Genomic DNA, 48252 nt, shown 5'->3' on the forward strand with positions numbered 1-48252 from the left:
GGCTCGGCGCCGACGAGACTCTCGTTCTCGGTGCCGCACACAAAGGGCGCGTGACAGACCTTCTGCATCTCCGGGTCCGATCCGACCATAGCCGTTAGGTACTCCTGCTGGCTGCCGACCAGCATGAGGGCTTGGCGCGCCTTCACGTTATTGAATGGCGGCACCAGATGATTGGGGCGCAGCACGGCTTGGCGACCAAGCGGGTTGATGACCCGGACAACGATGTCGGAGCTCTTCCTTAGCTGCGGAATCAAGTCGTGGGCTGGCGCCTCGATCATGTCCATCTCGCCGCGGATCAGGGCCGAGGCTTGCGTGGCTACCTCTGGGATGTTGTACCACTCGACACGGTCGACCTTGGCGGCCTTGCCGCCAGCATATCCGTTGGGTGGGTCCGAGCGCGGCACATAGCCCGGGTTCTTCCGGTAGACCACCTTAGCGCCAGGCACCCATTCCTCTCGAATGAAGATGAACGGTCCAGAACCGATCGACTCCTTGATCTCGGCGAAGGCGTCGGTCTTGGCCTCCTCTTCGCGGAAGATGAAGGGAGTGGTCGCGATACCGGCGAGGCTCTGCAGCATCAACGGATAAGCCTTCTTCAGCGTCATGGCGAAGGTCTTGTCGTCCTTCGTCTCGAGGCTCGCCATCCGCTCCATCAGCACGCGGCCGTCGGGCGCGCGCTGGCCCCAGCGCTTCAACGAGGCGACGACATCGGCGCTGGTGACGACCTTGCCGTCGCTGAACTTGAGTCCCGGTCTGAGCGTGAAGGTCCAAGTGAGCTGGTCCTGGCTCACCGTGTGCGTCTCGATCATCTGCGGATGCGCGTTCAAGTTCGTGTCGAGCGAAAACAGCGTGTCGAGCACCATGTTGCCGTAGTTGAACGCGATCAGGCTGGTGGTCCAGATCGGGTCCAGGTTTCGCAATTCGGCATGGATGACGACTTTGAGCGTGCTCTCGGCCCGCGCGGTGGATACGGGCCAGTAGCTTGTGGCACCCATGATGCAGGTCAGGGCAAGCAGAGGCGACCAGCAACGGCGGCTGCGTCGAGCCATAGGGAGTCCTCCTCCGGAATTGATTCCCAGGAGAAAAGGCTAAACCGTCCGGCCTGAGCCGCAAACGACATTATCCATGCCCGACCGACCGCTTATGCGCGCGTCGCCGTGTCGGCGCCGGGGTAATGCAGGGTAACGCCCACAACCGGCTGAGGAATTTCGCGTATATTATTCACGGCAGCAAGCTGACATGCATGGAAAAGATCCAGGTTTACCTTCGCAAGGAAGAGCTGGATGCGCTGCGCAAAGCGGCGGCCCGGTCCGGACGCAGCGTTGCGGAGCTGATCCGCGAGGCAATCCGAACGGTTGTGCTCAAGCCTGAGGCCGCAGGTCCGGTCGCTATCTGGGACGGGAAGCCAAAGCGGTCCTCCATGGAACACGATGGCGTTCACGACGAGCCCTGATGCAGTGGGGGAGGCGGCCTTCGTCGACAGCGGAGCGTGGATCGCGCTGGCGCTGCCACGAGATCCGCTCCATGGGCGAGTGCGAGAGCAATGGCTCCTGTGCACGGGACGGGCGCGAAGCTTCATGCGTCGGTTCCCATGGTGATCGAGACCTTCATATATCTTTATCACAACGCCAATCGGGATGTGGTGCTGACTTGGAAAGACTCCATCTATGAACCCGGCATCGTAAAAATCCTCCCCAGCGATCACGGTGCATTCGAAGGCGAAGTCAGTTTTCACGATGGCGATGACGCCCAATTCAAAGCGTGGCAACAATCAATTCCTCGCGACGCAGTCTGATGAACGTCGCTTCTGGCGCGTCGTTAACCAAATAGGTGCGCCTGCCGCTACCGTTCACAGTCGACATTGAGCAGGTTGGCGTTGTCGTTGGCATGATCGGATCGGAGTTCGCTCCGTTCGACGCCCGTCGGTGCCTAGTACGCTGCGGGGGCCTATGCTAGATTTCGCGTAAGGCCGGTGGGGGTGCCATGAAGGGGGTGGTATTCACCGAATTCTTGGAGATGGTCGAGGCGACCTTCCCTGAGGACATGGTCGACCGCATGATTAGTCGCGCCGATCTTCCATCCGGCGGGGCGTATACCTCCGTTGGGTTCTACGATCATGGCGAAATGGTGCAGCTCGTGGCGGCGTTGAGCGAGCTCACGGGCAAGCCGGTCGCCGAGTTGATCCGAACATTCGGCCGCTATCTGTTTGGCCGTTTCGTCAAGACCTTTCCGGGGTTCTTTGTCGGCATTTCCGACTCCTTCGAGTTCCTCACCGGGATCGAGACCCGAGTCCATTCGGAAGTCCGAAAGCTCTACCCCGACGCCGAGTTGCCGAACTTCGTTGTAACCCAACATGGAATCGAGCGTCTCGTCCTCGACTACAAGTCGCGGCGCCCCTTCGCCGACCTCGCCCACGGCCTGATCGAAGGCTGCATCGATCATTATCGAGAGACGATTGCGCTCAACCGCGAAGATCGCCCCTCTGCGGACGTGCAAGCGCGGTTCACTCTGATCAGGCATTCCGGGTGATCGAGCGCGTCCGTGGCATCGGGCCAAGGAGGCATGGAGCGATCGGCACAGATGACATCACCTGAGGGCGCACAGGAAGAGTTGGGCCGGCGACGCCGGCGGGTCGCGCGGGAGAAGCGGGCTCGCATCGAGGCCGAGACGCTGCTCGAACAGAAGAGCCTGGCGCTCTATGAAGCGAACCAGGCGCTGAAGGCTGCGCTAGAGACGCTCGAGCGCCGGGTCGAAGAGCGCACGAGCGAGCTGCGCCAGGCAATGGAGCACGCGAATACCGCCAACAATGCCAAGTCGGAGTTCCTCGCTACCATCAGCCATGAGATCCGCACGCCGCTCAACGGCATCCTCGGCATGTGCGCGCTCTTGGTTGACGAACAGCTTCTTGCAGAGCCGAGAGGCTACGTCCGCACCATCCACAACTCGGCCATAGCGCTGCTCGGCATCATCAACGACGTGCTCGATTTCGCGAAGATCGAGTCGGGACGCATCGACCTCGAGATGGTCGCTTTCGAGCTGGCCCCGCTGATCGAGAGCGTGGCAGAAACTCTCGCGCCGACGGCCTACGGCAAGGGGATCGAGATTGTGGCGGTGCTCCCCTCGGATCTGCCCCGCCGTATCATCGGTGATCCCGGGCGGCTCCGGCAGATCCTGCTCAATCTGGCGAATAACGCCGTCAAGTTTACGCGGAAGGGATCGGTGCGGATCGAAGCTTCGGCGATGGCGCTTGGATCCGATCGCTGCGAGCTTCGCGTCGATGTGATCGATACGGGTATCGGTATCGCAGCAGGGGACCGCGCCCGGGTCTTCGAGAGGTTTGCCCAGGCCGACTCGTCCATCACGCGGCGTTTTGGTGGAACCGGGCTAGGACTCGGAATTTGTCGTCAACTCGTGACGCTCATGGGCGGCGTCATTGAGTTTGACAGCTTCCCTGGTCGCGGCACCCGCTTTTGGATTGTCTTGCCGGTGCAGACCGCCCCCAGTGCGGCGAGCGAAATCGATCCAGACCTGCCAGCGTTGAAGACCCTGGTAGCGACCGGCAATACGGCGACCGCGATCGCAATCGGGCAGGCTTTCGAGGCCTGGAAGGTGCCGCACGAGACCGCGACCAACGACGCAGCCGCACTGGCTCTGCTCAACAACGCGGAACGCAGCGGTACGCCGTTCCGGATCGCAATCATCGATCGCTCCTTCGGTGCGGTCGATGGAGAGGAACTCGGCCATCTCATCCGCCGCGAGGTGGGCCTGACCCAGCCGCATTTGGTGCTCCTGGTGCCGCCGGGCGGAACCGCGCCTCGCCACTTCGATGGCATGTTGGCGAAGCCAATCCGGCAATCCCCGCTCTATAACTGCCTGGTGCAGTTTGTCTCGATGTACGATGCGATTGGCGCGGCATCGATCGAGGGCGGCCAACCAACGACGCGATCACTTCAAATCCTGGTCGTCGATGACAACGCGACCAATCTGATGGTCGCGGGCAAGCTCATGGAGAAACTCGGGCACCGCGTCAATGTCACTACCTCGGGTGAGGAAGCGCTGATGGCGCTCGAGGTGCTGGAGTACGACCTCGTTTTCATGGACTTGCACATGCCCGAGATGGATGGCTTCACCGCCGTCAAAAGAGTCCGCGAAAAGCACGGCAATGTTGCGCATGTACCGATCATTGCTCTCAGCGCTAACGTCACGCGTGGGATCGACGAACGTTGCCGTGGAGCCGGCTTCAATGGTTACCTGCCGAAGCCATTGATCCCCAATCAGCTGAGGCAGATGCTTGCTCGGTTTTCAGGACAATCTGCCGTGCCGCATGAGGCGGCCGACGCACCGGTGCTGGCGCAGCTCGCCGAGCATCTCGGTCGCGATGCCGTGCTAGATCTGATTCAACGCTTTCGCCGCAATGCCGAAGAGCAGCTCGCCGCGATCAGCGTCGCGATCACCTCTGGCAATCTGGTGCAACTCGGCGTTGTCGCTCACGCGATTGCAGGAACCTCGGCTTACCTTGGCTTGACCAATATCGTGGAGATCGCCCGCGCCATCGAGGAATCCTGCACTGCGGAGAATCCCAGCACTGCCTCTGCGGCGGCCAAGCGGCTGGCCGACAGCATGGCCTCGGCTGACCGAGAGTTAATGGCTTATGTCACTCGCGGCGCGCCGGAAGTCACTCCGGCGTCCAAATCGTAGCGGCCTCGAATTCATGCCGGCGGGTCTCATTCTTCTCATCGAGGACGATGCGCTGCAACAACGCTTCTACTCGGGCACGCTGCAAGCGGCGGGGTATTCCGTAGTCGCCTGCAACTCGGGCGAGGAGGCGCCGAAGCTCTGCGACCTACATGCGCCGCGGCTGCTTGTCCTCGACATCAATTTGCCGGGCATCACCGGAATCGAGACCTGCAAGCGCATCCGAAGAGAACATGTCGGCACGGCGCCCATAATCTTCGTGACCGCGGTCGACAAGCTCGAGATCTTGCGCGAGTGCATCGAAGTCGGCGGCGACGATTTCATGGTCAAGGGCGCTGACATCAAGTCCTATCTCGAGCGCGTCGGCTACTGGATGCACCGACGTTGCCTGAGCGCGATGGAACGCAACGGGATTCTGCGCAAGGTCACCGCCAAGATCGACGCGGCACCAGAGGCAGAGATCCAACCTGCTCCACCCGGCCCCTCGCACCCTGCGATGGAGCCTGTCGGGACGGTGAAGCCGACGCATCCGCTTGTGGAGCCGCAACCGACCCATACTCCGATCCGCCAAGAGGCAGCCAGCCCTTCCGCGGTCGCCTCCATGGTCGCCTTCATCGATGAGGCAAGATCCGGAGCTCCTGCGGACTTCGGGAGGGACGTGAAGGAGAGGTTCACATTGCTGGGATATGCCTCAGGCGTTGTGAACGCCTTTGCCAATACGAGCCTGGAGGCCAAGCTTCGTTTCGCCGAACACCTGCGCTCAGTTCTGGGCGGCGCGCGACTGATGACGGAGAGCGAGATCGATGCGGCGATCGAGCGCTGGTACAGGCTCTATGACGTGCCGGTCTTTCGCGAGGCCTGCCTCCTTGGAGAGGCGGAGTTCCAGCGCCGTCTCAGCAGCGGAAGGAGCGTCCGTCCGACTCCAATCCATAACCTCATGACGGCTTGACCACGGTCACGGCGGTCGCTCGGAGGCTGGCCTCTTCATTCGCTCCAGCTTCGCCGCCCGACACGCCGTTCGGTTGGCTCAGCATCAATGCGTCCTCAAAGAAGTTGCAGGCACGAAGTCCCCAATCGCGGTCTCGACCAGCGCTGGTCCTCGACCTACAATGAAATCTTTCACACGGCAGAGCCGTCCAGGGGGCCGAGGCCGGGCGTCCGGCTCCGTTAACGTATCGTTAACGTTCCGGCGCCATTTAGCCGGGCTACCCTGCCCGACAAGTTTCGGTGAATGAGCAAGATCGTCTGGAAGTTCTCCGACATGACCGGCCCGGACGGCGTTGGACCCGAGCCGATGCTTTTGGAGAGCGAGCTTGACGGCCCGGTCGAACCTGCGGGGCAGGCCGCCGAGGCTATCGGCCATCCCGAGCTGATTCGGCTGCATGCGTATTGGGCAGCAAAGTGCCGACCTAGCTGTCTCCCCTCGCCACGCGATCTCAATCCGGCTGAGCTTGCCGACTTTCTGGGCAACGCGCTTTTGGCCGACATTGTCGAAAGCGAGCCTTTGCGCATCCGCTACCGGCTCGTCGGCACCAGGCTGGTCGAGTTGTGGGGTCGCGATCCGAGCGGCAAGGATTTGGAGGAGCTATACTATCGGCCCTTCCGGCAAGCGCTCTACGGTGTCTACAGGAACGTGATTGAGCGTCGGCGGTGGCGATATGACGAGGTGAATTTTCGATTTCTGTGGACGGTGATCGCCTATCATCGACTACTGCTACCATTGTCCACGGACGGTGTGCGGGTCGACAGCGTGCTGACCGCGATCTATCCGAACGACCCCGGATTGAAACGCGCCAGCCAGTGGCGGCTCACCGACGACATCGTCCGCATCTTCGACAACCTGTCGAACACCGCTGCCAAGATAAAGCGCCAGCCGCATCGCTGATCTGCCGGCCCGGCGCTGCCGCGAATGCGATCCGGATCGCGCTTAAGCCCACACGTTAAGGCTGCGCGCCGAGCGTTAACTGCAACACTTGGTGCGCTGCAGCGGAATCGCTCGCATTTCCACCGGCAAATGGGTTGCCATCGCCGCCACTTCGGCGAAGACTGGGTCATTTCTTCAGCATTGGCGGTGCAAACAAAGTCAGCGCACGAGAGCAGCGCCTTCGGTCCGAGGCGTTCCAGGGGGGGACATGCGTGACCATTGTGCAGTTCGCGGCCACGTGGCGGTCGCCTTCCTCTGCGTGGGTCTGCTCGCTACGCCCTGTGCGCGGGCCGAGGATTCATCCTTCGACGATTTGACCAAGCTCTCGCTCGAAGAGCTCCTCAACATCGAAGTGACGTCGGCTGCCAAGCGACCGCAAAAGCTCGGTGACGCTACCTCCGCCATCTTCGTGCTCACCCAGGAGGATATCCGCCGATCGGGCGCCACCAGCATCCCCGAGGCGCTGCGTATGGTGCCGGGACTCCAAGTCGCCAGGATCGACGCCAACTCCTGGGCGATCACCGCGCGCGGCTTCGCGAGCCGCTTCGCCAACAAGCTGCTGGTGCTGATCGACGGCCGCACGGTCTACACGCCGTTGTTCTCCGGCGTATTCTGGGATCGGCAGGATACGATGATGGAGGACGTCGAGCGCATCGAGATCATTCGCGGTCCTGGCGCTGCGCTCTGGGGCGCGAACGCGGTCAACGGCGTCATCAACGTCATCACCAAGCACTCCAAGGAGACGCAAGGCGATCTTGCCAGCGTCGCCGTGGGGACGGCCGAGCGCGTCTCGGGTGCATTCCGCCATGGCGGTGCGATTGGCGACAGCGCCACCTACCGAGCCTACGCCAAATATTTTGATCGCTACGACAGCACCACAGCTAGCAATGGACCGGGCCGAGATGGCTGGCGTTATGGGCGCGCCGGCCTTCGCTCCGACGGAGAGACCGCCACCCGCGATACTTGGACGCTCGATGCCGACGCGTATCGCGGGCGGCTCGGCGAGACGTTCATGACCCCCTCGTTCGCTGCTCCGTTCATCTCGACCACGAATGGCAAGACCGATACCGATGGCGGCCATGTCCTTGGTCGTTGGAACCATAGCTTGGCGGAAGGTTCCGACTTCACCCTACAGAGCTATTACGACCGAACCGGCTTTTCCGATCCCAGATTGTCGGAGTCGAGAGATACCGCCGACGTGCAGCTGGAGCATCGGCTGGCGATTGCGGAGCGGCACGAGGTCGTGTGGGGCGCGGGCTACCGCGTCACTCATGACGACGTCAACAATAGCGCCGCCTTGGCGCTCATACCGACGAGCCGTACGGCGCAGTTGCTCAGCGCCTTCGGTCAGGACACAGTGACGATCGTTGCGGACAGGTTCTATCTCACCGGCGGCGCGAAGATCGAGTACAACACATACACTTCGGTCGAATTCCAACCGACCGCGCGCCTTCTCTGGACGCCAAACGCGTCGGAAAGCGTATGGACGGCAGTCTCGCGCGCAGTGCGCACGCCCTCGCGCGCCGAAGAGGATGTCCGCCTGATCAGTTCGGTGCTGCCGCCGGGAGCGCCGGGCAACCCGTCGCCGCTGCCACTAGAAACGCTCATTTCCGGCAGCCATGCCTTGCGGGCGGAAACCTTGACCGCCTACGAGGTCGGCTATCGCCTACAGGCGACGTCTTCGCTCTCCTTCGACCTTGCGGGCTTCTATAACGACTACCGCAATTTGCTCTCCGAGGAGCCTGGCGCGCCCACACTCGTCTTGTCGCCAGTGCCGCACTTCGTCGTTCCGCTGACCGCCGCAAACAAGCTTCACGGCGACACCTACGGCTTAGAGCTGGTCAGTACTTGGCAGCCACGGCATTGGTGGCGTCTGCAGGGCTCCTACACATTCCTCAAGGTCGATCTGCGCCGGGATGCTGACAGCCTCGCGCCCGCCGCGATCGAAGCTCAGCGGGGCCAAAGTCCTCGACATCAATTCGGCCTACGCTCGCTCATCGACGTAACCTCGAACGTCTCCTTCGACAGCTTTCTCCGATACGTCGATGCGCTGCCGTCGCTCGGCGTTCCCCGCTATGTCGAGCTCAACCTCCGGCTTGGGTGGCGTCCTGTGCCGAATGTCGAGCTCGCGATCGTCGGCGAGAGTCTGATCCGCCCGGCCCATTTGGAATTCGGCTCTGAAACTCTGCCGGTCGTGCCGACCCGGGTCGAGCGCGCCGTCCTCTTTCAGACCCTCGTGAAGTTCTGAGCGCCGTCTCCCTATGCGCCACGCCAGGTTACGAGGCATCGCCGGAATAAGCATGACAGCGCTTGCGCTCGTCTTGCTGCCACCAACCTCTGGTTGGGCGCAAGCTGCCGGTGTAGATGAGAACGCGTTGAAGGCCGCCTTCCTCTATAACTTCATCACGTTTACCGAATGGCCGCATCAAAAGCTGCAACCGAACGACGACGCGCCGTTCCGCCTGTGCGTGTACGGGCAGGACGCACTGGGCGCAGCGCTGCGAGCTCTAGAAGCAAAAACCGTCAACGGCAGGTCCTTGTCGACAGCCCGAGTGGGTTCAACTGCCGAGGCACACAAGTGCAACCTCCTCTATATCGAGAATTTCGACGGAAGGCCAGCTGAGGCCATGTTGAGCGAGCTGAGCGCCGATGGGGTTTTGACGGTGGGGGAAGAGGCGAGATTCGCAGAGCTGGGCGGCATCATAGCGCTGGTCAAGCGCAACAACCGTGTGGCCTTCGTGATCAACATGGACGCGGCGTCTCGCGCCGGTCTCAAGTTCAGCTCGAAATTGCTGAGCCTGGCGACCGTCATTCAGAGATAGCGATCGGATGGCATGATGCTGCTGAGGCTGATCAGAAACCTCTCCATACGCAACAAGCTGATTCTGATCGTCATGCTGACGACGGGCGTCGTCCTCGTGCTGTCAGCGCTCGTCCTCATCAATGATCAGACGCGTTACTTTCGAAGCGCGGCCCTGTCCGAGCTCGCGACCTTGGCCAACGTCATCGGGGCCAACAGCACGGCTGCGATCGCCTTTGGCGATGCCGCTGCGGCTGAGGAGACCCTGGCAAGCCTCGCCGCCAAGCCGCAGGTTTCTGGCGCCCAAATCCATACTCGCGACAAGCAGGTATTCGCCAGCTATCCCAGGCAGTCCGCAGAGGCGGCATCAACGGAACCACGACCGCGGCGGCCGCGCGACGAGATGATCAGCGTCGACCGACCCATCCTGCACAACGGCGAACGGATCGGCACGGTCTTTGTGGAAGCGAGCTCGGAAGAGCTCGATCAGAGCATTCGCCGCTCGGAGACGTTGGTGCTGATGATCTTGGGCGCATCTCTTGTCGTTGCTTATCTTCTCTGTGTCGGCCTGCAGCGCATCATCTCGCAGCCGATTCTGTCGCTGGCGCGGACTATGTCGGCCGTCTCCCAGGAGCAAGACTATTCGGTTCGTTCGATCAAGACCTCGAACGACGAGATCGGGATCCTTGTTGACGGCTTCAATGCGATGCTGGGCCAGATCGAGACCCGCACCGATGACCTTCGTCGTACCCAGACGCTGACGCGGGATGCCATCGAAGCGCTGAACGACGGCTTTGCGCTGTTCGACGCCAAGGGCGAGCTGCTGCTCTTCAATCAGAGGTTCCGAGAGTTCTTCGCAGCGATGCTCGATCAGCTTCGGCCCGGAATGCAGTTCCACAGACTCCTGGAGGCGGCGGTGTGGCGCGACCAGTTGGGTGGAGTGCTCGAGGATGAGGAGCGAGCGATACGCCGCAGGGTGGAATGGGTGACGGCTCCTGGCGGGGCGCCTCTCATCTATCAACTTGCCGATGGGCGTTGGATCCAGAGCCGCGACTATCCGACGAGCGACGGCGGCTCGGTCTCGCTCTACAGCGACGTGACCGCGCTCAGGGCGAAGGAGCAGGAACTCGAGCTGGCGAAGGAAGGGGCAGAGGCCGCAAGCCAGGCGAAGTCCGATTTTCTCGCCAATATGAGCCACGAGATCCGAACGCCGATGAACGGCATCATCGGCATGGCCAATCTCCTGCTCGGAACCGAGCTTTCCCGCGAGCAGCAGGACTATGTGACGACGCTCAGGGAATCGGGCGCTTCGCTGCTTGCGATCATCGACGATATCCTCGATTACAGCAAGATCGAGAGTGGGCAGCTGCAGCTGGAGAACGCCGACTTCCCGCTGCATCGCATGATGGGGAGCGTCATCGATTTATTGAAGCCGACGGCAAGCCAGAAGGGCCTGCTGCTCACCCTGCATCTGGCACCCGAAGTCTCGGCTTGGGCGCATGGCGATCAATTTCGTTTGCGCCAGGTGATGGTCAACTTGATCACGAACGCCATCAAATTCACCAAGACGGGTTCCGTGCGCGTGCTCGTCACGCAGGAATCGTCGGATGCCTCGAGGGCGGTGCTGTGTTGCAAGATCGTTGACACCGGGATCGGCATATCGGCTGATGATCAAAACCGTCTCTTTCAAAGGTTCAGCCAAGTGGATGGCTCCGTCGCCCGCCGGTTCGGGGGGACCGGCCTCGGCCTCAGTATCAGCCGCCATTTGGTGGAGCTGATGGGTGGCGAGATCGGGGTGGAGAGCGAGCCCGGGTCCGGCAGCGAATTCTGGTTCAAGGTGCCCTTCGGCCATTCCAAACCGGCGGCAGAAACGCAAGCGAGCGCCTCCTTCCAGCCGGGCAAGGCTGCGACGCGCCCGATGCACATCCTCCTGGCTGAGGACAACCGCATCAATCAGAAGGTCGTAGTTCCGCTCCTCGAAAAGGCGGGCCACCGGGTCGACACCGCCGAAAACGGCCGCGACGCGGTGGAGGCTGTGCGCTTCATGCACTACGACCTCGTGCTCATGGACGTGCAGATGCCGGGAATGGATGGTTTTCAAGCCTCCAAGGCGATCCGAGACCTCGGCGGACACAAGGCGGAGGTGCCGATCATCGCCATGACCGCCAACGTGCTGCAGGGCATCGTCGAGCGTTGCTTCGCTGCCGGTATGACCGACTATCTGGCGAAGCCGGTCGCGCCGAGCGCATTGTTCGAAGCGATCGAGAGATGCGCGCGCCCGAGCGATACACCGTCCCGCCGCGGGATCGCCGCAGATGTTCTCACACGGTCTGATGACGAGACGGCCGCCGGCCCGCTTGACCTGGTCGCGATCGACCGGCTCATCGGGTATCTCACTGCGGCCCGTGTCGTCGAATTGATAGAGGATTTCGCCGATGAGATTCTCGACCGCGTCGATGCTCTTGAAAGGGCGGTCTCGGCCGGCGCGCTTGATGAGCTGCGGCGGGTGGCGCATGACCTGGCCGGAGCCTCCGCGGCGCTCGGCCTCTCCGAACTGGTAGAGAGGGGGCGCAAGATCGAGGCTGCCTGCGCGGCCGTGGAGTGGGAGCACGTGCGGGAGTTGGTTGCCGGCACATTCCCCTTGCAGTTGCGTGCAATCGCAGCGCTTGCTGACGCCCGGGCGCGCATACTCGCAACCGGGGCCACGGCCCAACCCGCGGTGGCGCGCTGAACCGCCAGAGAGGGCAGAGCTAGATTCGATAGCGACTCGTGAAGGCAAAGACGCATGGCCCGTGGTCTGATCTTGGTCGTCGAAGACGACTCATTGCAGCGGAAGCTCTATGTCGATGCCTTGACCGCCAATGGATATCAGGCGGTGAACGCGCAGACCGGTGAACGTGCCATCAGCTTGCTTGCGCATTATGTTCCGAAGCTCGTCATCCTCGATATCAATTTGCCGGGGATCGGCGGAGTCGAGGTCTGCCGACGCATCCGGGCTCAGCTTGGCTCGGCGGTTTCGGTCATCTTCTTCACCTCCAGCGACCGTCTGGCAGTCTTGCGGCAAGGCATCGAGGCGGGCGGCGACGATTTCCTCACGAAAGGCGTCGGCGTTTCCGGCATGCTGGAGCGGGTCGGCTATTGGATGCATGCGCGCGCGCGCTCCCTCGAGCCGGCGCAGCGTGACAACATACTTAAAAACGTCACTAATGCCATTGCCGCCGCCGGACCGGCCCAGGCGGCGATGAATGCGCTGCCGCCCTCGCACGATTGGCGCCAGCTCGATCCGCAGACCGATGAGAACGTGGCGACGCTGCAACGCTTCGTCGGCGAGGCGCGCACGCTTGCGCCCGGTGCATTCGGCCGCATCGTCGACCAGAAGCTATATCTCTTGGGCTACATCACCGGCGCGGTCAATCACCTGGCCAACTCGAGCCTCGTCCTAAAGATCCGGTTCCTCGACTATCTCAAGTCCACGCTCCGTGGCTCCGAGATCCTGGAGGACAATGAGATCGAACGCCTCATCGACAATTGGCACGAGCTCTACGGCCAATCCACCTTCGAGGCAGCCTGTCATCGCGGCGAAGCCGATTTCCAATCTTGGAACGCGAGCCTGCTGCCGCCCGCCGGTCTGCAGGAGTTCGCAAGCGCATCGCAACCGGAGGCCTAGCTCATTCATGTCTGGCGGAGTCCGGCGACCGAGCGCTAGTGCCATGGTCGACGGGGCTGTGCCGGCAAAAGCGAAAATTGGCTCGCCACGAGTGATGAAACTGGGAACTGGGCGGAGAACATCCCGCTCTCGACCAACAGCCTATGAACCGGATTTGAAAACACCCCATCGAGAACGGCTCAGCTTTGACGGATAGCCAATGCTCCCGCGCCATGACGGAGTCTTGCCGGGCTCGCATTCAGGTTTGTACGGGCGCGTCCAAGCGCCCGCGCCGTTCCCTTGACCGAGCCCGGCGCTGGATATACATTATTTCTGAAGTATATCTAAGGAGTCTGCGCATGCAGGTCGCGAAATGGGGCAACAGCCTCGCCGTTCGCCTTCCCGCGGCGGTCGTCGAGGTGTTGGATCTGAAAGAGGGCGACGACATCGAAATTCGCGTCGCCGATGCACGGGAATTCGTGGTCACACGTAAGCCCGGACGAGAAGACTTGTTGAAGCGTCTTCGCGCATTCCGCGGGCGACTTCCCGCCGACTTCAAGTTCGACCGGGAAGAGGCCAATGCCCGGTAATTTCTTCGACACCAACGTGTTGCTCTACGTCGCATCGGGCGATCCGGAAAAGGCGGACCGCGCCGAGAAGCTGATCGGCGACGGCGGCATGATCAGCGTCCAGGTGCTGAATGAGGTTGCCAGTGTGGCCCGTCGCAAGATGAGGATGTCCTGGGCGGAAACCCATGGGTTTCTCTCCACGATCCGCGGCCTTCTGCCGGTCCAACCGATCACCATCGAAACCCACGAGACCGGACTTGACCTCGCCGAGCGCTACGGGCTCCCGATTTACGACGCGATGATCGCCGCCTCGGCGCTGCACGGCGGTTGCGACACGCTCTGGTCGGAAGATTTTCAGGATGGGGCCGTGCTCGATAACCGGCTTCGCATCAGCAATCCGTTTCGAGCGGAGGGCTGAGCATGAAGGAGCTGACGGAGCATCCGTCGCTCTCTATCTCAAGCAATGGATCGCGACGCGACCGCAGGTTCGCTAAAGGTGGCTCCCGGGGAGGGATTCGAACCCCCGACCAAGCGGTTAACAGCCGCTTGCTCTACCGCTGAGCTACCCGGGAACAGGGCCCTTGGAATGGCCGCGGTATATATCAGCGCAACCGACGTGGCGCCAGGGATAATTCCCCGGCGCTCCCCTCAGCTTGCCGCCAAACCGGCGATCGCCTGGCGGGTGATCTGCGCCGCGCGGAACAGCACCATCTCCTTCCAATCATCGGTGTCGGGGAAGAAGGCGCGGCGGATTTGCGCCTTGATGCGCTTGGCGTCCGGCGCATGAAAGTTGCTGTGGGCGTGCAGCCAGGCGTCCTCGCGGAGCGCCTTGCGCACGAAGGTCCTGGGGAAAGTGCCGTATTCAAGTGCCACATAGGTGAAGGCGGCGTGCGGCAAGAGCCGCGTCCAGCCATGGGGGGTCAAGCCGACCTTGACCGTGGAAGACGAGGTGCCGAGCGCCGGTTCGGTCACCGACTCCCCGAACCACGCCTTGGCACGGGCGGTCCCGTCGCTGCCGGGCGGGTGGTCGCAGATGGGCTCGCCATAGCCATAAGGGCCGAGCCCGGTATGGAGGTCGATCGCCGCCACATGCTTCGCCCGGCCGAGATGCTGCTGGATGATCGCCTCGCTGGTGCGCCTCGCCCAAGTCGGCGCCTCGCCGCCGTAGAAGAGGCCGGTCTTGTGCTTGTATTGGCCCTGACCGACCGCCGCGTAATAGGCCATGTCGCCATGCTTCTCGCGCCAGGCCTGGATAGTATTCTCCGCCGTCTCGAAGGCGGGGCCGGAGAGCGACGGCGGCACCAAGGCCTGGGCGAGCTCGTCATAGCCGGGATTGGCCGGCAAAGCCTCGGCGTAGTCGACCCAGTTGCGGTTGAGATCGACATTCTCCTCGGTCGTACGCCGCAGCCAGGCAAAGCCGTGGCAGTTGACGCCATGCACCAGCAGCACCGCCATGTCCTTCTGCCGCCGTCCGTACCCGCCGGAGATGAGCCCGTCGATCTGGCAGCCCGAGCCGCAGAAGCCTTCGACGCCATGGGTGGCCGAGAGCACCACCAGCACCTTCGGCGCGTCCTCGGGGCCGAGCCAAGCCGTGTCGGTCGAGACCTCCTCGCCCCCCGGCCCCGTGTTCGGGTTGAGGTGGTGGCCGATGGTGGCACCGGCGGCCTTCGCGGCGCATAGAAACTTGTCGCGCGCTTCCCAATAGGTCGCCGAAAACTGGAACTCGAACGCCATCTTTGTCTCCGGAAGAACGTGGATCGGGAAGCCGTTAACCCAGGCGCGTCAGCTCCAGGCGCTTTTCGTCCAGGCGCGCACCGAGGCCTGGGCGCTCGGAGAGCTCGATCCAGCCGCCCTTGTGCTGGAGCGGCTCCTCCATGATGAAGTCGCGGCGCTCCAACGACCATTCCGGCGGATCGAACGGGAATTCGAGGAAGGGCGATCCGGCGATGCCGACCGCGAGATGCGCGTTGGCGAGCACGCCCAACCCATTGGTCCAGGTGTGGGGGGTGAAGAGGAGGTGATGGCTGCGGGCGAGCTCAGCCACCCGGGCAAGGCCGGTGATGCCGCCGACCAATGCCGCGTCGGGCTGCAGCACGTCGAGGCAACCGCGCTCGATCATCAGACGGAACTCGTAGAGCTCCCGCGTCATCTCGCCGCCGGCGATGCGCAGCCGGGTCGCCTGGCGGAGGGCGGCCATGCCGGCATGGTCGCCGCGGTGGAGCGGTTCCTCCATCCAATAGGCGCCGAGCTCTTCCAAGGCGCCCGCCACCTCGAGCGCGTCCTTCAGTGTCCACGGGTCGGCCACATCCCAGGGCATGCGCCAGCCTTGGTTGCAATCGACCATGAGGGCGAGCCCATCGCCCACACGTTTTCTGACCGCCGCGACCGCGGCAACGTCGTCGCGCCAGTTCGGGCGGTGGAAGCGGAGCTTGAGCGCCACGAAGCCTTGCTCCCGGTAGCGCTCGGCCGCTTCGGCGAGCTCGCCCGGATCGCGCAGCGTGCCGGACGAGGCATAGGCTCTTACCCGGTTCGAGCGGCCGCCCAGCAGCCGCCAAATCGGCTGTCCCGCGGCTTGGCCCGCCAGATCCCAGAGTGCCATGTCCACCGGCCAGCAGCGGCCGTAATGGAACTGGATGTTGTCGAGCACGCGGTAATGGCGATCGATCTCACGCGGGTCATGGCCGATGAACAGGGGTTCGTGCCCCTGAAAGCCAAGCATGCGATCGCCCGAGCCGATGCCGACAAGACCGTCGTCGGTCGTGATCCTGACCACGCTTGCGTCGAAATGCCGCCGGGGCCGGCTGTCCCAACTGGCATTGAAGGGCGGATCCAGCTCGAGGCGGTGATGGGTGATGGCGATGTCGGTTATTTTCATGGGGCGCGGGGCGCTGCCGCTCTGCTGGGTCGGTCAGTCGTCGGCGGGAGCGGCGCGCTGGACGCGCCGGCGATGGGCGAGGTGCCGGATCAGCCGAAAGCTGATGGGCACGCACAAGATCACGATCATGATGCGCGCCACATGGTGGGTGGAGACGAAGGCGGCGTCCTTGTGCAAGGCGAGCGCCACCAGGCTCATCTCGGCCAAGCCCCCCGGCGCATAGGCAAGCGTCACCTCGGCGATCGGCACGCCCGACGCCAAGGACAGGATCTCGGCCAAGACCACCGTAATCGCCAGCAGCACCACGGTGGCGCCGAGCGATTTCAGGATCACCGAGCGGATTTTTTGCCAGGGCACGCCGGAAAACCGGCATCCGACCGAGGTGCCGATCACCACCTGGGCGGTCGCCACCAGCAGCGCCGGCGGCTTGCTGGCGGAGATGCCGGCGAGATGCACGGCGGCGCTGAGTGCCAGCGGGCCCAAGAGTGTCGCGGCCGGCAGCCGGAGGCGCGCGGCGCCGATGCCGCCGACGATGCCGCAGGCGAGCAGCAGGGCGACATCGAACCAGCCGAGCGGCGCCCCGCCGATCGCCGGCAATGCCGAGGTTGAGGGGGTATAGTCGCCGAAGAAGCGGAACCAGAACGGAATCACCAGCACCACCAGCAGGACCCGGCTCGCATGGGTGAGCGCGATCAGCCGCTCATCGCCGCCATACGCCGTTCCGAACATCACCATCTCGTTGAAGCCGCCGGGGCTGGCCGCGAAGAATGCCGTCACCGGGTCATAGCCTCCGATGCGCACGAAATACATGGTGAGCAAGCCGGTGGCGATCGCGACATAGGCGAAGAGGCCGCCCAGGGTGATCAGCCACTCGCCGACATGATCGAAGATGCCTGGCATGAAGCTGCCGCCCAGCATCACGCCCAGCACCACGATCATAAAGTTGCGAAAGCTGAGCGGCAGCCTGACCGGCAATCCCATCATCGATGCCACGGTCACCACGCACATCGGGCCCAGCATCCAGGCGAGAGGAAACCGTGCCAGCGCGAAGGCGAGCCCGCCCAGCGTTCCCAAGGCGAGGGCCAGAACCAGTGGATAGGCCTCGCGGGTCAGAGCCGGCAGGCGTTGGATCAACCAAAGTCTCCTGCGACGTAGCGGCCGAGGCGAACGGCCGTCTGCCCCCGATGCAACCGGCGCGAAGGCATGATCAGCACGCAGTTATCGTAGGGGCTGAGCACCGGGCGGTCGTCGTCGCGGGCGATCTCGGTGCCGGCCTTGGCGATCACTTCCATGCCGTGAAACGCCGTGGCAAAGCGGAACGCATCGGTGGTCACGGTCACCGCCTGAGTCACCTCGATGACCCGTTGGCGCGCCGGTGCGCCGGGCTTGAGATGCTTTGCGAGGAAAGCAGCGGGCACCACATCGAGGTGCTTGAGGAACCGCAGCGTCGTCTCGATGGCGACCGCGGCCGATTCCGGCTCCCAATGCTGGCCGCACTCCACCAGAAGGGCATTGCGCGGATCGGCCTCTCTGCCGAAGAACGCATAGTCCCGGAGCCGCTTGCCGGCGGCATGACCCTCATCGCAGACGACCGTCGCCGGATAGCCCACGGCCTGGGCGAAGGCGCGACCCTTGGCCAGCGGCCCCGCCAGCATCAAAGGCGGGGTTCGATGCTGCATCGAGTGGATATCGAGCAGGTAGTCGATGCCATCGATGATCCGCCGGTATTGGCGCGCGCGCCGGAGCTCGACCGAGTTCCGGGTGCCGTCGAGGATGAGCTCCGACCAGACCCGGTTGATGTCCTCCTCCACGAAACGCGACGCGCTGGGCTTGGCCGGATCGAAGCGCTGATAGGCGGCGACGTTGAGGAATCCCAGGGTCAGCCTGCCGCGGGTCGGACGCACCGCTTCGCGCAGCAAAAGGTCGAGCGCAATCGCGCCGCACACCTCGTTGCCGTGGGTGATGGCGTTCACCATCACATGCGGACCCGGGCGGCCGCTGTCGAAGGTGCTGACATAGTCGACGCCGGTATTGCCCTGCTTGTAGGCAGAGAGGTCAGGGGCGGTGAGCTTCACGGGATATTCGTCGTCGGGCAGGGGCGCGGCCATGGGACCTTGGCATGGAGTGTCGGAGGATCGTCGCAATAGTAAATGTGATGCGGCGCCGTCACACCCGCAAAATTGCGGTCTCGGGCTTTCTGGTCTACCCCCTCCCCCGCGTCAGCGGGGGAGGGCAGGGGTGGGGGCATTCCGCAGTGATGCGCTCCAATACACCCTCGATGTTTGCCAGCACCTCATTGTTCCAAAATCTTAGTACCCGCCAACCAACTTTCTCAAGAAATGCTGTACGGGCGTTCTCTCGAGGGCCCATCGCGTGTTGACCTCCGTCGATCTCGACGACCAGACCCATCTCTAGGCACGCGAAGTCCACGATGTAGGGCGGAACTGGATGCTGCCGGCGGAATCTGAGGCCGTGCAGCTGACGGAACCTGATGCGGCGCCAAAGAACACGCTCTGCTTCGGTCGGAGTTGTCCGCAGCGTCCGCGCGCGCGTCCTGGTCCGTGCGTTGATCCTGGCCATTTCGTCGGCATCTCATCTGGCGATGACGGCGGGCCCCCACCCCGACCCTCCCCCACACACGTGGGGGAGGGTGGTTGGAGCAGGTGGATTTTGCCCGTTTCCTAGCCGCGCTTGAACTGCTTGCCCAAGGTCAGGCCCTGGCGTTGGTAGGAGGAGCCGATGCCCTGGCCGTAGAGCTTGTCCGGCTTGGCGATCAAGCGCTCATAGACCAGCCGTCCGATGATCTGGCCATCCTCAATGAGGAACGGCACCTCATGCGAGCGCACCTCGAGCACGGCGCGGGTGCCGGCGGCGCCGATCTCCGGATCGCCGAAGCCGGGATCGAAGAACCCGGCATAGTGCACCCGGAACTCGCCCACCGAAGTATCGTAGGCGAGCATCTCGGCGGCGTAGGCGGTGGGGATGGTGATGCTTTCCTTGGACGCCAAGATATAGAAGTCATGCGGGTCGAGGATGATGCCGCGGCCGGCGCGCGCCTGCATCGGCTCCCAGAAATCGAGCGGGTCGTAGAACTCGCGCTTGTCCACGTCGATGACGCCGGCATTCTTGCGGGCGCGGTAGCCGACGATCTGCGCCGGTCCGGCTCCATCGATATCGACCGAAAGGGCGATGCCGCCCTTGATGTCGGCCATGCCCATCGGCGCATCGATGAGCGGTCTTTGCTCGTGCAGCTCGCGCATGGAGCTGTCGCTGGGCGTGGGCGAGCCGCGCTTGATCCTGAGCTGCATCAGCCGCGAACCGCGCCGGACCAGGATCGGAAACGCCCGCGGGCTCACCTCGGCGTAAAGCGGCCCCTCGTAGCGCTCGCGCACGCTATCGAACTCCGTGCCGTAGTCGGTGATGAGCCGGGTGAACACATCGAGCCGGCCGGTGGAGCTCTTCGGGTTGGCGATGGCGGAGATGCGCTTGCGGAGGCTGAGATGCTCCAAAAGCGGAATGATATAGACGCAGTCCCTTTCCAGGACGGCACCGCCGGTGAGGTCGAAGCGATGCAGCTCGAGCTGGTCCAGCTTCGCTTTCACGGTGGCGGATCGGCCGGGAAGAAAGCTCGCCTTCACCCGGTAGGCCTGGGGGCCCAGCCGCAAATCCAGGCTCGCCGGCTGGATCTGCTCCTCGAGGATGGGATCGGGCGCCTGCACCAGATGATTGGCGATCGCGTGCCGGAGGCTCTGCGAGGGCAGGATGCCGGTCGTGTGCTCCGCGGCCGGCGGTTCGTCTTGAGGCGCAAACAGGGGGGCGATGGCGGGCTCGCTCATGGCCCTTGATTTAGCCCAACCGGCCGGGCGCGACACGCGCAAAGTTGCGGCCTCGACTTATCCACAGTGAGCGGCGCCAACCGTCTGCCGGGGCGACATTGCCAGCCCCCCGGAAAGGCGCTATCAGAACCGGTAAATCCGGCGGTAACGGCCGGAAACGGCAATACAATGGCAAGGGAGCGTGCCCGCACGGGCGCGCTTGCCCTTGGGAACCGGGAGCTACCATGAGGAAGCTGATTCGGGGCGCGGCGCTGGCCGTCGTCCTCTCGTTCTTCGCACCCACCATCCACGCCAGAGAGCTTGCGGTCGGGCTCGGCGCCTCGGTCACCTCGGCCGATCCGCATTTTCACGCGCTCAATCCCAACGTGGCGCTGCACGACCACATCTTCGAATACCTCATCAACCAGGATGCCGAGCAGCGGCTGGTGCCGGCGCTGGCGACGTCATGGAAGGCGATCGACGCGACGACGTGGGAGGTAAAGCTCCGCCAAGGAGTCAAGTTCCACGACGGCTCAACCTTCGATGCCGAGGATGTGCTGGCGACCTTGAAGCGCGTGCCCTGGGTTCCGAATAGCCCATCGGCCTTCACCATCTATACGAAGTCGATCGCCCAGACGATCGTCGTCGATCCCTACACCATCCGCTTCAAGACCGCTTCACCCTATCCGTTGCTGCCGAACGACCTCAGCAACTTCTTCATCATCAACCGCAAATACGTCGAAGCCTCGACCGAGGACTTCAACCGCCTCAAGGCCACCATCGGCACCGGCCCCTACAAGCTCGTTGAGTTCGTGCTCGGCGAACGCTACGTGCTCGAGCGCTTCGATGGCTACTGGGGCCCGGAGGAGCCGTGGGAGAAGGTGACCTTCCGCCAGATCAACAGCGCGCCCTCCCGCGTGGCCGCCCTGCTCGCCGGCGACGTGCAGCTGATCGAGAATGTGCCGACCGCCGATATCGAGAGCCTGAAGAAGAATCCCGACATCGTGCTCTCCCAGGGCGTGTCCAACCGGGTGATCTACTTCCATATGGATCACCAGCGCCCGACCACGCCTTTTATCACCGACAAGCAAGGCAAGCCCCTGGACAAGAATCCCTTGCAGGATCTGCGCGTGCGCCAGGCCTTGTCGAAGGCGATCAACCGCAACGGCATCGTGGCGCGCGTCATGGAAGGGGTGGCGATCCCGGCGGGACAGCTCCTGCCCGAGAGCTTCTTCGGCACCTCGCCCAACCTCAAGCCGATGGAGTTCGATCCCGAGGGGGCGAAGAAGCTTCTGGCCGAAGCCGGATACCCCAATGGCTTCCGCCTGACCTTGCACGCCTCCAACGACCGCTACATCAACGATAGCCGCATCGTGCAGACGGTGGCGCAGATGTACAGCCGTATCGGCATCGACGCCCAGGTCGAGGTCATGCCGTGGGCGACCTATGCCACCCGCGCCACCAACCGGGAATTCTCGGTGTTCCTGGTCGGCTGGGGCTCGGGTACCGGCGAGACCTCGGGCTCGCTGCGGGCGCTCTTGGCTTGCTGGGACCCGGCGCGCGGCATGGGTACGGCCAATCGCGGCCGCTATTGCAGCAAGGAGATGGACGGTCTTCTGGCGGACGCGCTCAGCACCATCGACGAGAAGAAGCGGGCGCAGATCTTGGCCAAAGCGTCCGAGATCGCCATGAACGACGTCGGCATCATCCCGCTGCATTACGAGGTCACGACCTGGGCCACCCGCAAGGGCCTCAAATACAATGCGCGGGTCGGCCAGGAGACCCTCGCCATGGAAGTCCGGCCGACGAAGTGATCGTCGGGCGACCGCAGAAGTGCCCCCACCCTCCCGCTTCCGCGGGTCCCTCCCTCCCCCGCCATATGGCGGGGGAGGGCTGGGGTGGGGGCTCGGCCGCAATTAGATACCAGTCATGACCGTCTTCGTCATCCGGCGGCTGATGCAGAGCGTGGTCGTTCTGTTCATCATGTCGGTGGTGGTCTTCGTCGGCGTGTTCGCCATCGGCAATCCCGTCGATATCCTGATCTCGCCGCAAGCCGATCAGCTCGACCGCGAGCGGGCAATCCATGAGTTGGGCCTCGATCTGCCGCTCTGGGAGCAGTACCTGGTCTTTCTCTGGAACGCGCTCCACGGCAATCTCGGCCGCTCCTTTGCCATGAGCGAGCCGGCGCTCCGGCTCATCGTCGAGCGCCTGCCGGCGAGCCTGGAGCTGGCCTTGACCGCTTTTCTCCTGTCGCTCGTCGTGGGATTGCCCTTGGGCCTGTGGGCGGGTCTCAGGCCCAAGGCGGTCTCGTCGAAGACCATCATGGCCGGCTCGATCCTGGGCTTCAGCCTGCCAACCTTCTGGCAGGGCCTGGTGCTCATCATGGTGTTTGCGGTGATGCTGGGCTGGCTGCCCTCGACCGGCCGCGGCGAAGCGGTGGTCGTGCTCGGCATCCGCTCGAGCCTGTTCACGCTTGACGGCTGGTCGCACCTGGTCCTGCCGGCGCTCAATCTGGCGCTGGCCAACACCGCCTTGATCATCCGCTTGACCCGGGCGGGCGTGCGCGAGGCCGTCCACCAGGACTATGTGCGCTTCGCTCGCGCCAAAGGCTTGCAACCCAGCCGGATCGTCTTCGTGCATGTGCTGAGAAATATCCTGATTCCGCTGGTGACCGTGCTCGGGCTCGAGCTCGGCGGGCTCATTGCCTTCGGCGTGGTGACGGAGACCATCTTCGCCTGGCCCGGCATGGGCAAGCTGCTCATCGATTCGATCTACCGCCTCGATCGGCCGGTGGTCGTGGCGTATCTCATGATGATCGTGTTCCTGTTCATCATCATCAATCTCGCGGTCGACATCCTTTATTCGATCATCGATCCAAGGGTGCGGCTGACGGACGTGAAATCGTGAGCGCACTCGGCGACGATCTGGCTGCGAGCGAAGGTCCCGGCATGGTGGAGACGCCGTTTCGGCGCTTCCTTTCCGAATTCCTCGAGAGCCCGGTCGCCGTCGGCGCGCTCATCGTGCTGGCCCTTCTCATCGCCGCCGCCTTCACCAGCCCCTGGATCGCGCCGCAGAACCCCTACGATCTAACCAAGCTCGACATCTTGGACAGCCGGTTGCCGCCGGGCTCGGTCGGCGCCGACGGCCTCAGCTACATCCTCGGCACCGACGGCCAGGGCCGCGACATGCTGAGCGCCATTCTCTACGGGCTCCGCATCAGCCTTTCGGTCGGCGTCATGTCGGGCCTGGCGGCTCTCGTCCTCGGCATGTCGGTGGGCCTGGCCGCTGCCTATTTCGGCGGCCGCGTCGACACGCTGGTCATGCGCGCGGTCGATCTGCAGCTGAGCTTTCCGGCGATCCTGATCGCGCTCATCCTGGTGGCCGTGCTCGGCAGCGGCACCGAGAAGATCATTTTGGCGCTCATCATCGTGCAATGGTCCTACTATGCCCGCACCGTGCGAGGCACCGCCTTGGTCGAGCGCCGCCGGGAATACATCGAGGCGGCGCATTGCTTGGCGCTGTCCAAGCCGCGCATCATCTTCCGCCACTTGCTGCCCAACTGCCTGCCGCCCTTGATCGTGGTCGGCACCGTCAATGTCGCCGGTGCGATCGCGCTGGAGGCGACCTTGTCCTTCCTCGGCATCGGCCTCCCCATCACCGAGCCGTCCTTGGGCCTGCTCATCGCCAATGGCTTCGAATATCTGCTCAGCGGCACCTATTGGATCAGCTTCTTTCCCGGCATCGCCTTGGTCATGACCATCGTCTCGATCAATCTCGTGGCCGATCACCTCCGCGACATCCTCAATCCCAGGCTGAAGCGATGAGTGCGGCCACGCTGGTGGTGGAAGGCCTGAAGACGCATTTCTTCACCCGGGCGGGCGTGGTGAAGGCCGTCGACGACGTGTCGTTCGCGGTCGACGCGGGCCGCATCTTGGGTCTGGTGGGCGAGTCCGGCTCCGGCAAGACCGTGACCGGCTTCTCCATCCTCGGCCTGGTGGATCCGCCGGGGCGCATCGTCGCCGGCCAAGTCCGTTTCAAGGGCGAAGAACTCGTCGGCTTGCCGGAGGAGCGCCTGCGCCGGCTCCGCGGCAATCGCATCGCCATGATCTTCCAAGATCCGATGATGACCTTGAACCCGGTGCTGCGCATCGACACGCAGATGATCGAGGCGGTCACGGCGCATGAGACGGTGAGCGACAAGGCGGCGCGCGCCCGGGCTCTCGACGTTCTGGCGCGGGTCGGCATTCCCGCACCCGAGCAGCGCCTTGCCGCCTATCCTCACCAATTTTCCGGCGGCATGCGCCAGCGCGTGGCGATCGCCATCGCCCTCATCAACGGGCCCGACCTCATCATCGCCGACGAGCCGACGACCGCGCTTGACGTCACCATCCAGGGACAGATCCTCTACGAGGTGCAGAAGCTCGCCCGGGAAACCGGCACGGCGTTGGTGTGGATCACCCACGACCTCTCCGTCGTCGCCGGTCTCGCCGATGAAGTCTCGGTCATGTATGCCGGGCGCATCGTCGAGCGCGGCAGCGTGGATGAGATCCTGGACCGGCCGCTGCATCCCTATACGCGCGGGCTCATCGACAGCGTGCCCAGCCGCAACCGCCGCGGCGAGCCCTTGCGGCAGATCCCGGGGATGACCCCGTCCCTGCTCAACCTCGAGCCGGGCTGTGCCTTCCGGACACGCTGCGCGCGCGCGGATGCGGCTTGCCTCATTGAGCCGCCGGAGAGCGAGGTCGCGGCCGGAAGGCAATTCCGCTGCTTCCACCCCCACCGCGAGGCGGCGCTGACGTGAGCCCGCCGCTGATCGAGCTGGCCCAGATCAGCAAGCGCTTCGTGCGCCCGCTCGACGCGGCGGCGAAGCTCGCCCGCAGGTTGGGCGCCGAGGTCAGAGAAGAAGTCGTACATGCGGTCGACGGTGTCGACCTCGCGGTGATGGAAGGCGAGGTCGTCGGCCTCGTGGGCGAGTCCGGTTGCGGCAAGTCGACCTTGGGCCGCATCGCCGCCGGCATCTTGGCGCAGAGCGAAGGGATTGTTCGCTATCGCGGCGTCGACGTGGCGGGCCTCAAAGGGGCGGAGGCGAAACGCGCCACGCTCGCCGCGCAAATGATCTTCCAAGACCCCTTCGCCTCGCTCAACCCGAGAATGCGGGTGAGCGCCATCGTCGGCGAGGCGCCGCTGGTGCACGGCATCGCCGCCAGGCACGAGATCGACTCCTATGTCGATGACGTCATGCGCCGGGTCGGCCTCGATCCAGCCTATAAGCGCCGCTACCCGCATCAATTCTCCGGCGGCCAGCGCCAGCGCATCGGCGTTGCCCGGGCGCTTGCGGTCAAGCCGGAGTTTCTGGTCTGCGACGAGGCGGTGGCCGCACTCGACGTCTCGATCCAGGCGCAGGTCCTGAACCTGTTCATGCAGCTCCGGCGCGAGCTCGACCTGACCTATCTCTTCATCAGCCATGATCTGGGCGTGGTCGAGCATCTGAGCGACCGGGTGGTGATCATGTATTTGGGCCGCATCGTCGAAAGCGGGCCCGCCGAGGCGCTGTTCAAGGATCCGAACCACCCCTATACCGTGGCGCTCTTGGCGGAAGTGCCGCGGCTGGGGGCAAGGCGCCGCCACTTCGTGCCGGTCAAGGGCGAGATTCCTTCGCCCCTCGATCCGCCGCCCGGCTGCCACTTCCACCCGCGTTGCCCGCACGCGATGGAGCGCTGCCGCGTCGAGGTTCCGACGCTGATAGCAATCGCCCCCGGACGGCTATCGGCCTGCCATCTCAATGATGGATGAGGGTTCTGGGGGCCCGAAGTCACGAAGCCGCGATGCGACGGACAGCCTGACTTGTCTATCGCGGAACGACTCCTCGCACGGCCCAGGCACTTGCCGCATAGGAACGCGGGCCATCGGCTTCGCCATCCAGATAGGCGCGTCGCACATGTTCCTTCAGAGTCACCCTCGGCTCCGTGTCGAGGCCCGCAACGTACTCTGCTGCAGGGCCTTGGCCGCCGACATAGGGACCCCAGTAGTCCTCGAAACAGGAGAACTCCATTCTGATGCTCAGCAATGTCTGACTGATCTCCTGTAATCCCGCTCTGCTCCACGCGGCTTCAAGTTCGCCCGGACGGGACATCGGACGCGTGCATTGGCGCGCACGAAACGCATCCGCTCGCGCATCGATCGCGGCGGCGGTGTCAGAGAACATTCGATGCGCCACCACGCCACCTCTGGCATCCCAGACGGCGGCGGCTACGATTGCGCCTGGGCGACCCACACGCCGCATTTCCGAAATTGCACGATCCGTCTGCGGAACGAAGTGCAGCATCAGGAGCGAGAGCACACGATCGAAGCTCGCCTCGGGAAACGGCAATGCGCATGCGTCCCCAACCTGAAAGTCGACCCGGGTATCGGTATTTTGTCGACGCGCATACTCGACATAGACCGGAGAAAAATCGACCCCACGGATTTGTCTAGCGGTCGTTCTTTGCGCCAGCGTTCGTGCGAGGCTTCCCGTGCCGCAGCCAAGATCGAGAACCACATCGCCGACGGCGACATCGGCGAATTCAACGAAGCGCTCCGCCAGTCGGCGACTCCAGCGACCCATCTGCAGCTCATAGGCGTCGCCATCCGTGGCCTTAAACTCCGAGGATTGCATTGCTTGCCCCCGAGAACCTATTCCTCTTCCGCCGGTATATTGCTGGCAGGATCACGTCAGCTCTTCACCTTCTCATTTATCGGATCGTAGAGCGGGCGGAGGTGGAGCGTCGCCGGCACGCGGCTGGTGGCGACTTCGAGCTCGTAGTGTCCACCGGCGAGATAGGCATCGTCGACTCCCGCCTGATTGCGCACATAGCCCAGGCCGATGCCGCAGCCCAGCGTATAGCCCCAGCCGCCGCTGGTGAGCCAGCCGACCCGCTCATCGTCGCGGTAGATCGTCTCGCGTCCGAGGAGGACGATGTCCGGGTCGGCGACGGTGAAGGTGGCGAGGCGTTTCTTGAGCGGCTTCCCGCGCGCAGCCTCGATCGCCGCCCGCCCGAGATAGTCGGTGTTGCCGCGCTTCAAGGCCCAGCCGAGGCCGGCTTCGATGGGCGTGTGGTCCGGTCCGATGTCGCTGCCCCAGGCGCGATAGCCCTTTTCCAGGCGCAAGGACTCGATGGCGCGATAGCCGGCGTTGGCGAGGCCATGCCGGGCGCCGGCTTCGACCAAGGCGTCGTAGATTGCGAGCGCGCTTCCGACGGGAATGTGCAGCTCCCAGCCGAGCTCGCCCACATAGGTGACGCGAAGCGCACGCAGGCTGATTCCGCCAACGCTGATCCGACGCCAGGTGCCGAAGGGAAACGCGGCATTCGAGAGCTCGCCCTCGGCCACCGCAGCGAGAATGTCGCGGGCGCTAGGGCCCATGAGCGCCAGCACGGCGAAGGCGGTGGTGACATCGCTGAGGCGCGCATCCAGGCCCGGCTTGATGCCGCGTCGGATCCAATGGAAGTCGTGGATGGCGAAGCCGGTGCCGGTCACGATGTAGAACCGGTCCGGCGCCAGCCTTGCCACCGTCAGATCGCATTCGATGCCGCCGCGGGAATTGAGGAGCTGAGTATAGGTGAGCTTGCCCGGCGGCTTGGCCACATCGTTGGCTGAGATCCAGCCGAGTGCCGCCTCGGCATCGGGGCCCGAGAGTTCGAATTTTGCAAACGAGCTCTGATCGAAGAGGGCGGCCCGCTCGCGGCAGGCCCGATGCTCCTCCCCGACATGGGGGAACCAGTTCTGCCTTCCATAGGAATAGATGTCGCGGGGCAGGATTCCCGGCGGGGCAAACCAGTTCGGCCGCTCCCATCCGAGCTTCTCGCCGAATGAGGCGCCGGCCTCCTTGAGGCGGAGATAGAGGGGCGAGGTGCGCGTCGGCCGCGCGCTGCCGTTCTCTTCGAAGGGCCAGGCCATGGTGTAGTGCTTGGCATAGGCTTCGTGAGTGCGTTTTCTGACCCAGCCGAGGTCGCGCTGCGGCGGGCCGAAGCGCCTGATGTCGACGGGCCAGAGATCGAAGGGCGGCTCGCCGCCGGCGATCCATTCGGCCAAGGCGCGCCCCGCACCCCCGGCCGACGCAATGCCGAAGGCATTGAATCCGGCGCCGACGAAGAATCCGTCGAGCTCCGGCGCCTCGCCCAGGATGAAGTTGCCGTCGGGGGTGAAGCTCTCGGGCCCGTTGATCAGCTGCTTGATGCCGGCTTCAGCCAGCGCGGGAACGCGGGCGAGCGCCGCCTCCATCATCGGCTCGAAGTGATCCCAATCGGGATTGAGGAGGGTAAAATGGAAGCCCTCGGGAATCCCGGTCTCCGCCCATCCCAGGGGATTGGGCTCATAGCCGCCCATGACCAGCCCGCCGACCTCTTCCTTGAAGTAGATGAGCCGATCCGGATCGCGGAGCGTCGGCAGGTTCCGGGGCACGCCCATGGGCTCGGTCACCACATATTGGTGCTGGATGGAGACGAGCGGCACCGAGACGCCCGCCAAGGCGCCGAGCTCGCGCGCCCATTGACCGGCACAGTTGACGACCACGTCCGCCGCGATCGTGCCGTGAGCTGTCGCCACGCCGGCCGCGCGTCCGTTCTCGATCTGGATGCCCGTGACCGGGCAATCCTCGACGATCCTGACGCCGGCTTGGCGCGCGCCCTTGGCGAGGGCTTGGGCGATGTCGGCGGGGTTTGCCTGCCCATCGGTCGGCAGGAAGGCCGCACCCACGAGATCGTCGATGTGCATCGGCGGCCAGAGCGTCTTTGCCTCGCTCGGTGACAGGAGATGCATCTCCAGGCCGAAGCTTCTGGCTGTGGTTGCTTGACGCTTGATCTCGGTCAGGCGCTCGGCGTTGCAGGCAAGCCTGAGGCCGCCATTGCGCTTCCATCCCGTCGCCTGTCCGGTCTCCGCCTCCAATCGGTCGTAAAGCTCGACGCTGTATTTGAGGAGCTGGGTGATGCTGGCGGAGCTGCGGAGCTGTCCCACCAGGCCGGCTGCGTGGAAGGTCGAGCCGCTGGTGAGCTTGGCGCGTTCCAAGAGCAGGATGTCGCGCCATCCCAGGCGGGCCAGGTGGTAGGCCACGCTGCAGCCGATGATGCCGCCGCCGACGATGATGCAGCGCGCGGCAGCCGGCAGGCCCGAAGCCGGATCAGCCGCCATCGAACTCTCTCCATGCCGCATCGAAGCGTTCGAGGTTTTGCTTGGTGTAGAGGGCGTAGTCGAAGGCGAGGGTGGAATGCAGCTCCGAGACCATGCTCCACATCGCTTCACGCAAGAGCGAGGCGCAGCGCATCGCCGCCGCACTGCGGGCGAGCCCGGGCTGCAGCGGCTTGTCGAAATACGCCTCCAGCAGACGATCGCGCTCACGGCTCGTAAATTCGTTGTTGGTGGCAAGTCCGCCCAAATCGAAGAGCGGGCTGTTGTAGCCCGCATATTCCCAATCGATGAGCCAAAGACGCTTGCCGTCGTCGATGATGTTGGCGGCGAGGAGGTCGTTGTGGGCAAAGACCACGTCGATGGGGCCGGTCGCCGTTTCCAGCGCCTCGGCGATGCGAGACAGCTCGGGCACGAGCGATCGGTACGGTGAATCGGCCGCCGCGAGCCGGGCCGCATAGTCGCGGATGGCGTGGTAGACCCAGAAGAACGGCGCCGGTCCGCGCAGATGGCGTGGAATCTCCCGGTGGCAGCGATGCAGCAACGCAACCAGGCGCCGCAGCATCGCCTCGGCCCTCACATCCGCCGGTGTCAGCGTGCGTCCCTCGATGAAGCGAAGCACCAGCGCGCCGGCTTCGGCGTGGACGAGCTCGGGTGCCAGCCCGGCTGCATGCGCTGCGCGATGGCATTGCACCTCGCGGTGACGGGACACGCCGTGCTCCGGGCGATCCGCGCCGGTCCCTGCCAATGCGGCCCTAGTGTCCCGCCCCTGAAATTCGTCCGCGAATTTCAGGGATGAGCGGGCCACTAATCTATTGACTAGTGTGATTCAGATTCCGAAGTTCGCCGACGAACTTCGGAACCATCACACTAGCGGCCGCTGGCTAGATTAGCGATTGAGGCAAAGCGCGGCTATGCGCGCCTGCCAACTGACTGCGAGACCGAGGGCAGGCGCGTCACAGTGCGTTGGCGATGATGTGCTCGTCCGATGGGTCGAGCGCGTTGCCGTCCTCATCGACCGGGCAGTGGCGTCCGGCGACCAAGGCTCTGACCTCGACCGCGCCGCGATAGGCATGTGCCAGCCGATCGATCCAGCGGGTAAGGTCGGTGTAGCTGGTGAAGCTCACCAGCGAGTTGTCGAGGCCGGCGACGGGCTGTCGCTGATCGGCGGGGAGGCAGACTTCATAGTGATCGATGCGCATCAATTCCATCCCGAGGCCTATGGGGCTCCGCCGGGAGCGAAGCTACCGGCCAAGGGTTAACAACTGGTTATTTAGTGGTCTTGCCGGCACCCGGCGGGCCCGCTCCGGGGCTCTCGGATGCGCTCGCCGAGGGAATGCTCCGCTGATGCTCCCGAGGTCATGAGAAGTTAAATATCACAAGAGGTTGCAAGCCAAAGCGGCAACCCGGAAAGGTTGCGCGACCCGGACATTTGACGCCGTGCACGCGAAGATGGTCAAGCCGAGGCGCTTGGTCTATCAATAGCCGCAAGTCGGCCGGCGCGAGCTTGCGTGGGCCGCGAATCAGACCAAAGGGAGAGCAATCTTGAATAAGAAACTCGCCACGCTCGCGGCGGGCACGGTCCTATCGGTGCTGGTTGCCGCCGGCACCGGTGCCGACGCCAAGACTCTGGTGTTCTGCTCGGAAGGCAGCCCGGAGAATTTCAACCCCCAGATCAACACCACCGGTACCTCGTTCGATGCCGCGTTCCCGGCCTACAATCGGCTGGTGGAGTTCGAGCGCGGCTCGACCAAGGTCATCCCGGGCCTGGCCGAGTCCTGGAGCGCCTCGGAGGACGGCAAGACCTTCACCTTCAAGCTGCGCAAGGGCGTGAAGTTCCATTCGACCAACAGCTTCAAGCCGACGCGCGACTTCAACGCCGACGACGTGCTGTTCTCCTTCAACCGCCAGTGGAAGGATGACCACCCGTATCACAAGGTCTCGGGCGGCAGTTACGACTACTTCGGCGACATGGACATGCCGAAGCTGCTGAAGGCGATCACCAAGGTCGACGACTACACGGTCAAGATCGAGCTCAACGATCCCGAAGCGCCGTTCATCTCCAACCTCGCCATGGATTTCGCCGCGATCCTGTCGGCGGAGTATGGCGACGTGATGCTGAAGGCGGGCACGCCGGAGAAGATGGACCAGGAGCCGGTCGGCACCGGGCCGTTCGTCTTCGTGCAGTACCAAAAGGACTCGCAGATCCGCTACCGCGCCAACGAGCAGTATTTCGGCGGCAAGCCCAAGCTGGATCAGCTCGTCTACTCGATCACCAAGGACGCGGCCGTTCGCTATGCCAAGCTCAAGGCCGGCGAATGCCACCTCATGCCCTATCCGAATCCTGCCGATCTGCCGAAGATGCGCGAGGACAAGGACCTCACGCTCATGTCCCAGGAAGGCCTCAACATCGGCTATCTCGCCTTCAACACCCAGAAGAAGCCCTTCGACGACAAGCGCGTGCGCCAGGCCCTCAACATGGCGATCGACAAGAAGGCGATCATCGATGCGGTCTACCAGGGTGCCGGCGTCGGCGCCGTCAACCCGATCCCGCCGACCATGTGGTCCTACAACAAGGACGTGAAGGATTATGCCTTCGACCAGGCGAAGGCGAAGCAGCTCCTGGCCGAGGCCGGCTATGCCAACGGCTTCGAAACCGATCTCTGGGCGATGCCGGTGCAACGGCCCTATAACCCGAACGCGCAGCGGATCGGCGAGATGATGCAGGCGGACCTCGCCAAGGTCGGGATCAAGGCGAAGATCGTCAGCTTCGAGTGGGGCGAGTACCGCAAGCGCGCGGCCGCCGGCGAGCATCAGATGGCCCAGCTCGGCTGGACCGGGGACAATGGCGATCCCGACAACTTCCTCTATGTGCTGCTTGGTTGCCCCGGCGCCCGCGTGGGCGGCTCGAACATCGCCAAGTGGTGCAACAAGCCCTTCGACGATCTCTTGATCGCGGCCAAGCGCACCAACAGCATCACCGAGCGCACCAAGCTCTATGAGCAGGCGCAGGTGATCTTCAAGGAAGAGGCGCCCTGGTTCACCATCGCGCATTCCGTCGTCTACAAGCCGATGCGCAAGGAAGTCATCGACTTCCGCTTGAGCCCCTTCGGGCGCCATCAGTTCGACGGCGTCGATCTGAAGGAGTAGCAGCTTCCAGCGTCGAGGCGGCCGGCGGACGGGATTGACCCGTCCGCCGGCGTCCTTGCCGATTTGCGAGAATGCTCAGGTTCGTCCTTACCCGCGTCAGCCTGGTGATCCCGACCTTCTTCGGCATCACGCTTCTCAGCTTCATGCTCATCCATCTGGTGCCCGGCGACCCGATCGAGGTGCGCATGGGCGAGCGCGGCATCCTGCCCGAGCGTCTGGCGATGCTGCGGGCGGAGATGGGGCTCGACCAGCCCCTGTGGTGGCAGTTCCTCGTCTATCTGGGCGACCTCGCCCATGGCGACCTCGGCATCTCGATCATCACCAAGAAACCGGTCCTGACCGAGTTCGTTACGCTGTTTCCCGCCACCCTCGAGCTCGCCACGGCGGCGATGCTCTTCGCCCTCTTGTTTGGCCTGCCGGCCGGGATCGTCGCCGCGGTCAAGCGCGGCTCCATCTTCGACCACGGCCTCATGGGCGTGTCGCTCACCGGCTATTCCATGCCGATCTTCTGGTGGGGGCTTCTGCTCATTCTCCTGTTCTCGGTACAGCTCGGCTGGACCCCGGTCTCCGGCCGCATCGCGGCCTTGTTCTTCATCGAGCCGCGATCCGGATTCATGCTGATCGATACCCTCTTCTCGACCGAGAAGGGCTCCTTCGTCTCGGCTTTGCGCTATTTGACTTTGCCGATGATCGTGCTCGGCACCATTCCCTTGGCGGTGATCGCCCGTATGACCCGCTCCTCCATGCTGGAGGTTCTGCATGAGGACTACATCCGCACGGCGCGCGCCAAGGGCCTGGGCGTGGCCCGCGTCATCGGCATGCATGCGCTCCGCAATGCGCTGATTCCCGTCGTCACCGTCATCGGCCTGCAGGTGGGCTCGCTCATGGGCGGCGCCATCCTGACCGAGACGATCTTCTCCTGGCCCGGTATCGGCAGCTGGCTCATCGAGTCGATCAACCGGCGCGACTATCCCGTGCTGCAGGGTGGCGTGCTCTTGGTGGCGAGCCTGGTAATGGCGGTCAATCTCGCGGTCGATCTGCTCTACGGCGTGCTCAATCCCAGGATCCGGCACTGATGGTCGGCGTTCCCGCCGATCCTCCGCGGGCGGCATCCGCCATTAGTGAGCCGCCCGGCCCGCTGAAGGAGCTTTGGCTCTCCTTCTCGGAGAACAAGGGTGCGGTCGCCGGTCTCGTCGTCATCGTCTGCCTTGCCCTCATCGCCATCTTCGCCGACGCGCTCTCACCGTTGTCGCCGATCGAGCAATTCCGCGACTTCCGCCTGCTGCCGCCCTTCTGGCAGCAGGGCGGCAGCATGGCTTATCCGTTGGGCACCGACGATATCGGCCGCGACATCTTCTCCCGGCTCATCCACGGCGCACGCCTGTCGCTGCTGATCGGTCTCATCGTGGTCACCTTGTCGCTCTTCACCGGCACGGTGCTGGGCCTCATCGCCTCCTTCACCGGCGGGGCGGTCGAGATCCTGATCATGCGCTTCATGGACATCATGCTGGCGCTGCCGGGCCTGCTGCTGGCGATCGTCATCGTCGCCATCCTCGGCCCCGGCCTCTTCAATGCCATGCTCGCGGTCTCGATCGTGACGCTACCGCATTTCACCCGTCTCGCCCGCGCCGCGGCCTTGAGCGAGCTCACCCGCGAATATGTGGCATCATCGCGATTGGCCGGCGCCGGCCCCCTCCGGCTCATGTTCCAGACCGTGCTGCCCAATTGCATGGCGCCCCTGATCGTGCAGGCGACGTTGGGGTTCTCGAACGCCATCATCGATGCGGCGGCCTTGGGCTTTCTCGGCCTCGGCGCTCAGCCGCCGACTCCTGAATGGGGCACCATGCTCGCGGGCTCGCTGCAATACGTGCAGCGGGCCTGGTGGGTGGTGACCATACCCGGCCTGGCGATCCTGGTGACCGTGCTCTCTTTTAATCTCATGGGCGACGGTTTGCGCGACGCCCTCGATCCAAAATTGAAACGCTGATGTCCCTCCTCGAAATCCGCGGGTTGACGGTCGAGTTCGTGACCTCGCGCGGCCTCTTCCGCGCGGTCGACGGGGTCGATCTCGACGTGGCCGAGGGCGAGGTTCTGGGCGTGGTCGGCGAATCCGGCTCCGGCAAGAGCGTGTCCATGCTGGCGGTCATGGGCCTGCTCGCGGCCAACGCGCGGGTCTCGGCCGAGCGTCTTGCCTTCGACGGCCGCGATCTCCTCGGCCTGTCGGCTTCCGAGCGGCGCGCCATCGTCGGCAAGGACATGGCGATGATCTTCCAGGAGCCGACTACCAGCCTCAACCCGTGCTTCACCATCGGCTTCCAGATCATGGAAAGCCTCAAGGTGCATGAGGGCGGTACCGGCAGGAGCCGCCGCGAGCGCGCGATCGAGCTCCTGACCCAGGTCGGCATCCCCGATCCGGGCTCGCGGCTCGGCTCATTCCCGCACCAGCTCTCCGGCGGCATGAATCAGCGTGCTATGATCGCCATGGCGATCGCCTGCAATCCCAGGCTGCTGATCGCAGACGAGCCGACCACCGCGCTGGACGTGACGATCCAGGCGCAGATCCTGGATCTCCTGGTCTCGCTGCAGAGCCGCTACGGCATGGCCATGGTCCTGATCACCCACGACATGGCGGTGGTCGCCGAGACCGCCCAGCGCGTGCAGGTCATGTATGCGGGCCAGCTGGTGGAGCAGCGGCCGGTCGAAGCCTTGTTCCAGGCGCCGCGTCATCCCTATACCGCAGCCTTGCTGGACTCGCTCCCCGACCGCACGCCGAGGCGCACGCGGCTGCCGACCATCTCCGGTCTCGTGCCGGGGATCGGCGACCGGCCGGAAGGATGCCTCTTTAACCCGCGCTGCCGCTTCGTCTTCGATCGCTGCTTGAGCGAGCCGCCGGCGCTCACCGCCGACGGCAATGGCCGCGTGCGCTGCCATGCGCCGATACGAGCCGGCGACAGGAGCGCCCCATGACCGTGGTCATGGAGGCCCGCGACATTCGCCGCCACTACAGCCTCGGCCGCGGGCCGTTCATGCCGAGGCATACGGTGAAGGCGGTGGACGGCGTCTCATTCAGCCTGGAAGCGGGCAAGACCCTTGCCGTCGTCGGCGAGTCCGGCTGCGGCAAATCCTCGCTGGCACGCGTGCTCGCCATGCTGGAGCCGCCGACCGCGGGGGCGCTGCTGATCGACGGGAGGCCGACCCACGACATCAGCCGCGCCCGGCAATCGGAGTTGCGTCGCGCCGTGCAAATGGTGTTTCAGAACCCCTATGGCTCCTTGAATCCGCGCAGCACCGTCGGTCGCATCCTGGAAGAGCCGCTCACCATCAACACGGCGCTCTCCGCCGGCGAGCGCAAGACGGCCGGGCGCGACATGCTGGCCAAGGTCGGCTTGCGGCCTGACCAGTATGGCCGCTACCCGCATATGTTCTCCGGCGGCCAGCGCCAGCGCATCGCCATTGCCCGCGCTCTCATGCTGAGGCCGAGGGTGGTGATCGCCGATGAGCCGGTGTCCGCCTTGGACGTGTCCATCCAGGGGCAGATCTTGAACCTGCTCATGGATCTGCAGGACGAGTTCAAGCTCGCCTATCTCTTCGTCTCCCACGATCTGGGCGTGGTCCACCACCTCGCCGACGAGGTCATGGTCATGTATCTCGGCCGGCCGGTGGAGCATGGTCCTGTCGAGCGAGTCTTCGAGTCCCCGCGCCACCCCTATACCCGCGCCTTGCTGATGAGCCGGCCCAAGGTCAAGGTCGGCGGCCGCGGCGAGCGCCAAGTGCTGACGGGCGAGCTGCCGTCGCCCTTGAACCCGCCGCCGGGCTGCGCCTTCCACAAGCGCTGCCCCCATGCCACGGAACGCTGCACGGTGGAACGTCCGGAGCCGCGCCTGGTCGCGGGCCGCAGCGTCTCCTGCCACCATGCCGAGGTCTTGCCGGAAGCGGCGGCTTGAGCGCGGCGACGGTGGTGATCTAGGGTCAATTGCTGAGAGGTAGACGAGTCATGGTGGCGAGGCGCGAGACGGCATCCAATCTGCCCAAGGTCGATGCAGAGGAGATCCTGGAAGGCATCCGCCTGTGGGTCGACATCGAGAGCCCGAGCCATGATGCCGCGGCCGTCAACCGGATGGTCGACAAGGTCGAGGGCGAGCTGGCGCCGCTTGGCGCCGGCATCGAGCGCGTGCCGGGGCGCGACGGCTTCGGCGATGTGTTGATGGCGCGGACACCTTGGGGCGGCGACGGGCCGGGAATCCTGGTGCTGAGCCATCTCGACACCGTGCATCCCATCGGCTTCAAGGAAAAGACGCTCCCCTTCCGCCGCGACGGCGACAAGGTCTACGGACCCGGCATCTACGACATGAAGGCGGGCGCGCATCTCGCCTTCTATGCCTACCGTCACCTCGTGCGCAGCGGCAAGGAAAGCCCGCTGCCGATCACCTTTCTCTATGTGCCGGAGGAGGAGGTCGGCAGCCCCACCAGCCGCGCCATCATCGAGGCCGAGGCGAAGAAGAACAAATACGTTCTGGTGACCGAGCCGGCCCGCGACGGCGGCAAGATCGTCACCTCGCGCAAGGGCGTGGGGCGTTTCGTGCTCGCGATCGAAGGCCGTCCTGCCCATGCCGGAGCCCGCCATCAAGACGGAAGGAGCGCCATCAAGGAGATGGCACGGCTCATCCTCGCGATCGAAGGCATGACCGACTATGAGCGCGGGATCACCACCAATGTCGGATTGGTCGAGGGCGGTACCGGCGTCAACGTCGTGCCGCAATTCTGCACGGCCGAGATCGATCTCCGCGTGCCCGACGCCGCCATCGGCGAAGAGATGGTGGCGAAGCTCCATGGGCTTGGCGCCAGCGATCCGCAGCTCAAGGTCAAGGTCACCGGCGGGATGAACCGGCCGCCCTACCGCAAGGACGAAAAGATCCAGGCGCTGTTCGACCATGCCAAGGAGGTCTGCGCCGGGATCGGCTTCGATCTGGAGGACGTGAAGCTGACCGGCGGCGGCAGCGACGGAAACTTCACCGCGGCCCTCGGCATCCCCACCCTCGACGGGCTCGGTGCCGACGGCTATGGCGCGCATACCGATTACGAGCACATCTTCTATTCCTCGCTCGAGCCCAGGGCGAAAATGTGGATCCGCCTGTTCGAGACGCTGCGGTGACAGAGGTCAGGTTTCAGGTGTCAGTGATCAAATTCCCGATACGCCTGAAACCTGACACCTGAAACCTGACACCTGATGACTGGCTCCCGTCTTCCAACCGAGCTCTGGGTCATGGCCCATGTCCGCCGTCTGATCGGCGAGGGCATCCCTGCCACCATCGTGCACCGGGGCGATGCCGATGCCGGCGGCGTCCTCATCAAGCTCTATCTCGGCAAGGAAGGGTGCCGGGTGCTGACTCAGGTGAGCGACGCCGAGGGAAAAATCGCCTGGATGGGGGCGCTCCAAGGCAAGACCGTGCCGGAAGCCGAGGCCGATGCCTATATCGCCCGCCAGAGATCCCGCGACAGCGACCTCTGGGTCGTCGAAATCGAGGACCGCCTCGGCCGCCATCCGTTCGAGGGCAAGATCATCTGAATGGGGGCCGCGTTGCTTAGCTGCGCACAGGCGTCAGCAGGTCGCGGAACTCGGTGAAGCGCTGGATCTTGGCGAGGAGATAGTCGCCGTAGCGGATGGGTGCGGCGGCGAGCTCCGCATCGGCGGCCAAGCCCGGGATCGGGCGGATAATCGCATCAAGTGCGGGCTCGAAGAAGAAGGGGATGGAAAAGCGCGGGATCCTGCTGCCGAGATCGTCGCCGAGCACCCGGTGCTGGGTGGCGAGGAAGGCCCCGCCGGTCCAGCGCTGCATGAGATCGCCGAGATTGACCACCAGCGCATGCTCCCTCGGCGGTACGTCGATCCAATGCCCGGCGGTGTTGCGCACCTGCAGCCCGCCGACGCGGTCCTGGTAGAGGAGGGTGAGGCAACCGGAATCCGTATGCGCGGCGGTCATGATCGTGCGTTTGAGGCCGTGATGGACGCAAAGCGTCGCCTCTTCGACGCCAGCGACGGATTCCGGCGTTCTGGGCGGGTAGTGCAGCAGGCGAAGGGTCGATGCACCTTGGCCGAACGCCGCATCGAACCAGGCCTCCTCCAGGCCGAGATGGCGGGCGATCGCGTGCAGCAGCAGAAAGCCCAGATCCTCCATCTCGGCGGCATAGGCGCACATGGCCGCACGCCATCCCGGAAGCGAGGTTTCCTCGGGCCAGACATTGGGCTCGTTCAGAATGTCGTCCTTCGCTGCGGCGGATGGACGGTCGCGCTCGACTCCGAGATCGATGCCTTCCTTGTAGGAGGGCATCCGGTCGAGGGGATGGTAGTAGCCGCGATAGACGTTGCGGTTCGCCGGCTCATAGCGCCGCCGTGCCAGACGTCGCTTTGCTTCTGCTGCGAGGTCGAAGAACCGGAGCAGACGCTGCTGCCGGCGCGCGAGGGCACCGGGCTCGGCGGAATGGCCGGTGATGAGGAAGAAGCCGACATCGCGACACGCAGCTCCGAGTGCTGCATCGACGGCGGCTCTTGCCGCCGCACTGCGCCCGCGCAACGGCGCCACGTCGATAATGGGAATCGAATCAAAGCCGATTCTGCGATTCTGGCCGGTCATTCCATTTTCCATCCACGCGCTCGCTGCATCGTGCGGTTGCCGATCGCCAGTGCCTATCGCCGGTCGGAAGCCATGCAAGAGTCAAGCATCACCTGGACTTACAGGCAGTCCGGGAAAAGTATCCACAGGTCAAAAATATTTGCCGCAATTTCGAGGAAAATTCCGCTTAACATCACTTTTTATGCTAGCGATAATTGTGGCTCTGTCGCAGTCGGCAGCGAGACAGGAGGTGATCGATCCATGTTTGAACGCATCGAGGTCCGTGTCGGCCAAGTCTACCAGGAAGCGGATCGCCTCAAGGGCAAATGGCAGGTCGAAGCCTTCGTTCGCGTCCCCGGCATCGGCCCCCATGTCCGCCTTACCAGCCTCGACGATCGCTCGACGAAGCGCACCTTGGCCGCGAGCGCCGTCGGCGATCCCAGACGCTTTCATCCCATCGGCGATGCCGAGCCGGCGTGGACGCCGGGCATCAGCGGGCCGGGCGAGCTCATCGCCAAAGCGCAGGCTTAGCCGCCACGACCTGTCGAGCCGGCGCAAAGGCCGCCGGCTCGCGACCTCGTCCGCCGCCTTGTTGCCGGCGATGACGCGCACTCCGTCTCGAACCTGCGCCGGTCCCATACGGGCACCGGCCCGAAAAACGAGTTGGGGTGCTGGCGAAGGGCTTTAAAAGAAAGACGTGCAAATCCCGAGCAGAAGCCGCTTTCGTAGCAGTGTGCTAGCGAAGGGCGGCCGACTTTCCAAGCGACCCCAAGGGTTTGCGCGGGCAGGCAGGGGTGTGGCCCGCGTCGGAGCCGACGCCGATTTGCTGCGTCGTGGGCGCTGTTCTAGTCTGTACGTTCGACAAATCTGATCGGACTAGAACCGGCGCCCGCGGGACGCGGCGACCGGCGTCAATAGTCCGCCAAGGTGAGGCAATGCCCAGTACATGGTTGGATGCCGGCAGGTTGCCACGCCTGCCTCGCCGGCAATTCATCAAGGGAGTCTTAGGCGGAGTCCTAGCGACCGCGGCCACTGCCGGCGCGCCTGCGCGTGCTTCGGAGAACGTCAGTTTCGGCCTCACTCCGGTCTTCCTCGACAATGATATCGAGCTGCTCGCGAAGCTGCAGGCGTATCTCGCACGCAAGCTCGAGCGACCGGTGACCCTGGTGAAGCGGCGGACATACCAGGAGATCACCGCGATGCTGTTGTCGGGACAGCTCAATGCGGCGTGGATCTGCGACGATCCGTATGTCCAGTACCAGGACCAGCTAGCGTTGCTCGCCGTACCAGTCTACCGGGGTCATCCGCTGTATCAAACCTATGTGACGGTGAGCGAGCGTAGCCGTGCGCGGACCTTTGACGAGATTCGCGGCACGGTCCACGCATTCTCCGATCCCGACAGCACGTCAGGCTACCTGATCACTCGCTGGCTCCTGGCACTTCGTCAGACCACGCCGGCGGATTTCTTCCATAGCTTCTTCTTCACCTATGGCCACCGCAATGTGATCCGCGCCGTCCGAGCGGGCCTGGCGGAGAGCGGCAGCATTGATGGCTATGTGTGGGATGTCATGCAGGAGAGGGAGCCCGACCTGGTTAGGAACACACGGATCGTCTATCGCTCTGAATGGCTTGGCTTTCCTCCCATCGTCGCCTTGCAGGCGATGCGGGACGCCCCGGTCGTCAAGGCAATCGAGGCGGCGCTTCTTGGCATGCATTTGGACGAGCTCGGCCGCGAGATTCTGTCGATCCTAGCGCTGGACAAATTCGGACCGGGGACGCCCGACATGTATGAGAGCACCATGGAGAAATGGCTCTTGGTGAAAGCGCAGGTGTGATGCTACGCCTCCTGAGCGTCACGAGCTGGCCTCTTGCGCTCAAGGTTCCGCTCCTTGTTGCCGCGCTGATGGTGGCGATTGCCGTAACCATCTCGCAAGTCGTGCTCTCGCGCCTCGTCAAGGATCAGGAAAGCAATCTCGCCCTTCTGACGGGAGCCTATCTCGACGGGCTCTCGGCGGCCGTGCTGCCCGCTGTGATCCGCGGCGACGTTTGGGAGGCATTTGACTCTCTCGACCGAGCGCGTGGCCAGTATGCGGGTGTCGAAGCGCGCTACGCTATTGTGGAACTGCCAAACGGCGCAGTGCTCGCCGCCTCCGATCCAGTTCGCTTTCCCACGCAGAGTGCAGTGCCGGACGAGCTGCGCAAGCGGTTCGGTGCGGATGACGGTCTCGTCATCGATGATGCGTCTGGGCTGGCATGGCTCGCGCGAACGCTACGGACGAAGGGATTTGCCGTCGGCCGGTTGCTGGCGGAAATCGACATTGTCGATCTACTGCGCGTGCGGCACCAGGTCCTGGCAACTCTGATCCTCGTGAACGGTGGATTGACGCTTGCCTTCGCTATCGGCGGCTATCTCATGCTGAAACGCATGCTTCAGCCCCTGGGTGTGCTGGCTCGCTATGTCGAAAGCATCCGGGAGGGCCGCATTGAGTCGATCCCCGAGCGCCATCGCCGACGCTTCAAAAGTGAGTTCGGCCAGCTCTTCGACCGGTTCAATGCAATGGCCCGCGCGGTCAGCGAGCGCGAGACGCTGGCCTCGCATCTGGCCGAGCAGGAGAAGTACGCCATGCTTGGAAGGCTCGCCTCCGGCATGGCGCACGAGGTCAACAATCCGCTCGGGGGCATGTTGAACGCGATCGACACCATCCAGGCGCATGGCGACGACCCTGAGGTGCTCCGGAAGTCCCTGGAATTCCTGAAACGCGGACTTGCCGGTATCCGCAATGTCGCGCGCGCGACCCTCGTCACCTACAAGGGCGGGGCTGACGCCGCTCTCCTCACGCCGGGCGACCTCGACGATCTGCCGTTCCTGGTGCAGCACGAGACAGGCGTCCGCCAGCTCCGCCTTGAATGGCGAAACCGGATCGAGGAGCCGCTCGCAATCGACGGTCCGGCGGTGCGACAGATCACGCTCAATCTCCTTCTCAACGCGTGCGGCGCTTCGCCGGCGGGGGGATGCGTCACGGTCGACGCCTTATCTTCCGGCGGCGCGTTGCGGATTGTCGTTTCGGATGAAGGGCCGGGCCTACCCAGTGACATGGCCGCGCTCCTCGACCAGGCCGACGAGGTGCCGCCTCCGCGCGCGAGCAAGGGCCTGGGGCTCTGGACGACCGGGCACTTGGTCCGTCGGCTCAAAGGCAGCGTCGCGGTCGAGCGTCCGACCGGCGGCACGCGCGTACTCGTAACTCTGCCGGTCGTGGTGGGTAAGGAGACGCTCCATGCCGCGTGAGAAGGGCCAAATCGGAGTCATCGAGGATGATCCGGTGATTGGAGGAACGCTCGTACATCGGCTTGAGCTCGAGGGCTATGCGCCATATTGGTGGCGGACCGGAGCACAGGCGGTTGATGGTTTGCGAACAGCGCGTCCGGATCTCATCGTTTGCGACATCCGGCTCCCCGACATGAGTGGAGAGGATGTATTTCTAAAGGTGTTGCCTTTGCTCGGAGGCACACCCTTCCTCTTCGTGACGGCTTTCGGCCAGATCGAGCAGGCGGTCCGGCTCACGAAAGCAGGGGCGGTCGATTACATTGCGAAGCCCTACGCGCTACTGGACTTGCTTCAACGCATTCCGCGGCTGATCGCCCAGCGCCCCGGATCCGAGGGCGTGCTCGGAACGTCCGAGGCGATGCGCCGCGTCGAGGCGCTGCTGATGCGGGTTGCCGATGTCGACAGCTCGCTCCTCTTCATCGGCGAGAGCGGGGTCGGCAAGGAGGTCGCAGCGCGCTTCATACATCGCCTCTCCACGCGTGCTGGGGCACCGTTCATGGCGGTGAACTGCGCGGCAGTCCCGAGCGAGCTCATCGAAAGCGAGCTCTTCGGCCATGAGCGAGGCGCTTTCACCGGCGCTCAGACGAGGCACCATGGATATGTCGAGCGTGCAAGGGAAGGAACGCTGTTCCTGGACGAGGTTAGCGAACTCGCGATTCCGGTTCAGGCAAAGCTCCTCCGTCTCCTTCAGGAGCGCGCCTTTACCCGCGTCGGCGGCGAAGCGGCGATCAAGGCCAATGCTAGGATCATGTGCGCGAGCAACTCCGACCTAGAGCGTGCTGTTGCAGATGGCCGGTTCCGGCGCGACCTCTATTACCGGATAAACGTGATCTCGGTGGCGATTCCGCCGTTGCGCGAGCGGTCCGATGACGTTCTTCCGCTCGCGCGGTTCTTCTTGCGAGAGTTTGCAGAGTCGTTTAACCGCGAAATTCATGGCTTCACCCCTGAGGCCGAGCAAGCGCTACTGGCGCACGACTGGCCTGGAAACGTTCGCGAACTGCGAAACCGGGTCGAGCGAGCGGTGGCGCTTGCGCCTGCGCCATGGATCGGCGCCGGCGCGCTATTCCCTGAGGCGCACGAACAAGCCGAGTCCGATGGTCTCTTGCCAAGCCTAGCCGAGATCCGAGATCGCGCCGAGCGCCAGCACATCCGTGCCGCACTCTCCAGAACCTCTGGCCGTGTCGAGGATGCGGCTAAGCTGCTCGGCATATCCCGTTCCACACTCTTCGAAAAAATGCGCAAGCTCGACATTCGGTCAGGCGCGAACGCCTCCAGTCATTGAGCAGCGCATGGCCCCGACGATTCCGCGAAGATAGCGCTCTGACGCACCCTCCCGTCTTCAGGCCAGCTCGCCCAACCAGTCCCCCGACGACGGCGACCCGCCGGTAGCGGTGACCGACAAGATTTGTCGCCCTACTGAAGGGCTTCGATCTGCGCTGCGGGCTTGGTGGCCGCTCCGAGGAACCGGACTGTGATTGGCCCCAAAGTCCAGAAGTTCGGACGGGGCAGAGTTACAAGCTCTTCAAAATAAAGCGTTTACCCGTTGTTTTGGCATGGCATGGCCATTGCTGCTGCGTGGCCAAGAGAAACCTTGGGGAGGACAGTTCCGATGAAGACGTGCAGCAAGATGGCCAATATCGGCCGTCGGCAATTCCTTGGAGGAGGTGCCACGGCCGCGATTGCGACAGCAGCGGGAAGCGCGTTTTCGACGGGAGAGGCCCAAGCGACACCGGCTCTGGCGCGGGTCGACTATCCAAGTCAAAAGCTCGCCAATCTCCGGGACCTCAAGGTCGACCAGCCAACCCAGATCACCTACCCCGACAAAGATTCCCCGGGCGTCCTGCTCAAGCTCGGGCGGACCGTCGAGGGCGGCATCGGCCCGGATCGCGACATCGTGGCGTTCTCGACTCTGTGCCCGCACAAGGGTTTCCCCCTCAACTACAGCGCAGCGGACAAGTCGTTGAACTGCCCAGGCCACTACTCGCGCTTTGACTGCGAGAAGGGGGGTCAGGAGATCTTCGGCCACGCAACGCAGAACCTCGCGCAGTTCCGGCTGCGCGTCGACTCCATGGGCGACATCTTCGCCGAGGCGGTCGACGAGATGATCTATGGCCGCTACAGCAACATCCTTTCTGCAGCGAGGGGCTAGCCATGACCTACAAGCGCAACGTCGATCGGCTCCCGATCCCTCCCCGGGATGCCAATGTCCAGAACGTCGTCTGCCACTACTGCATCGTCGGGTGCGGGTACAAGGCGATCTCCTGGGACGTGAACAAGCAAGGTGGCACGAAACCCAATCAGAATTTCTTCAAGCAGGACCTCTCCAAGCAGCAAAGCGCCGAGTCCACCGCCTGGTACTCGCCTGCGATGTACAACATCGTGAAGCAGGACGGACGCGACGTTCATCTCATCTTGATGCCTGACCATGCCTGCGAAGTGAACTCCGGCCTGGGCTCGATCCGAGGTGCGCGCCAGGGCGAGAATTCCTATTCGCAGGTGACCGGAACCCAGTCGCAGCGCCTGACCGATCCCCTGGTCTATCGCTACTCGGGCATGTATCCGACCTCCTGGGATGACGCGCTTTCGCTCGTCGCCGAAGTGACCAGGCGCGTCGTGGAAGAGCAGGGTGAGGACGGGCTCATCGTCTCGGCCTTCGATCACGGCGGCGCCGGCGGCGGGTATGAGAACACCTGGGCGACCGGGAAGCTCTATTTCGAGAGCATGAAGATCAAGAACATCCGCATCCACAACCGACCTGCCTACAACTCGGAGGTTCATGGTACCCGCGATATGGGCGTGGGCGAGCTCAACAACTGCTACGAGGACGCAGAGCTCTCCGACACCATCGTGGCGGTCGGCACTAATGCACTCGAAACCCAGACCAACTATTTCCTGAACCACTGGGTCCCAAATCTCCGTGGGACCTCGATGCAGAAGAAGCAGCAGCAGCTCGCGGGCGAGCCTCATGCGCCGGCGCGCGTGATCATCGTCGACCCACGCAGGACGACCACAGTCAATGCCTGCGAGGTCGAGGCAGGCAAGGACAAGGTCCTGCATCTCGCCATCGAGCCCGGGACCGACCTCATTCTCTTCAATGCCATCATGACCGAAATCGCGGCGAAGGGCTGGGTCGACAAGACGTTCATCCAGGCATCGACTTCGGACTATGACGCCATGGTCGCCGCGAACAACGTCAGCCTCGCGGATGCGGCCAAGCTGACTGGTCTCTCGACCGATCAGATCAGCAAGGCGGCGGCCTGGATCGCAGAGCCGAAAGAAGGCAAGCGCCGGCGGACCATGTTCGCCTATGAGAAGGGACTGATCTGGGGCAACGACAACTACCGCACCAACCAGGCCCTGGTGAACATCGCGCTTGCCACCGGCAACATTGGCCGGCCAGGTGGTGGCTGCGTGCGCATGGGTGGCCACCAGGAAGGCTATGTGCGCCCGTCGGATGCGCATGTCGGCCGCCCCGCCGCCTACGTCGACCAGCTTCTGATCGGCGGCAAGGGCGGGGTCCACCACATCTGGGCCTGCGACCACTACAAGACGACGCTGAACGCGCTCGAGTTCAAGCGCATCTACAAGAAGCGCACGGCCATGGTCAAAGCAGCCATGGCAAGCGTGCCCTATGGTGATCGCGCCGCCCTGGTGAACGCCATCACAGCCGCGATTAGCCAGGGTGGCCTCTTCAGCGTCAATGTGGACCTCATCCCGAGCAAGATTGGCGAAGACGCCCATGTGGTCCTTCCTGCGGCGACGTCGGGCGAGATGAACCTGACCTCCATGAATGGCGAGCGACGGATGCGTCTGACTGAGCGGTACATGGATCCGCCGGGTAATGCCAAGCCCGATTGCCTCATCGTCGCCGGCCTCGCGCAGGCGCTCGAGAAGTCCTGGCGGGCGGCCGGCAAAGGTGCTGTCGCCGACAAGTTCAAGGGCTACGACTGGAAGACCGAAGAAGACGCGTTCATGGACGGCTACAACAAGAACGCGACCGGCGGCAAGTTCGTGACCTACCAGCGCCTGCGGGTCATGGGCACGAACGGATTCCAGGAGCCTGCCGTCGATTTCAAGGATGGCAAGATCATCGGTACCAAGCGCCTCTTCACCGATGGCAAGTTCGGCACGAAGGACGGCAAGGCGAAGTTCATGCCGACCCAGTGGCGCGGGCTGCAGGCCGAGGGTAAGCAGGCGGAGAAGGAGAAGTTCGCCTTCCTGATCAACAACGGCAGGGCCAACCATGTGTGGCAGTCGGTCTATCTAGACCAGAACAACGATTTCGTCATGGGACGCTGGCCGCTGCCGTTCATCGAGATGAACCCGCAGGACATGCAGGACCTCGGGATCAAGCCGGGCGATCTGGTCGAAGTCTACAACGACAACGGCTCGACCCAGGCGATGGCCCAGCCGACGCCGACGGCCAAGCGCAAGCAAACCTTCATGCTGTTCGCCTATCCAACCGGCCCGCAGGGCAACGTAATCTCGAAGGGGGTCAACGAGTTCATCATCCCCAACTACAAGCAGACCTGGGCCAACATCCGGAAGATCGCGGATGCGCCCGAAGTGACGCGACGGCTGAGCTTCAAGTCGCAGGAATATACGACCTGACGAGCTTGCAACCTGCGTCTCCCTAGCCTAGCGGGGTGCCACTGGCACCCCGCTTCTTGCCAGCGCTCCACCACATGATCCGATTTGCTTCTGGTCTATTAGGACTTGTCCTCTTGCCATTGTTTGCATGTGACGCGGTTGCCGCTGACGCCGCGGAGGGCCGAAGGGTGTTCCAACAGTGCGCCGTCTGCCATAGCCTCAAGCCCGGCGAGAATAAGCTCGGACCCAGCCTCTCCGGCGTCATCGGCCGCAACGCGGCTTCCGTTCCCGGATTCAACTACTCGTCAGCCATGATGAGCAGCGGGCTCACCTGGGACGACGCCACACTGCATCGCTATCTCGCCAACCCCAAAGCGGTTGTTCCCGGTACTAAGATGGCATTTGCCGGCGTTCCCGACGCGAAGAGGGTCGACAACCTGATCGCCTATCTCAAGCAGGCAACGCCATGATCGATCCGTTTGGGCGGGCAATAACCTACCTGCGGATCTCCGTCACGGACCGATGCGACTTTCGCTGTGTCTACTGCATGGCCGAGGACATGACCTTTCTGCCGAAGGCCGAGGTCCTGACGATCGAGGAGCTCGACCGGCTGGCCAGCGCTTTCGTCCGCCTCGGCGTCCGCAAGCTGCGTCTCACGGGCGGAGAACCATTGGTGAGACGCAACATCATGACGCTGTTCCGTTCCTTGGGTCGCCATCTGGAGAGCGGCGATCTCGACGAGCTCACCCTTACGACCAACGGCAGCCAGCTCGTTCGCTACGCGGCCGACCTATATGAGGTGGGTGTCAGACGCGTCAACGTGTCCGTCGACACGCTCGACCCGGCGAAATTCACCGAAATCACCCGCTGGGGCAAGCTCGACCAGGTGCTGGACGGGATCAGGGCGGCGAAGGCGGCCGGGCTCGCAGTCAAGGTGAATGCGGTAGCACTGCGCGGCGTCAATGACGAGGAGCTCTCCTCGATGCTCGCCTGGTGCGGAAGCGAGGGCCACGACATGACCATCATCGAGGTCATGCCCATGGGCGAGGTCGGCGGCGATGAGCGCCTCGAGCAGTACCTGCCGCTGTCGATG

44 protein-coding genes and 1 tRNA gene (1 of these 45 running past the window's edge) are annotated in these 48252 nt (G+C 63.9%); 32 read left to right on the top strand and 13 right to left on the bottom strand.

The annotated features are described in order from the left end of the window. Positions 1 to 1049, bottom strand: partial view of an ABC transporter substrate-binding protein gene (locus tag HY058_06780; protein ID MBI3496990.1) — the 5' portion only. The gene continues 556 nt to the left of window position 1, outside the view; only the first 1049 of its 1605 coding nucleotides appear in the window; it begins with the start codon at positions 1047 to 1049; the stop codon falls past the left edge of the window. A 125-nt stretch (positions 1050 to 1174) separates the two neighbouring features. Here HY058_06780 and HY058_06785 point away from each other — a divergent pair, with 125 nt between their 5' ends. The 12 genes from HY058_06785 (at position 1175) to HY058_06840 (ending at position 14052) form a co-directional block, all read left to right on the top strand. Then, complete coding sequence (locus tag HY058_06785) at positions 1175 to 1453, top strand: CopG family transcriptional regulator (protein MBI3496991.1); 279 nt, start codon at positions 1175 to 1177, stop codon at positions 1451 to 1453. Between the two features lie 138 nt (positions 1454 to 1591). Beyond that, entirely contained in the window at positions 1592 to 1795 is a 204-nt protein-coding gene (locus HY058_06790) for a hypothetical protein (protein ID MBI3496992.1), read from the top strand. Positions 1796 to 1983: 188 nt separating this feature from the next. Beyond that, positions 1984 to 2529: a heme NO-binding domain-containing protein gene (locus tag HY058_06795; GenBank protein ID MBI3496993.1), complete on the top strand. Its 546-nt coding sequence runs from the start codon at positions 1984 to 1986 to the stop codon at positions 2527 to 2529. 33 nt (positions 2530 to 2562) lie between these two features. Then, positions 2563 to 4698, top strand: coding sequence for a response regulator (locus HY058_06800; protein ID MBI3496994.1), 2136 nt, complete (start codon positions 2563 to 2565; stop codon positions 4696 to 4698). Positions 4699 to 4711: 13 nt separating this feature from the next. Continuing rightward, complete coding sequence (locus HY058_06805) at positions 4712 to 5644, top strand: response regulator (GenBank protein MBI3496995.1); 933 nt, start codon at positions 4712 to 4714, stop codon at positions 5642 to 5644. Positions 5645 to 5926: 282 nt separating this feature from the next. Further along, positions 5927 to 6580 (top strand): PAS domain-containing protein, encoded by a 654-nt coding sequence (locus HY058_06810; protein MBI3496996.1) that lies wholly within the window; start codon positions 5927 to 5929, stop codon positions 6578 to 6580. Positions 6581 to 6827: 247 nt separating this feature from the next. Then, positions 6828 to 8867 carry a TonB-dependent receptor plug domain-containing protein gene (locus tag HY058_06815; GenBank protein ID MBI3496997.1) on the top strand — a complete coding sequence of 680 codons (2040 nt, stop codon included), beginning with the start codon at positions 6828 to 6830 and terminating at the stop codon, positions 8865 to 8867. A 52-nt stretch (positions 8868 to 8919) separates the two neighbouring features. Beyond that, entirely contained in the window at positions 8920 to 9441 is a 522-nt protein-coding gene (locus HY058_06820) for a YfiR family protein (GenBank protein ID MBI3496998.1), read from the top strand. 15 nt (positions 9442 to 9456) lie between these two features. Next, the gene (locus HY058_06825; GenBank protein ID MBI3496999.1) at positions 9457 to 12150 is read left to right on the top strand and encodes a response regulator; all 2694 of its coding nucleotides are present in this window, start codon (positions 9457 to 9459) and stop codon (positions 12148 to 12150) included. Positions 12151 to 12204: 54 nt separating this feature from the next. Further along, positions 12205 to 13086 (top strand): response regulator, encoded by an 882-nt coding sequence (locus HY058_06830; protein MBI3497000.1) that lies wholly within the window; start codon positions 12205 to 12207, stop codon positions 13084 to 13086. 338 nt (positions 13087 to 13424) lie between these two features. After that, positions 13425 to 13655, top strand: coding sequence for an AbrB/MazE/SpoVT family DNA-binding domain-containing protein (locus HY058_06835; GenBank protein ID MBI3497001.1), 231 nt, complete (start codon positions 13425 to 13427; stop codon positions 13653 to 13655). After that, positions 13645 to 14052 (top strand): PIN domain-containing protein, encoded by a 408-nt coding sequence (locus HY058_06840; protein ID MBI3497002.1) that lies wholly within the window; start codon positions 13645 to 13647, stop codon positions 14050 to 14052. Before HY058_06835 ends, HY058_06840 begins: the two co-directional genes overlap by 11 nt. 79 nt (positions 14053 to 14131) lie before the next feature. On the opposite strand, the gene HY058_06845 is transcribed toward HY058_06840, so the two are convergent. The 7 genes from HY058_06845 to HY058_06875 form a co-directional block, all read right to left on the bottom strand. Beyond that, positions 14132 to 14206: transfer RNA gene (locus HY058_06845), tRNA-Asn, on the bottom strand. 76 nt (positions 14207 to 14282) lie between these two features. Beyond that, the gene (locus tag HY058_06850; protein ID MBI3497003.1) at positions 14283 to 15368 is read right to left on the bottom strand and encodes a DUF2817 domain-containing protein; all 1086 of its coding nucleotides are present in this window, start codon (positions 15366 to 15368) and stop codon (positions 14283 to 14285) included. Between the two features lie 34 nt (positions 15369 to 15402). After that, complete coding sequence (locus HY058_06855; protein ID MBI3497004.1) at positions 15403 to 16509, bottom strand: mandelate racemase/muconate lactonizing enzyme family protein; 1107 nt, start codon at positions 16507 to 16509, stop codon at positions 15403 to 15405. Positions 16510 to 16542: 33 nt separating this feature from the next. Next, positions 16543 to 17643, bottom strand: a complete 1101-nt coding sequence (locus HY058_06860) for an AbrB family transcriptional regulator (protein ID MBI3497005.1) — start codon at positions 17641 to 17643, stop codon at positions 16543 to 16545. Next, the gene (locus tag HY058_06865) at positions 17640 to 18617 is read right to left on the bottom strand and encodes a succinylglutamate desuccinylase/aspartoacylase family protein (protein MBI3497006.1); all 978 of its coding nucleotides are present in this window, start codon (positions 18615 to 18617) and stop codon (positions 17640 to 17642) included. Before HY058_06865 ends, HY058_06860 begins: the two co-directional genes overlap by 4 nt. Before the next feature lie 94 nt (positions 18618 to 18711). Continuing rightward, a complete protein-coding gene (locus tag HY058_06870; GenBank protein MBI3497007.1) occupies positions 18712 to 19089 on the bottom strand; it encodes an endonuclease domain-containing protein in 378 nt (125 codons plus the stop codon). 101 nt (positions 19090 to 19190) lie between these two features. Continuing rightward, the gene (locus HY058_06875) at positions 19191 to 20345 is read right to left on the bottom strand and encodes a 2'-deoxycytidine 5'-triphosphate deaminase (GenBank protein ID MBI3497008.1); all 1155 of its coding nucleotides are present in this window, start codon (positions 20343 to 20345) and stop codon (positions 19191 to 19193) included. A gap of 224 nt (positions 20346 to 20569) precedes the next feature. On the opposite strand from HY058_06875, the gene HY058_06880 reads away from it, so the two are divergent. The 5 genes from HY058_06880 (at position 20570) to HY058_06900 (ending at position 26117) form a co-directional block, all read left to right on the top strand. Beyond that, positions 20570 to 22138, top strand: coding sequence for an ABC transporter substrate-binding protein (locus HY058_06880; GenBank protein MBI3497009.1), 1569 nt, complete (start codon positions 20570 to 20572; stop codon positions 22136 to 22138). A 115-nt stretch (positions 22139 to 22253) separates the two neighbouring features. Beyond that, complete coding sequence (locus HY058_06885) at positions 22254 to 23231, top strand: ABC transporter permease (protein MBI3497010.1); 978 nt, start codon at positions 22254 to 22256, stop codon at positions 23229 to 23231. Between the two features lie 41 nt (positions 23232 to 23272). Next, a complete protein-coding gene (locus HY058_06890) occupies positions 23273 to 24148 on the top strand; it encodes an ABC transporter permease (GenBank protein ID MBI3497011.1) in 876 nt (291 codons plus the stop codon). After that, positions 24145 to 25125, top strand: coding sequence for an ABC transporter ATP-binding protein (locus HY058_06895; protein MBI3497012.1), 981 nt, complete (start codon positions 24145 to 24147; stop codon positions 25123 to 25125). The genes HY058_06890 and HY058_06895 overlap by 4 nt, the downstream gene beginning before the upstream one ends. After that, complete coding sequence (locus tag HY058_06900) at positions 25083 to 26117, top strand: ATP-binding cassette domain-containing protein (GenBank protein ID MBI3497013.1); 1035 nt, start codon at positions 25083 to 25085, stop codon at positions 26115 to 26117. Before HY058_06895 ends, HY058_06900 begins: the two co-directional genes overlap by 43 nt. A 55-nt stretch (positions 26118 to 26172) precedes the next feature. On the opposite strand, the gene HY058_06905 is transcribed toward HY058_06900, so the two are convergent. From HY058_06905 to HY058_06920, 4 genes are all read right to left on the bottom strand, one after another. Continuing rightward, positions 26173 to 26979, bottom strand: coding sequence for a class I SAM-dependent methyltransferase (locus tag HY058_06905; protein MBI3497014.1), 807 nt, complete (start codon positions 26977 to 26979; stop codon positions 26173 to 26175). 56 nt (positions 26980 to 27035) lie between these two features. Then, on the bottom strand, positions 27036 to 29489 hold the full coding sequence (locus HY058_06910; GenBank protein ID MBI3497015.1) for a GcvT family protein: 2454 nt from the start codon (positions 29487 to 29489) through the stop codon (positions 27036 to 27038). After that, entirely contained in the window at positions 29479 to 30195 is a 717-nt protein-coding gene (locus HY058_06915) for a phosphotransferase (GenBank protein MBI3497016.1), read from the bottom strand. The genes HY058_06910 and HY058_06915 overlap by 11 nt, the downstream gene beginning before the upstream one ends. 244 nt (positions 30196 to 30439) lie before the next feature. Beyond that, entirely contained in the window at positions 30440 to 30685 is a 246-nt protein-coding gene (locus HY058_06920) for a hypothetical protein (protein MBI3497017.1), read from the bottom strand. Positions 30686 to 31025: 340 nt separating this feature from the next. On the opposite strand from HY058_06920, the gene HY058_06925 reads away from it, so the two are divergent. The 7 genes from HY058_06925 to HY058_06955 all read left to right on the top strand — a co-directional run bounded on the left by HY058_06925 (position 31026) and on the right by HY058_06955 (position 38199). Then, positions 31026 to 32633, top strand: a complete 1608-nt coding sequence (locus tag HY058_06925; GenBank protein ID MBI3497018.1) for an ABC transporter substrate-binding protein — start codon at positions 31026 to 31028, stop codon at positions 32631 to 32633. 71 nt (positions 32634 to 32704) lie between these two features. Further along, positions 32705 to 33709, top strand: a complete 1005-nt coding sequence (locus HY058_06930) for an ABC transporter permease subunit (GenBank protein ID MBI3497019.1) — start codon at positions 32705 to 32707, stop codon at positions 33707 to 33709. Continuing rightward, the gene (locus tag HY058_06935; protein MBI3497020.1) at positions 33709 to 34620 is read left to right on the top strand and encodes an ABC transporter permease subunit; all 912 of its coding nucleotides are present in this window, start codon (positions 33709 to 33711) and stop codon (positions 34618 to 34620) included. Before HY058_06930 ends, HY058_06935 begins: the two co-directional genes overlap by 1 nt. Continuing rightward, on the top strand, positions 34620 to 35600 hold the full coding sequence (locus tag HY058_06940; GenBank protein ID MBI3497021.1) for an ABC transporter ATP-binding protein: 981 nt from the start codon (positions 34620 to 34622) through the stop codon (positions 35598 to 35600). Before HY058_06935 ends, HY058_06940 begins: the two co-directional genes overlap by 1 nt. Next, positions 35597 to 36577: a dipeptide ABC transporter ATP-binding protein gene (locus tag HY058_06945; protein MBI3497022.1), complete on the top strand. Its 981-nt coding sequence runs from the start codon at positions 35597 to 35599 to the stop codon at positions 36575 to 36577. The genes HY058_06940 and HY058_06945 overlap by 4 nt, the downstream gene beginning before the upstream one ends. Positions 36578 to 36627: 50 nt before the next feature. After that, a complete protein-coding gene (locus HY058_06950) occupies positions 36628 to 37785 on the top strand; it encodes a M20 family metallopeptidase (protein MBI3497023.1) in 1158 nt (385 codons plus the stop codon). A gap of 75 nt (positions 37786 to 37860) precedes the next feature. Further along, positions 37861 to 38199, top strand: coding sequence for a DUF1491 family protein (locus HY058_06955; protein ID MBI3497024.1), 339 nt, complete (start codon positions 37861 to 37863; stop codon positions 38197 to 38199). A 16-nt stretch (positions 38200 to 38215) separates the two neighbouring features. Here HY058_06955 and HY058_06960 read toward each other — a convergent pair whose 3' ends face one another. Beyond that, complete coding sequence (locus HY058_06960) at positions 38216 to 39265, bottom strand: isopenicillin N synthase family oxygenase (GenBank protein ID MBI3497025.1); 1050 nt, start codon at positions 39263 to 39265, stop codon at positions 38216 to 38218. 240 nt (positions 39266 to 39505) lie between these two features. Between HY058_06960 and HY058_06965 the strand changes: the two genes are divergently transcribed. The 8 genes from HY058_06965 to moaA all read left to right on the top strand — a co-directional run. Then, positions 39506 to 39775, top strand: coding sequence for a hypothetical protein (locus HY058_06965; protein MBI3497026.1), 270 nt, complete (start codon positions 39506 to 39508; stop codon positions 39773 to 39775). Between the two features lie 404 nt (positions 39776 to 40179). Continuing rightward, on the top strand, positions 40180 to 41079 hold the full coding sequence (locus HY058_06970) for a PhnD/SsuA/transferrin family substrate-binding protein (GenBank protein ID MBI3497027.1): 900 nt from the start codon (positions 40180 to 40182) through the stop codon (positions 41077 to 41079). Beyond that, positions 41052 to 42530, top strand: coding sequence for a HAMP domain-containing histidine kinase (locus HY058_06975; protein MBI3497028.1), 1479 nt, complete (start codon positions 41052 to 41054; stop codon positions 42528 to 42530). Before HY058_06970 ends, HY058_06975 begins: the two co-directional genes overlap by 28 nt. Continuing rightward, positions 42520 to 43851 (top strand): sigma-54-dependent Fis family transcriptional regulator, encoded by a 1332-nt coding sequence (locus HY058_06980; GenBank protein ID MBI3497029.1) that lies wholly within the window; start codon positions 42520 to 42522, stop codon positions 43849 to 43851. The genes HY058_06975 and HY058_06980 overlap by 11 nt, the downstream gene beginning before the upstream one ends. A gap of 327 nt (positions 43852 to 44178) precedes the next feature. Continuing rightward, positions 44179 to 44718, top strand: a complete 540-nt coding sequence (locus HY058_06985; GenBank protein MBI3497030.1) for an arsenate reductase (azurin) small subunit — start codon at positions 44179 to 44181, stop codon at positions 44716 to 44718. A 2-nt stretch (positions 44719 to 44720) separates the two neighbouring features. Beyond that, complete coding sequence (locus HY058_06990) at positions 44721 to 47180, top strand: arsenate reductase (azurin) large subunit (GenBank protein ID MBI3497031.1); 2460 nt, start codon at positions 44721 to 44723, stop codon at positions 47178 to 47180. A 74-nt stretch (positions 47181 to 47254) separates the two neighbouring features. Then, positions 47255 to 47629 carry a cytochrome c family protein gene (locus tag HY058_06995; GenBank protein ID MBI3497032.1) on the top strand — a complete coding sequence of 125 codons (375 nt, stop codon included), beginning with the start codon at positions 47255 to 47257 and terminating at the stop codon, positions 47627 to 47629. Then, positions 47626 to 48252 (top strand): GTP 3',8-cyclase MoaA (gene moaA / locus HY058_07000; GenBank protein MBI3497033.1); only part of this gene is annotated, 627 nt, incomplete at its 3' end. The genes HY058_06995 and moaA, both read left to right, overlap by 4 nt.

Source organism: Pseudomonadota bacterium (assembly GCA_016195085.1).
Lineage (GTDB): Bacteria > Pseudomonadota > Alphaproteobacteria > SHVZ01 > SHVZ01 > JACQAG01.

Bases quoted from the DNA above. Each gene is read 5' to 3' on its own strand.
- HY058_06885 (MBI3497010.1), top strand. From the start codon at position 22,254: ATGACCGTCTTCGTCATCCGGCGGCTGATGCAGAGCGTGGTCGTTCTG.
- HY058_06920 (MBI3497017.1), bottom strand. From the start codon at position 30,685: ATGCGCATCGATCACTATGAAGTCTGCCTCCCCGCCGATCAGCGACAG.
- HY058_06945 (MBI3497022.1), top strand. From the start codon at position 35,597: ATGACCGTGGTCATGGAGGCCCGCGACATTCGCCGCCACTACAGCCTC.
- HY058_06930 (MBI3497019.1), top strand. From the start codon at position 32,705: ATGCTCAGGTTCGTCCTTACCCGCGTCAGCCTGGTGATCCCGACCTTC.
- HY058_06865 (MBI3497006.1), bottom strand. From the start codon at position 18,617: ATGGCCGCGCCCCTGCCCGACGACGAATATCCCGTGAAGCTCACCGCC.
- HY058_06975 (MBI3497028.1), top strand. From the start codon at position 41,052: ATGGCTCTTGGTGAAAGCGCAGGTGTGATGCTACGCCTCCTGAGCGTC.
- HY058_06880 (MBI3497009.1), top strand. From the start codon at position 20,570: ATGAGGAAGCTGATTCGGGGCGCGGCGCTGGCCGTCGTCCTCTCGTTC.
- HY058_06990 (MBI3497031.1), top strand. From the start codon at position 44,721: ATGACCTACAAGCGCAACGTCGATCGGCTCCCGATCCCTCCCCGGGAT.
- HY058_06910 (MBI3497015.1), bottom strand. From the start codon at position 29,489: ATGGCGGCTGATCCGGCTTCGGGCCTGCCGGCTGCCGCGCGCTGCATC.
- HY058_06830 (MBI3497000.1), top strand. From the start codon at position 12,205: ATGGCCCGTGGTCTGATCTTGGTCGTCGAAGACGACTCATTGCAGCGG.
- HY058_06935 (MBI3497020.1), top strand. From the start codon at position 33,709: ATGGTCGGCGTTCCCGCCGATCCTCCGCGGGCGGCATCCGCCATTAGT.
- HY058_06835 (MBI3497001.1), top strand. From the start codon at position 13,425: ATGCAGGTCGCGAAATGGGGCAACAGCCTCGCCGTTCGCCTTCCCGCG.
- HY058_06800 (MBI3496994.1), top strand. From the start codon at position 2,563: ATGGAGCGATCGGCACAGATGACATCACCTGAGGGCGCACAGGAAGAG.
- HY058_06790 (MBI3496992.1), top strand. From the start codon at position 1,592: ATGGTGATCGAGACCTTCATATATCTTTATCACAACGCCAATCGGGAT.
- HY058_06955 (MBI3497024.1), top strand. From the start codon at position 37,861: ATGACTGGCTCCCGTCTTCCAACCGAGCTCTGGGTCATGGCCCATGTC.
- HY058_06960 (MBI3497025.1), bottom strand. From the start codon at position 39,265: ATGACCGGCCAGAATCGCAGAATCGGCTTTGATTCGATTCCCATTATC.
- HY058_06850 (MBI3497003.1), bottom strand. From the start codon at position 15,368: ATGGCGTTCGAGTTCCAGTTTTCGGCGACCTATTGGGAAGCGCGCGAC.
- HY058_06995 (MBI3497032.1), top strand. From the start codon at position 47,255: ATGATCCGATTTGCTTCTGGTCTATTAGGACTTGTCCTCTTGCCATTG.
- HY058_06805 (MBI3496995.1), top strand. From the start codon at position 4,712: ATGCCGGCGGGTCTCATTCTTCTCATCGAGGACGATGCGCTGCAACAA.
- HY058_06785 (MBI3496991.1), top strand. From the start codon at position 1,175: ATGCAGGGTAACGCCCACAACCGGCTGAGGAATTTCGCGTATATTATT.
- HY058_06875 (MBI3497008.1), bottom strand. From the start codon at position 20,345: ATGAGCGAGCCCGCCATCGCCCCCCTGTTTGCGCCTCAAGACGAACCG.
- HY058_06825 (MBI3496999.1), top strand. From the start codon at position 9,457: ATGCTGCTGAGGCTGATCAGAAACCTCTCCATACGCAACAAGCTGATT.
- HY058_06940 (MBI3497021.1), top strand. From the start codon at position 34,620: ATGTCCCTCCTCGAAATCCGCGGGTTGACGGTCGAGTTCGTGACCTCG.
- HY058_06905 (MBI3497014.1), bottom strand. From the start codon at position 26,979: ATGCAATCCTCGGAGTTTAAGGCCACGGATGGCGACGCCTATGAGCTG.
- HY058_06950 (MBI3497023.1), top strand. From the start codon at position 36,628: ATGGTGGCGAGGCGCGAGACGGCATCCAATCTGCCCAAGGTCGATGCA.
- HY058_06815 (MBI3496997.1), top strand. From the start codon at position 6,828: ATGCGTGACCATTGTGCAGTTCGCGGCCACGTGGCGGTCGCCTTCCTC.
- HY058_06985 (MBI3497030.1), top strand. From the start codon at position 44,179: ATGAAGACGTGCAGCAAGATGGCCAATATCGGCCGTCGGCAATTCCTT.
- HY058_06965 (MBI3497026.1), top strand. From the start codon at position 39,506: ATGTTTGAACGCATCGAGGTCCGTGTCGGCCAAGTCTACCAGGAAGCG.
- HY058_06840 (MBI3497002.1), top strand. From the start codon at position 13,645: ATGCCCGGTAATTTCTTCGACACCAACGTGTTGCTCTACGTCGCATCG.
- HY058_06855 (MBI3497004.1), bottom strand. From the start codon at position 16,509: ATGAAAATAACCGACATCGCCATCACCCATCACCGCCTCGAGCTGGAT.
- HY058_06820 (MBI3496998.1), top strand. From the start codon at position 8,920: ATGACAGCGCTTGCGCTCGTCTTGCTGCCACCAACCTCTGGTTGGGCG.
- HY058_06870 (MBI3497007.1), bottom strand. From the start codon at position 19,089: ATGGCCAGGATCAACGCACGGACCAGGACGCGCGCGCGGACGCTGCGG.
- HY058_06890 (MBI3497011.1), top strand. From the start codon at position 23,273: ATGGTGGAGACGCCGTTTCGGCGCTTCCTTTCCGAATTCCTCGAGAGC.
- HY058_06980 (MBI3497029.1), top strand. From the start codon at position 42,520: ATGCCGCGTGAGAAGGGCCAAATCGGAGTCATCGAGGATGATCCGGTG.
- HY058_06970 (MBI3497027.1), top strand. From the start codon at position 40,180: ATGCCCAGTACATGGTTGGATGCCGGCAGGTTGCCACGCCTGCCTCGC.
- HY058_06810 (MBI3496996.1), top strand. From the start codon at position 5,927: ATGAGCAAGATCGTCTGGAAGTTCTCCGACATGACCGGCCCGGACGGC.
- HY058_06795 (MBI3496993.1), top strand. From the start codon at position 1,984: ATGAAGGGGGTGGTATTCACCGAATTCTTGGAGATGGTCGAGGCGACC.
- HY058_06895 (MBI3497012.1), top strand. From the start codon at position 24,145: ATGAGTGCGGCCACGCTGGTGGTGGAAGGCCTGAAGACGCATTTCTTC.